Origin of the sequence: Clostridium sp. NSJ-145 (genome assembly GCF_021044725.1) — a bacterium.
GTDB classification, from domain to species: domain Bacteria; phylum Bacillota; class Clostridia; order Clostridiales; family Clostridiaceae; genus Clostridium; species Clostridium disporicum_B.
The window spans coordinates 1-42,617 of the sequence record NZ_JAJNOS010000021.1 but is presented as its reverse complement, the minus strand read 5'-3'; the positions used below and the strand labels follow the sequence as shown (position 1 = coordinate 42,617).

The window sequence follows — 42,617 nt, the reverse complement described above, 5'->3', positions numbered from 1 at the left end:
TTATATTAGTCTTGTTCATTGTTCTTCTCTCCTTTTCTAAGGGGGTATTATTTAGTTTTGCAAACCTATTGTATTTCCTTAGGTTGAGAAGAGCAATGTTCATATAACTTAACAGATCGAAATAATATATCTGGGGGTAAATGATGAAAATAGCATTAGCAGGAAATCCTAATAGTGGTAAGACTACTTTATTTAATCTTATTACTGGGAAAAGTGAAAAAGTTGGTAACTGGGCAGGAGTTACCGTAGATAAAAAAGAAGGTAGTATAAGAAAATCACTAATGAAAGATGGGGATTCGATAAAAATAATAGATCTTCCAGGGGCATACTCTATGTCGCCATTTACAAGTGAAGAAAATGTAACTAGGGACTTTATAAAAAATGAAAATCCAAATGTTATTATAAATATAGTTGATGGAACAAACTTAAGTAGAAGTTTATTCTTTACAACCCAGTTATTAGAGTTAGATATACCAGTCGTAATTGCATTAAATAAAACTGATTTAAATAAAAAGCAAGGAACTAAAATTGATATCAAAGCTTTAGAAAAGCTTTTAGGATGCTCAATTGTTGAGACTGTTTCAATAGCAACTAATAATAATGGAATAGAATCTCTTATAAAGAAAGCTATAGAAGTTAAAGGAAATAGTCAAAAAGCACCTTTTGATGGACAAGGTATTGATTTATCAAATAAAAAAGAAGTAGAAGAAAATGATAAGAAGAGATACGATTTTGTTAAAGGAATTGTAGCTAAAGTTGAGAAAAGAAATAACACTGAGGATAAGATAAGACTTCAGGACAAGGCAGATAGAATATTAGCTCATAAATGGCTTGGACTTCCTATATTTGCAGCAGTTATGTGGGCGGTGTTCTCAATATCGCAAACATATTTAGGACCATTATTTGCTGACATTCTTGTTGCAGGGGTTGATAAGGTTTATGCATTTGTAGAAGGTTTACTTGGAGCAAATGTATCACCATTATTAAGCTCAATACTATTAGATGGTATTATAGGTGGAGTAGGAGCAGTTATTGGATTTTTACCATTAATTATGATTTTATTCTTCTTAATAGCATTATTAGAAGACAGTGGATATATGGCTAGAATAGCTGTAATCATGGATAGATTCTTTAAGAAAATAGGATTAAGCGGGAAGAGTATTATTCCAATGATTATTGGTACAGGTTGTGCTATACCAGGAATAATGGCAACAAGAACTATAAAAGATGAGAGACAAAGAAGAACAACAGCAATGTTAACTCCATTTATGCCATGTGGAGCAAAACTTCCTGTAATTGCTTTATTTGCTGGAGTATTCTTCAACGATGCTGCATGGGTTGGAACATTAATGTACTTCTTAGGAATATTCTTAATAATTATAGGTGCATTAATAGTTGTTAGAATTACAGGAGAAAAGAATTCAAGTTCATACTTCATTATGGAGCTACCTCAATATAAAGTTCCAAGTATAAAAAGAGCTACAGTTTCAATGTTTGAAAGAGGAAAAGCTTTCATAGTTAAAGCAGGAACAATTATATTACTTTGTAATACAGTTATACAAATAATGCAAAGTTTCAATTGGCAATTCCAATTAGTTGCAGAAGGTGCAGAGAATACTAGTATATTAGCTACAATAGCTTCACCATTTGCATTTATATTAATTCCATTAGGTTTTGGAGCATGGCAATTAGCAGCAGCTGCAATTACTGGATTTATAGCTAAGGAAAATGTTGTAGGAACTTTAGCAGTTGTATATTCAATAACTAACTTTATAGATGTTGAAGAATTAGCTTTAGTATCAGGAGTTTCAGAAGTATCTCAAATTATGGGACTTACTTCAGTAGCAGCACTTTCATACTTAATGTTTAATTTATTTACTCCACCTTGTTTCGCAGCTATTGGTGCAATGAACTCAGAAATGGAAGATAAAAAGTGGTTATGGGGAGGAATTGGATTCCAATTTGCTACTGGATATACTGTTTCATTCTTAGTTTATCAAATAGGAACATTAGTAACTACAGGTTCATTTGGAACTGCATTTGTTCCAGGACTTATAGCAGTAGCAGTTATAGCAGCTATAATTATATTCCTTATGAAAAAAGGCAGTGAAAAAGCTGCTAGCAATGGTAAAAATAAAGGTGCAGCATGGGAAATGTAATTGTATTATTAATAATTATACTTATTTTAGCATTATCGATTACTAAGGTAGTTAAAGAAAAGAAAAAAGGTGTAAAATGCATAGGCTGTCCACATAGTAAAGGATGTTCTAGCAATTGCAACATTACTATAAAAAAATAGATTAAAACTAAAGATTTATAATAAAAAAATAAAAAAATTCTAAAGCTGACAATGAAGCTTTATATAATCAGAATAGTTAATTAAATAATACAAGATTTATATAATAAAATTAACTAGAAAAAAATTATGTATTACATCAGAATGAAAAAATGTGATATACTTTTTATAAGTCAATGCGTTGTACCTACGGTCATACCACTTGCCGTAACGTACAGCGCATTTTTATTTTAACAAATGGAGATGGTATGAATGAATATTGATGATAATAAGTTGAAGGTGTTAGAAAATGTAATGAGTCAGATAGAAAAGCAATTTGGAAAAGGAGCTATTGTTAAGCTTGGAGGACAATCCTCAATGGATGTTGAATCTATATCTACAGGTTCATTAGCTTTAGATATTGCTTTAGGAGTAGGGGGAGTACCAAAAGGAAGAATAATAGAAATTTATGGACCAGAATCATCAGGTAAAACCACTATTGCATTAAGTATAGCAGCAGAAGCACAAAAAAATGGAGGGGCAGCAGCGTTTGTAGATGCAGAACACGCTTTAGATCCTATATATGCGAAGAAGTTAGGTGTTGATACCGATGAGCTAATAGTGAGCCAGCCAGATACAGGTGAAGAGGCATTGGAGATAGCTGAAGCATTAGTAAGAACTAATGCCATAGATGTGATAATAATTGACTCTGTAGCTGCACTTGTACCTAGAGCAGAAATTGAAGGTGAAATGGGAGCTTCTCATATAGGGTTACAGGCAAGGCTAATGTCACAGGCTTTAAGAAAGCTTACTGGAGCTATTAGCAAATCAAAATGCACAGTAATTTTCATAAACCAGTTAAGAGAAAAAATAGGTATTATGTTTGGAAATCCTGAAACAACAGCGGGAGGAAGAGCTCTTAAATTCTTTGCATCTGTACGATTAGATATTAGAAGGATTGACACTATAAAAAATGGTGAACAATTCCTAGGAAATAGGGTCAAGGTAAAGGTAATTAAAAATAAAGTTTCAGCACCATTTAAGATAGCTGAATTTGATATAATGTTTAATGAAGGTATTTCAAAAGAAGGAAATTTGGTAGATATTGCTGTTAATGATGGAATTATTCAGAAGAGTGGTGCATGGTTCTCTTATAATTAAATAAGGATAGGACAAGGAAGGGAAAATGCAAAGCTGTATTTAAAAGAAAATCATAATATAGCACTTGAAATAGAAAACTTAATAAGAAATAAAAATAATATACCAGTATTAACTATGAATCCTTTAGTAAATGAAAAAGAAGAAAGTTTAAGAGATTCTTTTGAAGATAAATTAGAAAGTTATGAGAGTAATGCATAAATCAGAAACAAGTGAAATAGTTGCATAGAATTATATAGTTTAGGGTATTTATATAGGAACAATTATGAAGTCATATATATAAGGCTAGTAGAAGTTACTAAGTAACAGCTACTAGCTTTATATATAATGAACAATAGTAAGAACATAAGGACAGACTATGAGTTACTGCTTTAAGACACCGCGTTCTTTTAAGTCAGATAATAGTTTACTGTACATTTCTTTATCAATTTTGTATTTGTAGAGATGAACAGTGAAAAAGATAGTATATATGCTTCTGTAAGTAGTAATAATTCAGTATTTTTAAGATGTTTTATGGCAAGGTTAATATTTTTTCTATTACAAGAATAAAGTTAATAAGAGAAGAGTGTTTTTATGAACAATTAAGGAGGGTATATGAATTATGACGTTATTGTGATAGGGGCAGGACTATCAGGTCTTACTGCTGCTTCATTGCTGGCAAAACGGAAGCTGAATGTATGCGTTGTAGAGGCTCAGAATAAACCAGGAGGGGCATGCGGGATATTTAAAAGAAAAGACGTAGTGTTTGAACAGGGAGTTGGGATGATATACGGATTTAATGACAAGGGGTTTAGTCCACATAGGTTTGTATTTAATGCATTAGAAGAGCCAATAGATATAATAAAGCATAATGAACTTTATGCTGTAAACTATGGTGAGCATAGAATAGTTTTTTATGAAGACCTTGATAGGTTTATAGAAGAATTAGCAAAGGTATTTCCAAAGGAAAAAGATAATTTTAAAAGGTTCTATAGAGACTTAAGCAGACAGTATATGAAAATAATAGCAGAGAAGCCTAACTTTATATCACCGGATGCAATAAAGAAAGAACAGGGGCTTCAGGGGTTTTTAAGACATCCTGTGGAGTATATTAGATTTTTAGGATATATGAATAAAAATACAACGAGTATTTTAAAAAAGTATTTCAAAGATGAAAAGGTATTTAATCTATTTGATAAGCTTACATCTACATACTGTTATACAAATGTTGAAGAAACTCCGGCTATATTATCTTCAGTGATGTTTGTTGATAATCATTTCGGTGGAAGTTATTATCCTGCAGGATCAACACTTAATTTAGTTGGAAAGCTAGAGAAGGTAATCGAAGAAAATAATGGGAAGATGATTTATAACAGAGAAGCGGAAAAGATAATAGTAGAAAATAATACTGCGGTTAAGGTAAGGCTGGATGATGGAAGCGTTATAAACGCTAAGTACATTATTAATTCAGGAACAGTATGGAATTTATATAATAAGCTACTAAAGGATAATGCGAGTGAAGAAATAAGAAAATGGACAGAATCTTTAGAACCTTCATATCCATCAGTAGTTCTATATGCACTTGTAAAAGAAAAATCAATACCAGAAGGGACACTTCCTATTGAAATGCTCATTGGTGATAAAACTAAATTAGATGAATCAGAAATTACTGCATACATTTTAAGCATAGATGATAAGACACTCTGCCCGGCAGGATATCATACTATAGCTGCAATAGGCCCAAGCTTTAAGAAATGGCCTAAGGGATATAAAAATGACTATAATACACAGGAATATAAGGATATGAAGGAGGCTGAAAAGAACAGGATTTTAGATGTCCTTGAAAAGAGGTTTCCTGGCTTTAAGGAAAATATATGCCATGTAGAGGTCAGCACTCCGACTACATTGAACAGGTATGTATTAAAGGAAGGCGGAAGTGTTGCAGGACCAAAGCAGAAGCTTGGCCAGCATATGATGAAAAGGCTGAAAACTAAAAGCGAAATAAAGAATCTCTTCAACTGCGGAGAATCCACTGTTATGGGAACAGGGACACCGGCGGTCACAATCTCAGGGATAAGCGCAGCAAATCTTATCTTAAGAGAACTTGGGATGAAAGAATTTGAATATGATGAAAATATGAAAAATTATGTGAATATAGTTAAAAAGCCTTTTGAAAGAATGCAGATAAGAATTGGAAAAAATCCTAAGGAGGAAAAGATAGCAAAGCTAGCTTTAGAGTGCCAGTTTTGTGATAAGCCATTATGTGAAAAAGCATGCAGATATAATGTTCCTATAAGGGATATTAATAGAAGGGCTGCTGTAGGGAATTTTGTTGGAGCTATGAACTTATTAAAGCGTTATGATAGCAATCCATGTATAAAGTGTGACAGTAAGGATTGTGAAAGTCACTGCATAAGAAGAGGTTTTGCAGAGGAAGTAAGTATAAAAGAAATAAATAGTTGTCTTTAGGAGTTATATTATGTATATACTTCAAATTGAAAATCTTCATAAAAAGTATAATAATTTTGAAGCGGTAAAGGGTATAGATTTAAATATAAAAAAAGGGGATATATATGGACTGCTTGGGCCTAATGGTGCAGGAAAGAGTACTCTGATTAAAATTATATCCGGGCTTGAAAAGATGACTTCTGGAAAAGTGATATTTGAAGAAAGAGAAACAAATATAAATAAATATAAAAAAAACATTGGATTGCTGCCGCAGGATATTGCTATTTATCATGACCTGACTGCAAGGGAGAATGTATCATTTTTCTGTTCATTATATGGATATAGAGGCAGGGAGCTTAAAAGAAGGGTTAATAAGGCTCTGGATTTTACAGGGCTTTTAAATGTTGAAAATAAAAAATCTAAAGAATTTTCAGGTGGAATGAAAAGAAGGCTAAATATGGCCTGTGCAATTGCCCATAGTCCCAGGCTGATAATAATGGATGAGCCAACGGTAGGCATAGATCCTCAGTCAAGAAATCATATTTTAGAATCAGTCAGGAGGCTAAATGAAGAAGGAGCTACTATAATTTATACCTCCCACTATATGGAGGAGATAGATGAACTGTGTGATAACATTTCCATTATTGATAACGGAAGGATAATAGTAGAAGGAACTAAAGAGTATCTAAAGTCAACTGTGGTTGATGAAGACATATGTACAATAAAGCTTAAAAAGGAAATTTATAATATAAAAAAACATCTAAGCAGAATAGCTGGGATACAGAAAGTAGAGGTTACTGAAAATGAAATAAAATGCTACTATTCTAAGGGGATGAATATTATTCCATATATTATATATACCATTACTAATAATAGCGGTGTTATAGAAAATATAAAAAATGAAATTCCTACATTAGAAGATGTATTTTTAAAATTAACAGGAAAACAATTAAGAGATTGATATAACAGGGGCAAAAAATGATATTGATTAGTTTAGTAATAAAGGAACTTTTATATTTCTTTAGGAGTAAATCTAATGTAGCAACAATGTTTATATTTCCAGCTGCTCTTATAATTATAATGGGTTTTTCATTAAACGGACTTATGAATGTGGACTTTAATATATTTGAAAACAAAAAAGTTTATTATAAAGTTAATAACTTAAGCAGCGGAAATGAATATTTACAAGTATTTAAAAGCTTTAAGGATACCTGTGAAGAAAGCATGAAAATAGAATTTGAAGAGTTATCAGACGACATATATGGAAAAAATCGCGTAAACAGCTATGAAGGATTAGCTCTTATATATATAAATGAAGATAAATATGATTTTTATAGAAATGAAAAAAAAGAAAGCAGGGCTCAGAAAATATTCAGGAGCGTTTTTGACCAGTATTTAGAAAGATATTCAGTAATTAATACAGTAGTAAGCGAAAATCCCAGGGTATTAAATGATATGAGTGAGGAAAAGAATATAGTAGTTGAAGAGGGGATATCTGCTTCAGGTATAAATTCATTTACTTATTATACTTTTGCAGAGCTTGTATTAATAATACTTTATATATCACAGATAACCAGCGTATCAGTCTATAATGAAGGCTTTGAAAATACATTTTTAAGATTAAAAGTATCTAAAGCTGGTGATTTCAGCATTATTTTATCAAAGATTATATTAGGAGTTATTGTTGGCATCCTTCAAGTTATTATAGTTTATTTTATCAGTACAGTTTTTTTAAAGATTGATTGGGGTATAAATCTTATGGCAACCATGGCAGTATTAACAGCTCTGATAGTTTTCAGCTCTATTTTAGGAATAACTGTAGGCTGTGTATTTAAGGATGCTAAGATAGCAGCCAGTGTCCTTAACACCTTATTAATAGTCTTTGGTTTTTTAGGAGGAGCTTATTTACCCATATCATTAATAAAGTCTAATGAAATAGCTAGTATGCTGTGCAAGATAGCGCCGTCATACTGGGCAAACATAGCGCTGTTAAGCTTAAGCTCAGGGATTCCTTCTAATTACCAGACTATATCGGTATTATTATCATTACAGCTGTCAGCAGTGTTATTAATAATATGCATTATCTGTAGTCTGAGGGCAGGTGAGAATAATGTTTAGAGTGATGTTAAATACATTTAAGCTACTACTAAAGAAGAAGAGCTTTATTGTTATGGGGGTAGTTGCACCTGCTGTTATTATAGTGTTCTTCAGCTTTGCTTTTGGGCAGGAAATGGATTATAAAGTAGGAATTATAGATAATGATAATAAGTATATTTCAAGGGAGCTAATAAAATCTATAAATGAAATAGAAGATATAGATGCAGTAGGAATAAGTAATGATAGTTATGAGTTGATGCTTGTTTCACACCAGATACAGATGGTAGTTATTATTGATGATGGCTTTTCTGATGATATATTAAATTTTAAGGCTGGGAAAGTTGTAATCAAGTCAATATCCAATAGTGATATTAAAGAAACACTGTTATCAATAATAAAAGCTAAAGTAAATAACCTGACTTTAATAGCAAAAGTAAGTGATGGCAGCATAGATAAGTTTATAGAAAATAATAAGGCATATACAAAGCACATGCTTAATTATGATTTAAATGAAGTTAATGAAAGCAGACCTTCAGTAAAAAATTCTATAGGAATAGTTATTATGATGATATTAATAAGCGGAGCTTCTATAGCAAATTTTTTAATTGAAGATGAGGAGCAGGATACAAAAAACAGGGTATTAGCAAGTGGTATAAGACCGTACAAATATTATATTGCACTGCTTGTAGTATTTTACCTTATGTCGTCTATGAGTAGTATTATATATTACGTATCCTGCAGGATATTAAACTTAGATTTTGGTATGGAAAATACGTATAATTTTTTAGTGGTTATGCTGCTGCTTAACTTAATAGCTATATCCTTAAATTTATTTATAGTAAGCTTTACAAGGAACAGGTATATTGCAGCTACTATCAATATTTTAGTAGTAATACCGACTTGCATGATATCAGGAGTATTCTGGGACTTTGATATTATGCCGGAGTACCTAAAAAAAATAGGAAGTTTTATGCCGCAGAGGTTAGTATATGAGGGGATAGAAAAATTACAGGTTTATGAAAGTATAAGTTATATATATGATTATATTTTTTATATGATAGTTATCTCGCTTATTTTATTTTCATTAAGTTTATTTATGTTCAGAATAAAAAGAGATTAATATAATACGGTTAATAATATTTATTACAGGTTAAGGGGCGGATAAATATAAAAGTTATGACTACGAAAAAAACGTATTATTAATAAATATGAAGTAAAAAATAAATTAAAGCTAAAGGCTATGGCAAGAGTTAATTAATGCCATAGCCTTCAGCTTATAATATTTAATTATTGGCCATTTTTATAGTAGTTTAATAATAGCTTCTAATTCTTCAGATAAATCTTTTGCAAGAATAAAATTATTATCTCTTAAAGCTAATTCTATTTTTGTTTCAAGCAATTTTTTCTTTTCTTCATTTTTTAAGTAGTGCTTATCAAAATGATTAACATAAATAATATCTTTAAACTGTTGTATGCTTATTTTTTTGATTTTTTTATTTTGAATAAGTAATACATAATCCATACAGTTAGTTATAGTATAGTAATCATGAGAAACCATTAAAATAGCACCTTTATATCTTTTTATAGCCTTTTCTAAAGCTAGTTGTGAATATGTATCTAAATGACTTGTAGGTTCATCAAGAAGCAATAAATCAGCTCCGACTTCAGAGATTTTAGCTAGCTGAAGTAGATTCTTTTCTCCACCAGATAAAGTTCCTATCTTTTGATTTAATACTTCTTCATCAAAATTATAACCCTCTAAATATTCTTTAATATCATCACGAGTTTTAAAACCAATATCAAAGAACTCATCATATATAGTATTAGAATAATTTAGTGTTTGACCTTGAAGTTGAGATAAATAACCTACTTTAATATCTTTATCTATTTCTATAGAATCATCATCGTTTTTAAATATTTTTTGGAAAAGCGTAGTTTTACCTGTACCATTTGAACCAACGATAGCTACTTTATCAGTAGATTTAATTTCAAAGTTAACATTTTCTAAAAGGACTTCATCAAAAGCAAGATTAAAATCATTAACTTTTAAAACAGTTTTTTCTTCTATTTCATTAGCTGTAACAAAAATTATATTAGGTTCTTTAATCTCTACAAATGGAGCTTTAATTCTACGTTCTTCTAGTCTTTCTTTAATTTTAACTCTAGCTCTTAAGGTTTTACCTCTAAACTGTTCAGCATTCTCAGTTGCTAACTCTCTTAATCTATCTATTAAAACTTCATTTCTTTCAATTTCTTCAGTATCAGCAGCAGCTAATTCTTGTAGTTCAATTTTGGTTTGAAGTAATGAGAAGTTATACTCGATATAGCCACCATCAAACTCTTGTAGTTCCATATTTTCAAGGTGAATAATTTTATTAAAACAATGATTTAATAGATATCTATTATGTGTGATAACTAATGTTGTTCCTTTGTGAGAATTAATTAGATTTTTAAGAGCATTTAAATTTTTAAAATCTAAAAATACATCAGGTTCATCCATAATAAGCAAGTCAGGACTATTAAGCATTGCCTTAATTACTTGAATAAGCTTAAACTCACCACCACTAAGTTCAGATATCATTAAATCTTTGTATTTAATTAATTCAATAAGATTTAGCTTTTTATCAATAATGTTTTCAAAATCATCACCATTAATTGCTTCAAATGCATCTAGAGCTTGTTGATATTTTTCAAGTAAAGTATCAATATCAGATGATGTTTCCATTTCAGTACAGATAGATGTTATTTCATTTTGTAATTTAAGAAAATCTTCTGCTAGATATTCAAAAACTGTGATTTCTTTTGTTTTATCTAATTCTTGGAATTGTCGTACATACCCAATTCTACAATTTGGTTCAATTTCTAATGAACCATCAAATAGATATTTTTCAGGGTCCATAATTATATCTATAAGAGTACTTTTTCCACTACCATTTGTACCTATAAAGGCACAATGTTGGCCATCTTCTAATGTAAATGAAATATTGTTATATAGATTTTTTTGTGGAAATGAGTAGGACAAATTATTAACTTTTATCATAGTAGTACCTCTTTTCATTAGTAAAAAAGAGCCTATAAAAATAAGCTCTTTAATATATTCTTTTATCAATTAAAATTTACATTTGATAAATATATTTTACTAAGTTTAATATTGATAGCTTAACATTTTTTTCGACTAAGTTCAATGATTTAGTATTAACTGAAAAAACTGTTATAATAAAATTAATAAATTTATTTTAATTGAGGGGATAGGAATTATGGAGAGGTTAATTACAGTTAAGGGTATTGGTAATATAAGTGTTACACCAGATTTGATAATTATTACTATGAATTTAGTATCACATAAATACAATTATGATGAAACTATGAAGCTTGCTACAGAGTCAGTAAATGAATTAGAAAAGGCCATAGAAGAAGTTGGTTTTAATAAAAAAGATTTAAAAACAACAAATTTTAATATCACAACAAGCTATAAGAGCTATTATGATGAAAATAATAATTATAAAAGTAAGTTTGATGGCTATAAGTGTGAGCAAGATTTAAAGCTGGAGTTTGATTTAGATATGGAAATTTTATCTAAGGTGATTACAGCAATAACAAAGTCAAAGGTAGAGCCTAGATTTAATATAAGATTCTCAGTAAAAGATAAAGATGAAATAAATAAAGAACTTCTTATTAAAGCAACTGAAAATGCAAGAAGTAAGGCTGAGGTTTTAACTAAAGCAGCTAGAGTCACACTTGGAAGACTAGTAAGCATAGATTATAATTGGAGTGAAATAAATATTTACTCTAACACAACATACGAAATAGAAAACAAAAGTTATGCTATTGCAGAAACATATGCACCAAGCATTGAGCCAGAGGATATAAAAATTAGCGATACAGTAGCTTTTGTTTGGGAGATAAAGTAGTAGAAGTAATATATTTATTACTATATAGGGTAATACTATTTTAGTAGTATCCTAATTGTATTACCTTAAAGGTACTAACAAAAAGGTAGTGCCTTTTTGTCATTACTTTTTGTCACTACCTTACATTTTGTTACTACCTTTTTGTCACTACCAATACTATTATTTTTGAATTTAAGAGTGATAAGAGGCTAAAAGAATGGTTAAATTGAAGTAAAATGGCTAATTTTAATAAAAAAATATATATTTTTTTAAAAGTCAAAGGAATTAATGATAATAATGTCGAATTATACTAAAGATTAAATTAAAAGGATATATATATAGTATTTAATAATTAAAAAAATTAGAAAGAATTTTAAAGTAATATAACAAAATGCACTTACGGCGGTTTAAGCTATAGGTGCATTTTTATATTGTTATATAGAATTTAATAGTTTATTCCAGCAGGTTTAATATTTTCTTTATCATTTTGAGAACATGGAGTAACTCCATATGTCATTTTACAATTTGGACATACATCTACAAATGTGCTCATTGTAAAATATTCACCACATGAGCATGTAATTGTATGTGGAGTATTTAATTTCATATCTGCCTTACCTTTTTCTCTAACTCTATCTACAATAGCCTTTCCATCTTTACTATGTGTACCGCATCCACAAGCCATAATAATATCCTCCTTAAACTTAAAATATAATATTCATTTTATATTAATTTACATATAAAAGTCTGTAACGATTGTTACAATACTCCAATAAAAAATTTAATAAACTTATGACTTTATTAAGATAGGGGTAAGTTAGTAGGAGTTACAGGAGAAATAAAAGTTAGATTTAAAATTAAGTACGCTTTAGGATTAGGCTGTAAGTGTAAAAAGTAAAAAAACGTATGCTAAAAAGCACGCTTTTTGTACACTTTTACGTACGATAATAATATTTTTCGTTTATAACAATAAAAAATGAATTTAAGAAGTTGTAAAGGGTAGAATTGGTAATGGTGATAAATATTACATTAAATACAAAATATGTTACAATATAAAATGAAAGAGTGGGAGGTAATTAAAGTATGGCAATATTTAAAAATTTATTAGGAATAAGAGAAATTAAATCACCTGTTTTTTATAAAGAATTCATAGATGAAAATAGACAATTAATTGATTTGATAGAATTAAGAGATAAGGTTAAATCTAATAAAAGAGAATACATTGAAAGAGACATAGCCTTTTTAAAGAATGGGGTACAAGGTGAAAAAAATGTTTATTTTGAACTTAAAAATTCATTTATTCCAATGATATGCTTACATGATGTAAGAATACAGGATAATGATTATGTATCACAGCTTGATTTTGTAGTAATTACAGCACAATTTATTATGATATTAGAAACGAAAAAGCTTAATGGCGATATATACATAAATGAATCCGGAGATTTCATTAGATACATAAAAAATAAAGATGGCAAAGTAATCAAAAAGGAAGGGATTTATAGCCCTATAACTCAAAATGATAGACACATAAGAATAGTAAAGAATATGCTTATAAAAAATGGGTTGATTAAAAAATTACCTGTAATATCTGGAGTGGTAATAGCTAATCCAAAGAGCATAGTTAATAAAACTAAAGCTCCGGCGAAAGTTAAGAATGAAATGTTTAGATACGATCAATTAATAGAGGTATTAAAAAAGAAGATTAATTATTATAGTAATGATTTTAATATGTTTGAAGATAAAATGAAGGATATTGGAGAGTTTTTCATAATAAACAATAAATCTATTAGCTATGACTATAATAAAAAGTATTCTTTAACTGAAGAAGATTTCATGGAACAAAATATTGAAAAAGAAATAGAAGAAAAAATTCTAGAAGAAATTTATGATGAAAAAGGTATCGATGAAGTAGAAACGCCTGTATTAGAGGAAGTAAAAGAAAAAGTTAAGTCATATGAAGAAGTGTTTAATGCATTAAAAGAATATAGATTAAATAAATCTAGGGAAGAAAAGGTTAAGCCATACTTTATATATAATAATGAGATGGTGGAAGAAATAATAAAACTAAAACCGGAAGCTAAAGAAGATCTTATTTCAATTAAAGGATTTGGACCAGTAAAGATAGAAAAGTACGGACAGGATATAGTTGATATAATTAGAGGATAATAAATTAGTATGGAGATATAAGATGATTTGCCTCCACCATAGAACCCACTAAAATCAATAAATGAATTAAAAAATATCTTGAGAATAAATACAATATAAAGGTAATGGTTATTGTAAAAGATTTATCATTAAGTAATGCAGCTCAGGAGATTTATGATGAAGTGAAAGCTGCTAATATAACAATAGATTACTTAATTAATAATGCTGGATTTGGTGGTAGAGGTGAGTTCCATGTACGTTCTATGGAGCAAGATATTCAAATGATTCAAGTAAATGTTATTACTCTTACAAGATTAACTAAATTGTTTTTACCTGATTTTGTTAAGCGTGGGGATGGTAGAATATTAAATGTTTCTTCTACGGCTGCAATTATGCCAGGTCCATTACAAGCGGTTTATTATGCTACAAAGGCATATGTAACTTCATTTAGTAATGCTGTATGGCAAGAAATTAAAGGTACTGGTGTAACTATTACTACATTAATGCCAGGTGCGATGGATACAGGTTTTGCTAAAGCATCAGATATGAGTAATACTCCCTTATTTTCAAAGACTGTTAGTCCAGTTGATGTTGCAAAAGATGGCTATGAAGGTATGTTAAAAGGAAAATTAAATGTAATTTCAGGAGTGTCGCTACTTCAAAGAATGTTTTTAGCATTGACTCCATTTACACCTAAAAAAATAATGATGAAACAAATTTATGAAATGCAGAAGGAAAAATAATAAAATAGAATGGAGTATCTTTTATGAATCGTTTTATTATTGATGGTAGGTATGGTTCACTTATTTCATCAGTAGGGTTGCCTTTACGTGAAATATTAATAAAATCAGGGTTGCCAGAGGATTTATTTAGTAGAAAGAATATAAGATTAACACAAGATGAATACTTTCGTTTTATGGAAAGCATTGGTGAAGTAATGCCTGATGAAAGTAAACTAATAAAAATTGCAACTGCAGAAGGTATTGAAACTTTTTCTCCACCTATTTTTGCAGCTTTTTGTAGCAAAAATGCTCAGACTTGCATAGAGCGTTTAGCACAGTATAAGAAGCTTATTGGGCCTATGATTTTTATTATAAGAAAAGAAGAAAAGAGCTTTACAGTAGAATTATCAACAGAAGAAAAGTATCATAAAATACCTTTATTTTTGGAAGTTTCAGAGTTTGTTTTTTTGATTAATTTAATTAGGATAGCAACTAAAGAGAATATAATTCCATTGAAAATAACATTGCAGAATTCAATTAATAATAAGGTGTTAGAAAAATATTTTGGGTGTAAGATTAATAAAGGGAATAAAAGTACTTTGACTTTATCACTTAATGATTCTCTTAAACCATTTGTTAGTGAGAATGAAGTAATGTGGGATTATTTTGAGCCGGAGCTTAAGCGAAGATTGTCTGAGTTAGAAGTAGAAGATTCTTTTGGAGCAAGAGTAAGGAGTTCACTAATAGAGTTATTGCCTATAGGTTGTAGTAATATTGAAGATGTAGCATTAAAACTTGGAATGAGTAAAAGAACTCTTCAACGGAAATTGACAGAAGAAAAAACAACATTTCAAAAGCAATTAAATCATACACGTGAATTATTAGCTAAGAACTATATAAAAAATACTGACATGATAAGTGATGATATTGCCTTTTTATTAGGATACCAAGATTTGAATTCATTCTTAAGGGCATTTCAAACTTGGACAGGTATGACTATTACTGAATATAAAAAATCTTTGCAGAAAAAAATTTAATGTGTATTTTAAGAAAGTAGGATGAAGATATGAAAAAGCTTGTAGTATATTATTCACATGATGGAAGTACAAAGTTTGTTGCAGAAACAATATCAAAAATAATAGAAGCAGATATTATGGAACTCATACCGGAAGAAAATATAAATATAACTGGGATAATGAAAATCTCCTGGGGGATACGTCAACTTTTTATACATCCGAAACCTAAATTGTTAAGGAATAATATAAATCCGTCTGATTATGATTTGATTGTAATAGGTACTCCAGTTTGGTCTTATACATTTTCGCCACCTATAAGAACTTTTTTTAATGAATATAAATTATCAGGAAAAAAAGTTGCTATCTTTTGTTGCCATGGAGGACAGAAAGGAAAAACAATAGAGAAAATGAAAGAATCTTTAAAGGGGAATGTAATTATTGGAGAAAATGATTTTTTAGAACCATTAAAATATAGAAGAGAAGAAAACTTGAAAAAAATTATAGGCTGGGCTAATAATATATGAAAGTAACAGGGCAATAATAACTTTTATTATGTTGTTATTTATAGCAATAGTTTAATAAATTCAATTCTTGGAGCTAAAATGTTATATTTTTTACAACTAAAGAATTGAACTCAATATAGAATGCAAAAAAGTTTATGAATAGATAATTGGTGGATTTTAAGAGGCATTATTTACTTCCACCAGACACATGTAAATAAAAGGTCATAGTATAATCTATGACTTTTTTTTACATATCAAATTAGACTATACGCTACATTCCTGATAAAATTTAATTAACTAATTATTTTAAGAAGAAAGAGGTGAAGTTATTGAAGCAAGGCTTATATGAACAAGTCATAAATCAAGAAATATTAGAACAATTAAATTCTTTAGATCAAGATAAATTTATTATAAATAGATCAGGTCTAGATAAAGAAGAAGCTAAGGCTATTCTTTCTCAATACATAGCTCAAGTTATAAGAAAATCTCTTAATTATATTAGAGATAAGGAAAAAGAGGATGGAGATAAGCTTTTAAAGCAGATAGAAGCTTGTAATGAGATAATTGACATATTAAGTAAGGTGTCAAATGAAGAAGATATTAAGAAATATAACATAGATGAAAATGGGGAGATGCTAACAGCTCTTTACTCTAGAGTTAATAATAAGAAGGCATTATCTGAGAAGAGTGTTGTTAGGCCTATAACTCCTTTATCTCAAAGTTCTCTTTTTACTGGAGCATCTTTAGAGCCTAATATGTTGAGTGAGCTAAATAAAGAGATATTGTCTTGTGATTCTATAGATCTTTTAGTTTCTTTTGTTAAGTGGAGTGGCATAAGGTGTATTATTGAAAGTCTTAGGGAGGCAACGGACAATGGTAAGAAGCTTAGGATAATAACTACATCTTATATGGGAGCTACTGATTTAAAGGCTATTCAGGAGTTAAGTGAATTACAGAATACAGAGATTAAAATATCTTATGATACAGATAGGACAAGACTTCATGCTAAGGCATATATGTTTAAAAGAGATACTGGTTTTACTACTGCTTATATAGGTTCCTCTAACATTTCTAATGCTGCATTAACTTCAGGATTAGAGTGGAATATTAAGATTACTGAGCAAGATTCCTTTGATATTATGAAGAAGTTTGAAGCTACCTTTGAAAGCTATTGGAATGATGCAGAGTTTGTATCTTATAGAGGAACAGATGATGATATAAGAAGACTTAAGATATCCTTAAAAAATGAGAGAATTGATGAAAGACAAAACGGAGAGTTTAATTTTCCTTTTGATATAAGACCATATTCTTATCAAAAGGAAATATTAGAAAAACTTCAAGTTGAAAGAAAAATACATAATAAGTATAGAAACTTAGTTATTGCAGCAACTGGTGTTGGAAAAACTGTAATTTCAGCTTTTGATTATAAGAATTTCTGCAAAGAAAATAGAGGAAAGTCTAATAAGTTATTGTTTGTAGCTCATCGCGAAGAGATATTAAAGCAAAGTATGGATACCTTTAGATGGATATTAAAAGATAATAATTTTGGTGAGCTGATGGTAGGTGGAAGAGCACCAGAAAGTTTGGAGTATTTATTCGTATCTATTCAAAGTTTAAATAGTAGAGATTTATGTGAAGTAACATCTAAAGATTACTACGATTTTATAATTGTAGATGAATTCCATCATGCTGCTGCACCATCTTATCAAAGGCTATTGAGTTATTATGAACCAAAAGTTTTATTAGGCTTAACTGCTACTCCAGAAAGAGGAGATGGTAAAGATGTATTTAATTATTTTGAAGATAGGATTTCTGCTGAGATAAGATTACCAGAAGCGATAGATAGAAAGCTTTTAAGTCCATTCCAATATTTTTGTGTTACAGATACAGTTGACTTAAGTAAGCTTAAATGGAGTAGAAAAGGTTATGAGATAAGAGAACTAGATAATCTTTATACTAATAACGATATTAGATCAAATATGATTATAACAAGTATAAATAAATATGTTACAGATATGAATTCTGTTATTGGATTAGGGTTCTGTGCTGGGGTTGAACATGCTATTTACATGGCTAATTATTTTAATAATAATGGTATTGCATCAATTGCTCTTCATGGTAAAAGTTCTGATGAAGAAAGAAATGATGCTAAGAGAAAGCTTGTAAATGGAGAAATAAAGTTCATATTTGTTGTAGACCTTTATAATGAAGGTGTAGATATTCCAGAAGTTAATACAATTCTTTTCTTAAGACCTACAGAAAGCTTAACTGTATTCTTACAGCAGTTAGGAAGAGGGCTTAGATTAAGTGAAAATAAAGAATGTCTAACAGTTTTAGACTTCGTAGGTCAAGCTCATAAGAATTATAACTTTGAAGAAAAGTTTAGGGCTCTTGTAGGAAGAACAAGTCATTCAATTAAGAATTATATAGAAAATGGATTTTTAACATTACCTAAAGGATGCTATGTTCAATTAGAAAAACAAGCTAAAGAATATATTTTAAGAAATATTAAATCAGCATCTAATACTAAGAATAATTTAATTAGTAAGTTAAAAACATTCCAAGGAGATACTGGCCTAGAATTAACGTTAGAAAATTTCTTAACATATAATCATCTATCTTTAATAGATTTCTATGGAAAATCAGGAGATAGAAGTTTTGCAAGATTATCTGTACTAGCTGGGGTAAGAGAAGAGTTTAATGATGTAGATGAAAATGAAATAACTAAAAAGCTAAAAAATATATTCTTTATTAACTCAAGAAGATTTATTGAATTTATTAGAAGAGTCATAAAAGAATATAATAATATTTCAGATGTAGACTTTAATGAGAAAGAGAGATTAATGCTAAATATGATGTATTATACTTTCTATAATAATGCTCCTGATAAAGAAGGATTGTTATCATTAAGAGAGGGGATTAATAAACTTCTTAATAATAAAGTTATGATGAATGAAGTATTTGAAATACTAACTTACAATTACAATCATATTGATTTTGTGGATAAAGAAGTAGATTTAGGGTTTACTTGTCCTTTAGATTTACATTGCGATTATTCAAGAGATACGATTATGGCTGCTCTTGGATACTTTAATGAAGATAAAAAGCCTGCTTTTAGAGAAGGTGTTAAGTATTTTGAAGATAAGAAATTAGATATATTTTTCATTACTTTAAATAAATCAGATAAAGACTTTTCTCCATCAACATTATATGAAGACTATGCTATCAATGAAAAGTTATTCCATTGGCAAAGTCAAAGTACTACATCAGTAGAAAGCATAACAGGACAAAGATATATAAAACATTTATCTAGAGGAAATAAGGTTGCTTTATTTGTAAGAGAGCATAAAAATAAAGATGGTATAACATCTCCGTATACTTATCTTGGAACTTGTGAGTATAGGAGCCATCAAGGAAGTAAACCAATAAGCTTTGTCTGGGAGCTTCATGAAGAAATTCCACCATCAATGATAAATAAGGCAAATAAAACGATAATAATATAATAGTATTAAAGATGAATATAAGTACTAGTATAAGAGAGCAAGTATTTATAAATAAGAAATAGGTGATATAATTATTTTATATATAGGAGGTGGTTAGCATGAAAGGATATAAGACTTTCAGATTTAAATCAGTTTGCTCCTTGCAAGGACTACAACAAAGTCAGCTATACTTTGTCTGGAGCTTAAATAACTAATTAATTAGCTGAAAATTTAAATTAAGATTTTGGAAAAAATATAAATGATTTTTTGTATTCTTTGCTTTGATTTTTTTAGTATTTTAAAGTTAAGGAGTAATAAAAGAATGAATGAGTTTATAAAGAAACAAGAATATAATTATATAAAAAGATGTATGGATGATTTAAATAGCGTACTTAGAAATTGTGTGGATAAAAATGTTGTTGATGCTGTAAGGATATGTTGCCAGGATAAGATTTTATCTCATTTTAATGATTTGTCAGATGAGCAAAAGAAAGTTCTTGATATTAGCAATATTACTGATCCATTACTTATTGAGCCTTATTTAAAAGAGCTTAATAAGTATGTATATGGTATGCCAAAGCTATCATCAGCAGAGGTTATTAAAGTTTTTAAGAAAGAAAAGAAACTAAAGTTACCTAACTTAAATATAGAAGAGTCTAAGCTTGTATACTTAGGCTGGATTGATGAATCAACAAGAAAGCTACTAATTACTTATAAGTTAGATGGGAAGCTATTTGGGATGGCTTGTAGACTGCCTAAAACAAGTAATAAGGGAAGTAATATATGTGCTTTATGTAATCACATCGGTTCAGAAAGTGAAGTTGCATTTGTATCTCCAATATGTAAACAGACTAGTGAAGATGATTATAAATCACTTGGATTTTATGTATGCTTAGATAGCAATGAATGTAATGAAAGAATAGAGTCAGTAGAAAAACTTGAAGAACTTATAAAGACTGTAAATAGAATTAAATAATTTGAGAGAAAGCATATCAGAAAATTTAGGCTGATATGCTTTTATTAGAGTAAGTATAAAAAATACAAAAGTAAGGTGGTAATAAGATGATTAAGGTAGTAGCAGCAATACTTCAAAATGATGATAAAATACTTATAGCAAAGAAGAAGGAAGGTAAACCACTTGCTGGCTTTTATGAATTTCCAGGTGGAAAGGTTGAAGAGGGGGAAAATCCTGAGGATAGCCTTGTTCGTGAACTTATGGAGGAGATGAGTATAAAGGTTACTGTTAAAGATTATGTTGGTAAGAGTATATATGATTATGGTAATGGGAAGGTTATTGAATTATTAGGTTATACTGCAGAAATAATTGAAGGCGACATTGTTCTTACTGACCATGATGAATATAGATGGGTAAGTTTAGAAGAAGTATGTAATTATAATATTGCACCTGCAGATATACCGTTAATAAGTAAGATATAAATTTTTATAAAATATAATGATAGATAAGTTAGAGGAATTTGTTCAGATTTAGCATCATTAGCTGATAGTAAAGTAGATGGGTATAAGGCACCAGAAAATGAGCAAACTGTACAAATTATGTCAGTTAATCCTGATGGAACACCAGGCATGACTACTATACATGCATGGAAGTATGAAATAAATGAAAATGGTAATGATACGGTTACAATTGAATTAACAGATGGGCAAAATGCTCAAAATTTAATTAAAGATGGAGCTAGAGGGTCAATTTTAGTTGATAATAATGGATTCCAATTAATACATCTTAAAACTATTAATGTAGAAACTCTTGAATATACTGACGAAAATTATGAAAATGGATTATTTAACTCAGCGTATACAGGTGCAGATAATAAATTATCTGAATATAACATTACTTTAGAAGTAATGGCAATTGAAAAAGCACCAACAATAATGTTTACACACTAATAATTATAAAAATTTAAGCAGAATTAATGTAAGCTATAAATTATTTGTAAAGTTGTATCTAAATTTACTTAGATACAACTTTTTTGATTAATTATATAAGACTTCATGTAAGTAATAAAAAGATATTAGAAAGAAATAGAGTTAAAATCACTAAGTTTCTAAAAAGGAAACTTTTATAAAAACGTATTCATAGCGTGATATATTTTAAGCATGGAAAATAGTTAAAGGTACTTAACACAAAAATATATCGTTAAAATTAGGAGGAAATTATGGGGAAATATGAAGGTTTAGTTAAAGACATAATTAAAAATGTCGGTGGAAAAGGAAATATAAATAGCTTATCACATTGCGTAACAAGATTAAGATTTGTATTAAATGATGAGTCAAAAGCAAATGATGATGTACTTAAAAATATGGATGGAGTTGTTACAGTAATAAAATCAGCTGGACAATATCAAGTAGTTATAGGTAACCATGTACCAGATGTTTATAAAGAGGTATGTGCTCAAGCAGGAATATCAGGAGGAGCACCATCACAAGATGGACCGAAGATTTCATTTAAAGATAAAATTTTTGATACAATAACAGGAATATTTATGCCATCAATAGCAGTAATGACTGCAGTAGGTATGCTTAAGGGATTCTTAGCTTTAGCAGTATTCTTAGGTTGGATGAGTGATACAACAGGCATTTATACATTAATATATAATATTTCGGATGCACTATTCTTATTTATGCCAGTAGTAATCGGATATACGTCAGCTAATAAATTTGGAATGGACCCTATGGTTGGTTTAGCAATTGGAGCAGCATTAATGTATCCAGGTTTACAAAATGTAGATTTAGATATTTTTGGACGTATTATTAATGTAAGTTATACGGGAACAGTATTACCAATTATCGTAACTAATATTGTTGCAGCGTTCTTATATAAAAAGTTAAACAAAGTAATACCAGATGTAGTAAAGACTTTCTTTACACCATTAATTGTTATTGTTATATGTGCACCATTAGGATTTTTAGCTATAGGACCAGCAGCTAACGCTATTGCAGACTGGCTATTAAACGTAATTATGAGTATTTATTCATTTAGTCCAATAGTTGCAGGTTTAGTACTAGGTGGATTATGGCAAGTAATGATAATGTTTGGAGTTCATACAATTTTCGCTATTACAGCAATTATTACATTAATGTCAGGTAACCCAACACCAATTTTTGCATTAATTTTTACAGTTTCATTTGCTCAAACAGCAACAGTATTTGCAATTTGGCTAAAGACAAAGAATAAAAAGTTAAAATCAATTGCATTACCAGCATGGATTTCAGGCATATTTGGTGTTACAGAACCAGCTATATACGGTGTAACATTACCAAGGGTTAAGCAATTCGTTATTTCTTGTATAGGTGGTGCTTTAGGGGGAGCTTATATAGGAGCAGTTGGAATATTACATTGGCAAATGGCTGGAATGGGGATATTCGCTATTCCAGGATTCATTCAAGTAGGTGGAGACACAGGAAGAATTTTAGTTCATGTAGGAATTTCTTTAGCAATATCTATGGGATTCTCATTTGTTGCTACAATGCTTACATTTAAAGATGAAAAAGTAAAAGAAGAAGTTATAGGAAAGAAAGAATTAAACGGTGAAGAAAATATTTCAGCACCAATTCAAGGAAAAGTTATTGCTTTAAGCAAGGTTGAAGATGAAGCATTTGCAGGTGGACTTTTAGGTAGTGGGGTAGCTATTATTCCAACAGTTGGTGAATTAAAGGCGCCTTTTGATGGAGAAATAACAACATTATTCCCAACATTACATGCTATTGGAATAACAGGTGATAATGGAATAGAAATGTTAATTCACATAGGATTTGATACAGTTAAGTTAAATGGAAAGCCATTTACTGCAAAAGTTAAACAAGGCGATCATGTTAAAAAAGGGGATTTATTAGTAACATTTGATATAGAAGAAATTAAAGCAGCAGGTTGTGGAATTACAACACCAATTATTATAACTAACACAGCAAATTATTTAGATGTAGTACCAAAGGATATTGAAGAAGCTAAGTTTGGTGACAACATCATTACAGTATTAAATTAAGTGGAGGACATATGGAATTAATAGATATTATGTCTAAGAGATACTCTTGCCGTTCATTTAGTGATAAAAAAATATCTAGAGAAGATTTAGAGCTAATTTTAAAAAGTGGATATTTAGCACCTGTAGGTAAAGGGCAGTATGACCAACTTTTGATTACAGTTATTGAAAATAAAGATTTACTAAATGAATTTGATAAGGTAGGTTCTACTTTCTTTGGTGGAGAAATTAAACATCCAACATATTCTGCTAATACAATTTTATTAGTAAGTGCAAAGAAATGTGAAAATGAATTAGTTCATTACTGTAATGCCAGCTGTATTATAGAAAATATGATTTTAATGGCTACGAATTTAAGAATTCAAAGTGTATATCTTTTAGGAGCTATCGAAGCAGTAAAAAATGATCTGGAATTTTGTAAAAAGCTTGGGTTAGCAGATGAATATTTTCCAGTTGCAGCTATGGCATTAGGGTATGATTCTTCAGGGATAAAGGATATAGCAAAAAGTAATAAAATAAAAACAAGCTACCACTTATAAACTTTAAATAAAATATCTATAAGAATAAAGTGTCAATCGTCAGTAAGATTGGCACTTTGTTTTTATAAGTAAACTTTTCATGCATTATGATATAATCATTAATGATGTGGGGAATTATGTTAATGAATAAAATTAATAATATATTAAATACAACTTATACTAATGACACTTATCATTCTATATGTAAATATATAAAAGATAATATTTTAGAAATTCAGAATATGTCTATAGATGAAATAGCTGAAGGGTGCTTTGTTTCTAAATCAATGATTAGTAAGTTTACAAAAAAGTTAGGATATGAAACCTTTAAGGATTTTAAATATGATTGTGAAATTCATTGTGATTTAATAAAATATATGCCAACTACAGAGTATAAATCAAACAATTTAAGAGAAAATGTAATTAAAACCATGGATTTAATTACTAATGCTTTTAGAAATGCAGCTAATAAAATAGATTATGAAGCATTGGATAGTTTAATTGAAGATATAGAGAAATGTTCTTGTGTTGTAGCAGTAGGGCATGGTGCTTCGAAGAATGTATGTGAAAGTCTTCAGTTTTATTTGGATTATATGAATAAACCTGTAATGATTGCTGATACTGACTTTACTCGTGAGGCGTTAGTTGAAGAAAAGGCTATAATACTACTAATAAGTGCTAATGGAAATATATTTAAGCATGATAGAAGATTGATTAATAAAATAAATAGCTTAAAGCAGAAGAAATGGCTTCTTACTTGTAATAGTAATATAGATACAAATACAATAGATAATATTGTTGTAATACCATCAAAGGATAAAGCTATAAATGATATGTTAACTATGTTTATGGTAAAAGTTATTGCAAATAGATTAAAGCATATAAAGAAGTAAAGTTCACGATTTGTGAACTTTACTTCTTTTATTGTATTTCTAGGGTATAGTTTAATTAAGAAATGATATTAAAAGTTTTGGGAGGTATTATGAGAAAAGTAAAAATAAAAGTATTAAAAGCTACATGTAATAAAGAATTAGCAAAACAATATGGACATGATGATAACTATACTTCTTGCCCAGTATTAAAAGAGGGACAAGAATTTTATACAACAGGTATATTTGGTAATGATATTCCAGCAGGCTTTTGTCATATGGCTTGGCAAGCACTAGTGATGCCAGTAAATGTATTAATTGGTGGTGGAAAGGTTTTAGGATTTGATGATGTACATATAGCTTGTTGTACAGATGGATTAAGACCAGTTATTTTTGAATTAAGTGCTGTTGAGGAAGAGAGGTAGAAAAATATGAAATTAGTAGTGATAGGTGCTAATGGGAATTTAGGAAGCAGAGTAGTAAAGCAGGCTTTAAATAGAGGGCATGAAGTAAAGTCAATTGCATATATGAGCAATGGAAACTGTGAAGGAACTGAGGTTGTAGATAAGAATTTATTTGAAATGACTCAAGAGGATTTAGGTGAAGCTGAGGTTATTATAAGTGCTTTTGGTGGTGGATTTAAGGCAGATCCAGTAATAAATAAGGAAGCTTATGAAAAATACATTGAATTATTAGATGGAACTAATAAAAAGATAATTGCAATTGCAGGTGCAGGAAGTCTTTATACTGATTCAACTCACAGTATGAGAGAATACGAAGTACCAGGATATTCAGCAACCTTAGCTGGTATATCAAGAAATATTAGATTAGGTGTAGATAAGATAAAAGAAAGAACTGACTTAAATTGGACAGCGGTTTGTCCTTCAAGAAAGTTTGATTTAGAAGGTCCACATACTAATAACTACATTGTAGGAACTGATGAAGAAATTATCTACAACGAAGATGGAAATAGTTATGTAACTTATGAAGATTTAGCAACAGCTATGTTAGATATAGCAGAAAAAGATTTATATAATAGACAAGTTGTAACTATTGCTACAGTTACAGTGAAAGAGGAGGAAGCTTAAGATGGGATTTCCAAGTGATTTTTTATGGGGTGGAGCTACTGCAGCTAACCAATGTGAAGGAGCATATGATTTAGATGGAAGAGGTTTAGCAAATGTTGATGTACAGCCTCATGGAAGAGAACGTTTCTTAGTATCAAAAGGTGATAGACATATGTTAGAACTTGAAGAAGGATATTACTATCCAGCTTTAGAAGCTATCGATTTTTATCATAATTATAAGGAAGATATAAAACTATTTGCTGAAATGGGATTTAAAGTTTTTAGAATGTCCATTGGATGGTCAAGAATTTTTCCGAATGGTGATGAAACTGAACCTAATGAATTAGGGTTACAATTTTATGAAAATGTATTCAAAGAATGTAAGAAATATAATATAGAGCCATTAGTTACAATTACGCATTTTGATTGTCCTATCCATTTAACAAAAGTTTATGGGGGATGGAGAAGTAGGAAGATGGTTACTTTCTATGAAAGATTAGTAACTGTATTATTTAATCGTTATAAAGGATTAGTAAAATATTGGCTTACATTTAATGAAATAAATATGTTATTACATTTACCTTTTACAGGAGCAGGTATTTTATTAGAGGAAGGTGAAAATAAGGACCAATTACTATTTACAGCAGCTCATCATCAATTAGTTGCAAGTGCTTTAGCAACTAAGATAGCTCATGAAGTTGATCCAGATATGAAAATAGGTTGTATGTTAGCAGCTGGAAATACTTATCCTAATACACCAAATCCAAATGATATATGGAAATCTATGAATAAGGATAGAGAAAACTATTTCTTTATAGATGTTCAAGCAAGAGGATATTATCCAAGATATGCATTAAAGGAAATGGAAAGAAAAGGTGTAGTTCTACCACTTGAAGAGGGGGATTTACAACTTCTTAAAGAAAATACAGTAGATTTTGTATCATTTAGTTATTATTCTTCAAGACTTACTAGTGCTGATCCTGAAGTTAATAAATATACAGAAGGAAATGTATTCCCAACATTAAGAAATCCTTATTTAAAAGCAAGTGAATGGGGATGGCAAATTGACCCACTAGGATTAAGAATAAATTTAAATAGTATTTATGACCGTTATCAAAAGCCAATGTTCATTGTAGAAAATGGATTAGGTGCTAAAGATGAATTAGTAGATGGCACTGTTTATGATGATTATAGAATTGAATATTTAAGAGAGCACATTAAGGCTATGAAGGATGCCATTGATATAGATGGTGTTGAGTTAATGGGATACACAGCTTGGGGATGTATAGATTTAATTAGTGCATCAACTGGTGAGATGTCAAAGCGTTATGGATTTATTTATGTTGATAGAGATGATTTAGGAAATGGAACATTAAAGCGTTATAAAAAGAAAAGTTTTAATTGGTACAAAAAAGTTATAGAAAGTAATGGAGAAGATTTAATATAGTTTACTTAATAAGCCTAAGTGTTAGTATAGCTAATACTTGGGCTTAATCTATTTTAGTAATAGATTATGGGTTTATTATTATCATAGATTTAAAGGGCTTTATAGATAAATTTAAAGGGATTATATGAAGATTTTCAAATTAAGAAATAATATGTAAATTTTGTATGCTATATTATAAATAAGTATAATATGAAAAAATTATATTTAAAAATTATAGGTGGGGATGAAAATAAATGAGTAAGAAAATTGCACATGATGTAACAGATACTGTAGATAATGATGGGATTGCCAAGGCGTTTAAAAGATATTTTAATATTTAGTTAGTTCTTTATAGTATTAGATTTACTTATACTTTTGGATATGGATTAAGTTATTAGAGTGTGAATAATACAATTCAATATTTCATATCGATGTTATATAGAGTTAAGTTCTATATAGTATGGAGGTAAATATGGGGTTATTAAATTTAGGATTGATTTTAGGTAGTGGTATAGCAGTTATAGGTGGAGTAGATTATTTAAAAAGGAAATTGCTAATAGTATTTAGAAGATGGGACAAACTAGGATTAGATAAATATAGAATAAAGCGTTACTATAAAGATGGTAATGCAATAGTTATACTTGTAGAAGTGGCTATTGGGGGAAGTGTTAGTGATTTAAAAAACTATACTGGAAAAATAGAAAAGGCCTATGGATGCAAGTGTGAAATTCAGGATATAGAATATAGTAAATACATTACAGTAATATTAAACTATGAAGAATCATTAGAAAGTATAAAAATGTATTAAGGGCGATTATATAATCGCCCTTTTAATATTTTTATATAAAAAATATTAAGTTTAATGAGATGTTTTTTGAATTCATAATTAGTTTAACTACCTTTCAAAAATAAATTCATTATAAAATAAATTTTTTTACAAATACTAAATAATGTGTAGAAAAATGTAGCATTATATCTAAAAACTATTTTAGTGAATTTAAGACAGTAAAGGAAAGGGATTATTATGAAAAACAAGTTACCTAAAGAGGCTTACGGTGGAGTACATGGAAAAGATTATGTTCCATTTGTAACTGATAAGTCTAAAAAAGGAGTAAACGTGGCAGTAATGATAATTGGAGTTGTCTTAGCTGCCGTATTTGCAGCATCTACAGCTTATTCTGGTATGAAATCAGGATTAACAGTTGCTGCAGGAATTCCAGGAGCTATAATTGGTTCAATGCTTGTAGGAGTCTTTGCTAAAAAGAAAGGAATCCTTGGAAAAAATATTATTCAAGGTATGTCTAGTGGTGGAGAATCTATAGCAAGTGGGATGATTTATGTATTACCAGCAGTTATATTAATAGGAAGTAATGTTAGCTTCTTAGAAGGAGTAAGTGTAAGCGTTGCAGGAGCTTTATTTGGAATAGGAGCTACTTCATTAGTTTATAATTACTTAATTGTAGAAGAACATGGTCAGCTTATGTACCCTGAATCTTTAGCTATTTCAGAGACACTTGTTGCTTCAGAAACAGGTGGAGATGCAATAAAGTTTATGGGAATAGGTTTTGGAATAAGCGGAATTATAAATGTTTTAACTAGTTCTTTCTTAAATGTAGTTAATAATACAATGACTTTCTTAGGAAGTAAATTTTATAAATGGAAGTTCTCAACAGAAGTAAATCCTCTTTTATTAGGAATTGGATTTATAGTTGGCTTAGAAGTATCTTTAACTATGTTTGCAGGATCAATACTAGCTAACTTTGGTGTTGCTCCTTTAATTGGATACTTTAGTGATATGGCATCAGAAGGAATGACTTCATGGAATGATACAACTGTTGCTATTAATCAGATGGATGTTAATGCAATTTCAGGAGGATATGTTAAATACATTGGTGCAGGTATGATGCTTTGTGGTGGAATTATCGGAGCAATTAAACTTATACCAACTATAGTTGTATCATTAAAAGAAACTTTAAAAGCTAAATCTAATTCTGGTGGAGAAAAAAACTCTGGTGAGATGATAATACTTTTAGTAGGAATTGCTCTAGCTTTTGTAGCAGGTTTCTTTATTTCTGGAAGTATTACTATGGCTATAGTAGCTGCTCTCGTATCTCTTATATTAGCTTTGCTATTTGTAATAGTTTCTGGAAGATTGGCTGGAACTATAGGTACATCTAATCTTCCTGTATCAGGCATGACAATAGCAGCTTTAGTTATATTAACTTTAGTTTTTGTAATAATGGGTTGGAAAGGTCAATCTGATAATAAGTCACTACTTTTATTTGCAGAGTTTATGGTAGTTGCTATATCAGTAGCAGGTGGATATAGCCAATCACAAAAAGTAAGTTACATAATAGGTGGAAGCAGAAAAGAAATGAGAAATTACTTTGCATTAGCTAGTATAGTAGGAGTAGTTGTAGTTACAGGAACAATTTTAGTTCTTGCTGATCAATTAAGAATTACAGGGGCTGATGCACCTTTTGCACTTCCTCAAGCTAACTTAATGTCTACTTTAACTTCAGGTATTATGTCAGGAAATTTACCTTGGCCAATGATTTTAGTAGGAATAGTAATAGCTTTATTCTTATTTATGTTAAATCTTCCTATAATGACTATAGCAATAGGTTTCTATTTACCTATATCAACAACATCAATAATTTTAGTAGGAGCTTTAATACGTTTATTTATAGAAAAAATGAGTAAGAGTGAAAAAGAGAAAGAAGTTAAGGTTTCTAACGGTATTAGCCTTTCATCAGGACTTGTTGCCGGTGGATCTATAATAGGATTATTAGGAATAATATTACAAGTAACAGGAATTGTTAAACCAAGAGTTCCAAGTGGATTTTTAGGTGGAAATATGATGGCTATAATACTATTAATCATATTAGTTATAGCGACTACAATACCGATTATGACATCGAAAGTTAAAAATAACGAATAATAGAAAGAAAGTGCGAAGCACTTTAGTGAAAAGTTTCACTGCGTCAAAAGGGAAAAAGTCACTGACATGACAGTGAAAATATTGCTTATAGCAATAGTGAAAAGTGTCCATATTAATACTTTTCACTTTAACTTTAGTTAAATTTTCATCGTTACGATAGTAGCATTTTCACCTCGACGTAGTCGACTTTTCACTGTGAAGCTTGCTTCGCACTTTATTTTTTTGTCGAAAATTGAAAAGATATGTGCTTTTTTATATACTATAATTAATGTAATATAAGAATTTTTAAAGTGCGCTTGCCCAATTTCCTAACCAATAGGAAAAAGAATATTTGAATCGTTACCAAAGCTTTATTAAAATTTAGTTAAAGTGATTAGAAATGATTTAATCATTAAAGTGAGTTTAGCGCATATTTGCATACGATAAAAAGTGTTAAGAGGTGCGCTATGTTTACTAAAAGGCAAACTAATATATTAGAGATAATTCTAAAGAATACATCAGGAATTACTGGTTCTAATATTGGAGAAAAACTTTCGGTTTCATCAAGAACTATCAGAAATGATATTTCACAGATAAATTCACTTTTAAGTAATGATAATATAACTATTTCATCATCTCATAAAAGTGGGTATTTTTTAAAAGATGAGTATATAGAAAAGTTAAAGGAAATATTGAATAACGAAAAAGGATTAAATTCAGCCTATCATTTAGATGATCATAGAGATTTCGTTGTATTAGGTAAAATTCTTTTTGAAGGAAAACAAAGTATATATGATTTAAGTGAAATATTGTTTGTTTCTACAAGAACGGTATATAAAGTTATTAAGAGTCTACAGGAAAGTATGTCAACCCAATATTTCTTTAATGGAATAAAATACGAAAAAGAGTATGTTTTTGTTGAGGCATCTGAAGAAGAGATTAGAAAGTTACTTTTTAAAATAGTTGGTGTCAGTGTTTTTGAAAAGACAATATCATTAAAAGAAGTGCAGATTATATTTGATGATAACTTTAGCTTAGAAGAGTTACATTACATTTGCGATAAAGTAAAAAAGTGCTTTATAGATAAAAAGAACTTTGTTGATGAAGAATATATAGTTATACTAAGTTGGCTTTTATATATTGCTCAAATAAGAAGCAACAATGGTTTTTGTAATCAGAAAAGTAAAAATAAATTAACAGATAAGAAAGCATTAAAAACAATAGAGGATTTAATAGAAGCTGGAGTTAAGTTAAATAAAAATGATATAGAGTCTATTTATAATTTTTTATGGACTAAAAAATTAACCTCTGAAAATGAGATAAGTGAAATTACCAATATTGTTTTAAGTGATTTTATTCGTGCAATTAAAGAAAGATATGATGTTGATTTAAATGATAGTGATGAACTTTTAGGAAATTTATTAGAGTATATGGAATATATGTTACGACGTATACAAAGTGACTATCAATTTGTAAATTCTATAAAGAGTGACATTAAAAATAGATATCCGTTTGCTTATGAAATTTCAATGCTAATAGTTGAGATAATATATAAGTATTTTAATAAGTACACAAAAGATGATGAAGTAGCTAATATAGCAATTTATCTAGAACCACTTTTAAATAGTTTTAGTTATAAAACTAAGATTCTTATGATAACAGATTCGAGAGTGGGGATTAATAGTTTAATTCAGCGTTGGATTAATGATAATTTTTACAATAAGGTAGAAATTGTAGGGAAAATATCTTTAAATCAATTAAATAACTATAGATATGTAGAAGATGCAGATATTATTATATCGCCTATTAATATAGAAAAAGAAGTCAAAGTACCTACCTGCGTAATTGAAAGTATACCAGATAGTAATGATATAAAAAGATTAAAGCAAATGATGCATAAAGTTAATATAGGAAATAAATTTGAAGATATTATTAAGAAGTACTTTGATAAAGATTTGATAGATATATATGATGAAGAATATAACTTTGATCAAATAATAATGAGACAAGCTAAAAAGCTTAAAAAAGCAGGTTATATTTTAAATGAAAAAGAATTCGTAGATGATGTATTGTCTAGAGAAAGAGAATATCCTACGGTTATTGGAGAGTTTGTTATGATACCACGGCCAAGGAAGATTTTCTCAGAGAAGGTTTTAGTAAGTGTAGCTATTTTAAAGAAACCTATTTCATATAAAGGAAAAAATATAAGAATTATATTTTTATCAACACAATCATATAAAGCAAATTATGATTTAAGTCTTTTATATGAATTATTTAAAAGAGTAGCTTTAAATAAATGTATATTAAGATCATTGATTGACTTAGAAGAGAAAAGTGAATTTTTACAATGGTTCATTGATTTATCTAAGAATATCAAATAACTTTAAATATAAATAAGTGTAAAAACAAGGAGAAATTATTATGAGTTATAGTATGTGGGCAGAAATAAAAACAAGAAATGGTTTTGCAGCAGATGAAATTATTTCATGTTATCAAAAAGCAGTAAGAAGATCAATGGTAGAAGAGGCATGTGAATATGCATATGAATTATATATAACTTCACCACAATTATTAGATAAATTATGGAGAAGAATATTAACTATATCTGTTGAAGATATTGGATTTGGTAATCTAGATGCAGCAGTTCAAGTTAATGCATTAAATGAAATGAGAAAGAACTATCCATATGATGATGGAGATCAACCAATGTACTTCATCCATGCAACAAGAATTTTAGCAGAAAGCACTAAAGACCGTTCAAGTGATTATTTAAAGAATATAGTAATTAAGAGCTTTGCAATGGGTAAAAAAGTTGAAGTTATGGATGTTGCTTTAGATAAGCACACTAAGAGAGGTCAAGAGATGGGGAGAGGTTCAAAGCACTTCTTTGAAGAAGGAACTAAAGTAATACCTCAACTTAAGATTGACAATGATTATAGAGAAAGATATGGAAAAATCTTAGAAGTATACAAGCCAGAAGAAGCAGTAGAAAACGCATTTGTTTACGGAAAAGATCAATTTTAGTTAAGAAGAGCAGGGAGGATAACTCCCTGCTCTTTTAATCTTTCCTAAGCGTTAGGAAATTTATGGGTTGAGATGTAAAGCTTTAATAAATATAATTGACTTGAAAAGAAAATTTCTTATGGTACTTAAAGTTTTAGACAATAGTCTACTTAATTTAGTAGATGAACTTATTTAACTTATCAAGTACAGAGTAAAGAAGAAAATAAAAATATTCTTAAAATTGTAGAGTAAAAGTTAAAAGGAGGAATTTACTATGAGAAAATTTTCAGTTGTTATAGCAGGGGGAGGAAGTACTTATACACCAGAAATTATTTTAATGTTATTAGATAATTTAGATAGACTTCCATTAAGAAAAATTAAGCTATACGATAATGATGAAGAAAGACAAAATAAGGTTGCTAAGGCTTGTGAAATATTAATTAAGGAAAAAGATCCTTCAATTGAATATGTAGCAACAACAGATCCAGAAGAGGCTTATACAGATGTAGATTTCTGTCTTGCTCATATAAGAGTTGGTAAGCTTGAAATGAGAGAAATGGATGAAAAGATTTCATTAAGACATGGAGTTGTTGGACAAGAAACTTGTGGACCAGGTGGAATTGCTTATGGAATGAGATCTATAGGTGGTGTGCTTGAAAATATTGATTATATGGAAAAGTATTCACCAGATTGTTGGATGCTAAATTACTCAAATCCAGCATCAATAGTTGCAGAGGCAGTTAGAAGATTACGTCCTGATTCTCGTGTTATAAATATTTGTGATATGCCAATAGGTATGGAGCATAATATAGCTAAAATTGCTGGCTTAGAATCTAGAAAGCATATGGATATAAGATATTACGGCTTAAATCACTTTGGGTGGTATACATCTATTAAAGATAAAGAAGGAAATGAATTACTACCAAAGCTTGTTGAACATATAAAAGAATATGGATTTATTAATGGTGAAGAGGGAATGAGCACTGCTAAGAAAGACAGTTGGTTTGAAACTAATCTTTTCACTAAAGAAATAGTTAAAACTGATTTAACTACAATACCAAGTAGTTATTTAAAATATTATTTATTCCCAGACTATGTTGTAAACCACTCTAACCTAGAATATACTCGTGCAAATGAAGTTATTGATGGAAGAGAAAAGGAAGTCTTTGGAGCTTGTGCTTTAATTGAAAAACAAGGTCATTCAGAAGGTTCAGGTTTACAAATAGGTATTCATGCAGAGTTTATAGTAGATTTAGCAACAGCTTTAGCTTACAATACTCAAGAAAGAATGTTGTTAATAGTTGAAAATAATGGAGCTATTTCTAATATTCAAGATGATGCTATGGTTGAAATACCATGTATTGTTGGAAAGAATGGGTACGAACCATTGTCTGTAGGAAATATTCCAACATTCCAAAAAGGATTAATAGAACAACAATTAGCTGTAGAGAAGTTAGTGGTTGATGCATGGATTGAAAAGTCATATCATAAATTATGGCAAGCTTTAATGTTATCTAAAACAGTGCCAAGTGCAACAGTTGCAAAAGAGCTTTTAGATGATTTTATAGTAGTAAATAAAGAGTATTGGCCAGAACTTAGCTAATTTTTATAGAGTAATAGAAATTAATATTTATTGATAGATTTAAATTTTGTAGTATAGAGCTATATCATCAGTTAATTATCTGAGGGTATAGCTTTTATTTTTATTTAATATTTGAAAGATTTTATAGTTTTAATAAAATATATTAGTGATAAAAAAATGCACAAAGAGAATATAACGAAAATTATATAAGAAAAAAGCAGAAATATTCGACTGAAAAGGATTTAAATAATAGTTTTTCCTAACTAGAGAGGAAAATGTTTGTTTGAATACGTGTTGTAGGGTAAGTATAATAAAATTAAATTTAACGGAAACTCAGGGGGTAATATAATGAAACAAGGTGCTTTTTCTAAATTTATGGAAAAGTTTTTAATGCCAATCGCTCAGAAGATTGAAGGGCAAAAGCATTTACAAGCTATTAAAGATGGTATCATAGCTGTAATTCCAATAATCATAATTGGGTCTTTTAGCTTAATTCCGATTGGGGTTGCAAACTTATTTCCAAACAGTGCTTTTTATAATTTCGTAAATACATATATTAATTATTTTAATTTAGCAGGATTTTTTACAACTAATCTAATGTCTCTATATGCTGCATTTTTCATTGCAGATAGTTTACAAAAGAAATATAATTTGAACTCAAGTTTAATAGGAATAACATCAGTTGTATGTCACTTAGTATTATCTGTATCAATTGAAGATTTTGCGAATTCAACAATTTGGAATGTATCATCTTTAGGTGCTGAAGGTTTATTTGTAAGTATGATAGTTTCAATTGTAGTTGTTGAAATAAGTAGATTATGTAAAGAAAAGAAGTTAGTAATCAAAATGCCAGATAGCGTACCACCAATGGTTGCTGAATCATTTACAATATTAATTCCATTAGTAATTAACTTTGCTTTAGCAGTTGCAGGATCAATAATCTGTATGAATGTAGCAGGGGTAACATTCCCACAACTAATAATGAAGTTACTTGCTCCAGCAATTACTTCAATGGACTCATTACCAGCAGTTATGTTAGTTATATTCTTAACTCAATTATTATGGTTCTTTGGATTACATGGAGCTTCAATAACATCAAGTGTATGGGCAGCATTCGCAATTAGCTATGGTGCAGCAAATGCAGCAGCTGTAGCAGCAGGACAAGCTCCTCAACACGTATTTACTTTTGGATTTTACTATGGATTCTTACAAGTTACAGGGTCAGGAATCACTTTAGGACTTGTTTTCTTAATGATGAGAAGTAAAGCTAAATCACTTAAAGCTATAGGTAAATTAGGTATTATACCAAGTTTCTTTGGAATTAATGAGCCAGTAATATTTGGTGCACCATTAATAATGAATCCATTTATGTTTATACCATTCGTATTTGGACCAGTAATAGTTGCAGGATTAAATTACTTAGCTATGTCAACAGGATTAGTTGGGCTTCCATTATATGAAGCACCAGGATTCTTACCACCAGGATTCCAAGCATTCTTATTAACATTAGACTGGAAAGCATTTGCTTTAGCAATATTTAATGTAATATTTATGACAGCAGTATACTATCCATTCTTTAAGGCTATGGAAAAAGATGAATTAAGAAAAGAAGCTATTGCAGAAGGAAATGTCAACGTAATAGCATAATAGAAATATTAAGAGCGAAGCTCTGTTATTAATGATAAATGACAAAGAGAGAATGGCAAATTAATGATGAAGCTGATTAAATAAGCTTTTATCAATTTGCCATTTTTCATTTTAAACGTCCCATTAATAAAGCGCTTTGCATTTTATTTTTGGAGGAGAGAAATAATGGGAACTATACATATAGAAGCTAATAGAGAAGATATTGCAAAAATTGTACTTATGCCAGGGGACCCTTTAAGAGCACAATTTATTGCGGAAAATTATTTAGAAGATGCGGTACAAATAAATAAAGTTAGAAATATGTTTGGATTTACAGGATATTATAAAGGTGTAAGAGTAACTATAATGGCATCAGGTATGGGAGGCCCATCAATGGGAATATACTCTCATGAGCTTTTTAATAAATATGATGTGGAAGCTATTATAAGAATAGGTTCTACTGGAGCTTATAGTGAAAAGTTAAATATGCATGATGTAATGCTAGTTGAAAGTAGTTGGAGTCAATCCACCTATGCAAAAACTTATAGTGGATATGAAGAAGATGTTGTTTATCCAAATAATGAACTAAATACTCTTATTAAGGAAGTTTCAACTAAATTAAATATTAATATAAAGACAGGAAGAATACATTCAACTGATGCATTCTATACAAAGGATAAAAGTGTATTACACCATATAAGAGACACATACGGATGTCTTGGAGTAGAGATGGAGTCTTTTGCGTTATTACATAATGCAAATGTTGCAGGAAAGAAAGCAGCATGTTTATTAACAGTTGCAGATCATGCTTTAACTAATGAGAAAGCAACTGTAGAAGAAAGACAACATGCCTTTGAAAATATGATAAATCTAGCTTTAGGCACTGTTATAGAGTACTCTAAATAGTTATTAAATATATTAAGATAGAAGCAAGAATAAAGTGCGAGTTAAAATAAAGTAGCTCGCACTTTATTTTATAATATTTTAATGTTGATATATTGTTACAAAATATAAAAATATTGAGTATAAATTTTAGGTGATTTAAATAAACTTAAACATTCAGTATACTTTTTTTGAAAGCTAGTTTTATGAGAGGTGATTAATATGAAAGATATAATATCTATATTGAATGATCCAAAGGTATTTGAAATTAATAGATGCAAGGCACATTCAGACCATTATTTTGAAGGATATAATACATTTAAGTATTCTTTAAATGGTAATTGGAAATTTAGCTATAGTGATAATTTAGACAATGTAGAAAAGAATTTTTATAAAGAAGACTTTAACGTTGATGAATGGGCTGAGATAAAAGTACCAGGACATATTCAAATGCAAGGATATGACAGACCACAGTATGTAAACACAATATATCCTTGGGATGGATGTGAAAATGTTCCTGAAGGACAAGCTCCAAAAGATTTTAATCCAGTAGGAAGCTATGTTAAATTTTTAGAACTAACAGAGGATGATTTAAAAGATAACAATAAGATATACTTATCATTCCAAGGCGTAGAAAGTTCATTTGCTTTATATATAAATGGAAAATTTATAGGGTATAGTGAAGATACATTTACATCTTCAGAATTTGAAGTAAGTAAAGTTTTAAAGTCTGGATTAAATAAAATTGCTGTTCAAGTATACAAGTGGTGCTCAGGTAGTTGGCTTGAGGATCAAGATTTTTGGAGATTTTCAGGGATATTTAGGGATGTATTTGTATATAGTGTTCCTAAAGTTCATGTATACGATTTAAAGGTTGTTGCAGAGGTCGATGATAAATATAAAAATGGAATACTGAAATCTAATTTAATACTTAATGGTAATGGAGAAGCTATAGTTCAATATGAGTTATTAGATAAAGATGATGAAGTTATTATAAGTGGAGAAAAAGATAATATATCAATTAAGAATGAGATAACTATAGATTTAGAAATAAAAGTAGATAATCCTAATTTATGGAGTGCAGAAGCACCATTCTTATATACTCTAAAAATATTATTAATTGCAGATGGTGAAGTAATTGAAACAGTAATGCAAAAAGTAGGCTTTAGAAGATTTGAACTAAAGAATGGAATAATGCAGTTAAATGGTGAGAGAATTGTATTTAATGGAGTGAACCGTCATGAATTTAATTGTAATAATGGAAGAGTAGTATCAGAAGAGGATATGATTTGGGATTTAAAAACTATGAAGCAAAATAACATAAATGCCGTTAGAACCTCCCATTATCCTAATAATACAAGATTTTATGAATTATGTGATGAGTATGGGTTATATGTTATTGATGAAGTAAATCTTGAGTCACATGGTACTTGGGGCTTATGTACTGGTCCAAGAAAATACAATGATAAGAATATACTTCCAAATGATAAAGAAGAGTGGGTGCCTTTATTATTAGATAGAGCTAACTCTATGTATGAGCGAGATAAAAATCATCCGTCTATATTGATTTGGTCTTGTGGAAATGAGTCTTATGGTGGAGAAGATATTTATAAGATGAGTAAATTTTTACAAGGTAAAGATAATACTAGACTTGTACATTATGAAGGTGTATTCCAAGATAGAAGATATAATGATACATCACAAATTGAAAGTCAAATGTATACAAAGGTACACAATATAAAAGAATTTTTAAAGGAAAATAGAGATAAGCCAATGATATGTTGTGAATATGCACATGCCATGGGAAATTCTTTAGGTGCTTTATATAAATATACAGATTTAACGGAAGAGGATCCTTTATATCAAGGTGGATTTATATGGGATTTTATAGATCAAGCTATAGTAAAGGAAAATAGTAATGGTAAAAAGTTCTTAGCTTATGGAGGTGATTTTGAAGATAGACCAACAGATTATAATTTCTGTGGAAATGGATTAGTATTTGCTAACAGAGAAGTTACTCCTAAGATGGCAGAGGTTAAATATTGTTATCAAAATATAAAAATAAAAATATTAGAAGATAAGATTAATATAAAAAACAAAAACTTATTTACTAATCTGAATGAATATGAATGTTTCTTTATTTTAACTAGAGATGGGGTAGAAATAGATAGAAAGACTACCATTATAGATTTAGCTCCAATGAGCGAGAAGAGTATTGAGATACCATTTGTAAGAGAGAATAATATTGGAGAATATATTTTAACAGTTTCTTTCTGTTTAAGTAAAGATGAAATATGGGCAGAAGAAGGCTACGAAATTGCTTTTGAGCAACAAGTACTTTATGTAGTCAAAAAAGATAAAAAAGAATATAAAGGAAATCTTTCTATTGTAGATGGAGATATTCACGTAGGGATACATGGAGAAAACTTTAGAGTATTATTCTCAAGAGTTAAAGGTGGATTAGTTTCTTATGTATATGATGGTAATGAATATATTTTAGAAAGACCTAAGCTAAACTTTTGGAGAGCTCCTGTAGATAACGATATAGCAAATGGAATGACATTTAATAATAGTATTTGGAAGATTGCTAGTCTTTATGGAAAAGCTACTATGAAATCTTTTAAAGAATTAGAAGAAGGTATAGAAGTGTGCTATACACATATGCTACCTATGTTAGATAAGGTAAATGTAGATGTAAAATATCTTGTTAAAGAAGATGGATTAATAGAAATAACAGGAGAGTATTTTGGAACTGAGGGAATTCCTAATATACCTGAATTTGGTATGATGTTTACATTAAAATCAGATTTAGATAAAGTATTATGGTATGGAAGAGGGCCAAGTGATAATTATACAGATAGAAAAGATGGATGTAAAATAGGAATATATGAAGGGTGTGTAAATGACTTAGTGCCATATTTAAGACCTCAAGAGTATGGAAATAAATCAGATGTTAGATATGCAAAGGTATTTTCAGATAATGGGTTTGGTTTAATATTTAAAGGTGACAATCTTAACTTTAGTGCATTACCATATACTCCACATGAGATAGAAAATGCAGCGCATAGTTTTGAATTACCACCGGTATATCATACTATAATTCGTGTATCACAAGAACAAATGGGAGTTGGAGGAGATGATACATGGGGAGCTCCTGTTCATGAAGAGTTTACTATTTCAGGAGAAGAAAATCACAAGTTTAAATTTATATTTGGAGTAGATTTAGAGAAAAATTAAGGTTAAAACAAAATCTTTTTAGCTAAAAATTAAAAATGACAAGTGGCAAGTTACGGAATAAAATCAATCTCCATGTATAACTTGCCAATTGTCACTTGCAACTAAATAAAATCTTTTTTGATTTATTATTAATCGTAGTGTAGATTCATTTTAGCACAGTATTCTTCAGAGCATTTCTTACAAAGTACCTTTAAGTTTTCATCTGAACCAGAAGAATTAATATTATATACATCAATATTTGCAATACTACCACATTCTTCACACATATATTTAGCATTTTCGAATGCTAAATGACGTTTTTCTTTTGATAAGACTATTGGATTAAATTCAATAGCGTCTTCAGATAATTCTTTTTTATTATGCTTTAGTACGAAAATATTGTTTTTTTCTGATAAAGTATTTTTAAACTTAGAGAAAAGTTTTGTAACTAAGTGAGTTTTTTCTTTAGTACGAGTACTTTTCATTTTCATGTAATATTCTTTTAAAACAGTTACAACGAGACTAATAAAATAAAGTCCTAGTATAACATAAATTAAATTAAACATAATAATCACCAATAATATTTTTACCAGGAATATCATTTTTAATACATATATTTAAATATGTAATTAAATTAATTAGAAAGCTAAAATTAAATGATTAGAGTTTAGGGGGAGTAGGTACTAGGATGACTTTAAAAGTATAATAATTAGAACGGAGAATTTGAGCTTGCTATTAATAAAAGTAAGCATTAATAGTAGTTCAAATATTAAAAATAGACTTGTCTTTTTTGAAAATATTAGTATAATAATTATATTGATAAATTAATTAATATAATTGAATATACTTTGTGTTCATCGGAGGGTATATATTACATTGGTAAATATGCTGGATAAGATGCGGAGATAATCCGTTCTTATCCAGCTTTTTTAATTTTTCTAATTATATAAGCTTTCTATTTTGAAATAAAAAAAACTTACTATAATGGAAAGCTGTAATTATTATAAATTTATATTTTCGGAGGTCTTTATGAAACAAAAAACATTATCATTAACTGAAGGGGCAATAGGTTCAACACTTTTAAGGTTTGCAGTACCGTTTTTATTAGCAAGTTTATTACAAGCTTTATATGGTGCAGTTGACTTATTTGTTGTAGGGCAATATGCTGATTCCGCTGCTGTTTCTGCTGTAGCTATAGGGAGTCAACTTATGCAAACTATAACAGGTATCGTACTTGGAATATCTATGGGAGGAACTGTTTTAATAGGTCACTGTATAGGAGAAAAAAATGATAAGGGAGCAGCGAAAGCTGTTGGTACAATAACTATTTTATTTATTATGATAGCTGCTATTTTAACTCCAATTATGATATTTGGAACTAATTTATCAGTATCTTTAATGCATACACCAACTGAAGCTATAAACTATGCTAGACAATATATCTTTATATGTGCTTGTGGGATTCCTTTTATAGTAGGATATAATGCAGTAAGTGGTATATTTAGAGGCGTAGGAGATTCAAAAACACCTATGTATTTTATTGCTATAGCATGTGTAGTAAATATAGTCTCTGACTTTATATTAGTTGGGAAATTTAACATGGGGGCTTCAGGAGCGGCTATAGCAACTATTTTAGCACAAGCTATAAGTTTAATAATATCATTAATATTTATGGCTTTGTTTTAATAAACTGTTGAAATTTGATTAACCTCTATAAATATGGTTATAATATATAATATAACTACTATTTAGGAGGTTTTTTTATGCCGAGAGTTAATAATGTTATTCAACA

At 29.3% G+C, this 42,617-nt stretch carries 33 protein-coding genes and 1 pseudogene; 31 read left to right on the top strand and 3 right to left on the bottom strand.

The features are described from left to right. Positions 1-143 precede the first annotated feature (143 nt). From feoB to LQE93_RS15185, 7 genes and pseudogenes are all read left to right on the top strand, one after another. Positions 144-2,159 (top strand): ferrous iron transport protein B, encoded by a 2,016-nt coding sequence (gene feoB / locus LQE93_RS15215; protein ID WP_055266258.1) that lies wholly within the window; start codon positions 144-146, stop codon positions 2,157-2,159. After that, positions 2,147-2,299, top strand: coding sequence for a FeoB-associated Cys-rich membrane protein (locus LQE93_RS15210; RefSeq protein WP_084759006.1), 153 nt, complete (start codon positions 2,147-2,149; stop codon positions 2,297-2,299). Before feoB ends, LQE93_RS15210 begins: the two co-directional genes overlap by 13 nt. Before the next feature lie 249 nt (positions 2,300-2,548). Continuing rightward, positions 2,549-3,634 (top strand): annotated as a pseudogene (gene recA, locus LQE93_RS15205) (recombinase RecA). A gap of 393 nt (positions 3,635-4,027) precedes the next feature. Continuing rightward, positions 4,028-5,881 carry a phytoene desaturase family protein gene (locus LQE93_RS15200; protein WP_186839099.1) on the top strand — a complete coding sequence of 618 codons (1,854 nt, stop codon included), beginning with the start codon at positions 4,028-4,030 and terminating at the stop codon, positions 5,879-5,881. 10 nt (positions 5,882-5,891) lie between these two features. Continuing rightward, on the top strand, positions 5,892-6,821 hold the full coding sequence (locus tag LQE93_RS15195) for an ABC transporter ATP-binding protein (RefSeq protein ID WP_231074304.1): 930 nt from the start codon (positions 5,892-5,894) through the stop codon (positions 6,819-6,821). A 17-nt stretch (positions 6,822-6,838) separates the two neighbouring features. After that, positions 6,839-7,978 carry an ABC transporter permease gene (locus tag LQE93_RS15190; RefSeq protein WP_231074302.1) on the top strand — a complete coding sequence of 380 codons (1,140 nt, stop codon included), beginning with the start codon at positions 6,839-6,841 and terminating at the stop codon, positions 7,976-7,978. Then, complete coding sequence (locus tag LQE93_RS15185; RefSeq protein ID WP_231074300.1) at positions 7,971-9,077, top strand: ABC transporter permease; 1,107 nt, start codon at positions 7,971-7,973, stop codon at positions 9,075-9,077. The genes LQE93_RS15190 and LQE93_RS15185 overlap by 8 nt, the downstream gene beginning before the upstream one ends. Before the next feature lie 180 nt (positions 9,078-9,257). On the opposite strand, the gene LQE93_RS15180 is transcribed toward LQE93_RS15185, so the two are convergent. After that, a complete protein-coding gene (locus tag LQE93_RS15180) occupies positions 9,258-10,997 on the bottom strand; it encodes an ABC-F family ATP-binding cassette domain-containing protein (protein ID WP_231074298.1) in 1,740 nt (579 codons plus the stop codon). Between the two features lie 217 nt (positions 10,998-11,214). On the opposite strand from LQE93_RS15180, the gene LQE93_RS15175 reads away from it, so the two are divergent. Further along, positions 11,215-11,868 (top strand): SIMPL domain-containing protein, encoded by a 654-nt coding sequence (locus tag LQE93_RS15175; RefSeq protein WP_231074296.1) that lies wholly within the window; start codon positions 11,215-11,217, stop codon positions 11,866-11,868. A 424-nt stretch (positions 11,869-12,292) separates the two neighbouring features. Here LQE93_RS15175 and LQE93_RS15170 read toward each other — a convergent pair whose 3' ends face one another. Further along, the gene (locus LQE93_RS15170; protein WP_186839104.1) at positions 12,293-12,532 is read right to left on the bottom strand and encodes a hypothetical protein; all 240 of its coding nucleotides are present in this window, start codon (positions 12,530-12,532) and stop codon (positions 12,293-12,295) included. Positions 12,533-12,930: 398 nt separating this feature from the next. Here LQE93_RS15170 and LQE93_RS15165 point away from each other — a divergent pair, with 398 nt between their 5' ends. From LQE93_RS15165 to LQE93_RS15060, 22 genes are all read left to right on the top strand, one after another. Beyond that, positions 12,931-14,016, top strand: a complete 1,086-nt coding sequence (locus tag LQE93_RS15165; protein WP_186839105.1) for an HRDC domain-containing protein — start codon at positions 12,931-12,933, stop codon at positions 14,014-14,016. A 65-nt stretch (positions 14,017-14,081) separates the two neighbouring features. Continuing rightward, positions 14,082-14,738, top strand: coding sequence for an SDR family NAD(P)-dependent oxidoreductase (locus LQE93_RS15160; protein ID WP_331000433.1), 657 nt, complete (start codon positions 14,082-14,084; stop codon positions 14,736-14,738). Between the two features lie 23 nt (positions 14,739-14,761). Further along, on the top strand, positions 14,762-15,754 hold the full coding sequence (locus tag LQE93_RS15155) for an AraC family transcriptional regulator (RefSeq protein ID WP_231074294.1): 993 nt from the start codon (positions 14,762-14,764) through the stop codon (positions 15,752-15,754). Positions 15,755-15,783: 29 nt separating this feature from the next. Next, positions 15,784-16,257 carry a flavodoxin family protein gene (locus LQE93_RS15150; RefSeq protein WP_231074292.1) on the top strand — a complete coding sequence of 158 codons (474 nt, stop codon included), beginning with the start codon at positions 15,784-15,786 and terminating at the stop codon, positions 16,255-16,257. A 308-nt stretch (positions 16,258-16,565) separates the two neighbouring features. After that, the gene (locus LQE93_RS15145; RefSeq protein WP_231074290.1) at positions 16,566-19,739 is read left to right on the top strand and encodes a DEAD/DEAH box helicase; all 3,174 of its coding nucleotides are present in this window, start codon (positions 16,566-16,568) and stop codon (positions 19,737-19,739) included. A 301-nt stretch (positions 19,740-20,040) separates the two neighbouring features. Continuing rightward, positions 20,041-20,694: a FusB/FusC family EF-G-binding protein gene (locus tag LQE93_RS15140; protein ID WP_231074289.1), complete on the top strand. Its 654-nt coding sequence runs from the start codon at positions 20,041-20,043 to the stop codon at positions 20,692-20,694. Between the two features lie 86 nt (positions 20,695-20,780). Further along, complete coding sequence (locus LQE93_RS15135; RefSeq protein WP_231074287.1) at positions 20,781-21,155, top strand: (deoxy)nucleoside triphosphate pyrophosphohydrolase; 375 nt, start codon at positions 20,781-20,783, stop codon at positions 21,153-21,155. Positions 21,156-21,272: 117 nt separating this feature from the next. Next, complete coding sequence (locus LQE93_RS15130; protein ID WP_231074285.1) at positions 21,273-21,623, top strand: hypothetical protein; 351 nt, start codon at positions 21,273-21,275, stop codon at positions 21,621-21,623. 269 nt (positions 21,624-21,892) lie between these two features. Continuing rightward, positions 21,893-23,719: a beta-glucoside-specific PTS transporter subunit IIABC gene (locus LQE93_RS15125; protein ID WP_055266226.1), complete on the top strand. Its 1,827-nt coding sequence runs from the start codon at positions 21,893-21,895 to the stop codon at positions 23,717-23,719. 11 nt (positions 23,720-23,730) lie between these two features. Further along, on the top strand, positions 23,731-24,255 hold the full coding sequence (locus LQE93_RS15120; protein WP_186839110.1) for a nitroreductase family protein: 525 nt from the start codon (positions 23,731-23,733) through the stop codon (positions 24,253-24,255). Between the two features lie 122 nt (positions 24,256-24,377). Further along, positions 24,378-25,127 (top strand): MurR/RpiR family transcriptional regulator, encoded by a 750-nt coding sequence (locus tag LQE93_RS15115; protein WP_231074284.1) that lies wholly within the window; start codon positions 24,378-24,380, stop codon positions 25,125-25,127. 89 nt (positions 25,128-25,216) lie between these two features. Further along, positions 25,217-25,528 carry a TIGR04076 family protein gene (locus LQE93_RS15110; RefSeq protein ID WP_231074282.1) on the top strand — a complete coding sequence of 104 codons (312 nt, stop codon included), beginning with the start codon at positions 25,217-25,219 and terminating at the stop codon, positions 25,526-25,528. 6 nt (positions 25,529-25,534) lie between these two features. Beyond that, positions 25,535-26,191, top strand: a complete 657-nt coding sequence (locus LQE93_RS15105; RefSeq protein ID WP_186839113.1) for an NAD(P)-dependent oxidoreductase — start codon at positions 25,535-25,537, stop codon at positions 26,189-26,191. A gap of 1 nt (position 26,192) precedes the next feature. Next, positions 26,193-27,617: a 6-phospho-beta-glucosidase gene (locus LQE93_RS15100; protein ID WP_231074280.1), complete on the top strand. Its 1,425-nt coding sequence runs from the start codon at positions 26,193-26,195 to the stop codon at positions 27,615-27,617. Between the two features lie 451 nt (positions 27,618-28,068). Beyond that, on the top strand, positions 28,069-28,404 hold the full coding sequence (locus LQE93_RS15095) for a hypothetical protein (RefSeq protein ID WP_055266212.1): 336 nt from the start codon (positions 28,069-28,071) through the stop codon (positions 28,402-28,404). A gap of 216 nt (positions 28,405-28,620) precedes the next feature. Then, positions 28,621-30,537 carry an OPT family oligopeptide transporter gene (locus tag LQE93_RS15090; protein WP_231074279.1) on the top strand — a complete coding sequence of 639 codons (1,917 nt, stop codon included), beginning with the start codon at positions 28,621-28,623 and terminating at the stop codon, positions 30,535-30,537. Positions 30,538-30,983: 446 nt separating this feature from the next. Beyond that, positions 30,984-32,897, top strand: coding sequence for a BglG family transcription antiterminator (locus LQE93_RS15085; protein WP_231074277.1), 1,914 nt, complete (start codon positions 30,984-30,986; stop codon positions 32,895-32,897). 40 nt (positions 32,898-32,937) lie between these two features. Beyond that, positions 32,938-33,540 carry a hypothetical protein gene (locus LQE93_RS15080; protein WP_055266205.1) on the top strand — a complete coding sequence of 201 codons (603 nt, stop codon included), beginning with the start codon at positions 32,938-32,940 and terminating at the stop codon, positions 33,538-33,540. A gap of 253 nt (positions 33,541-33,793) precedes the next feature. Continuing rightward, positions 33,794-35,122 carry a 6-phospho-alpha-glucosidase gene (locus LQE93_RS15075; RefSeq protein ID WP_231074276.1) on the top strand — a complete coding sequence of 443 codons (1,329 nt, stop codon included), beginning with the start codon at positions 33,794-33,796 and terminating at the stop codon, positions 35,120-35,122. A 327-nt stretch (positions 35,123-35,449) separates the two neighbouring features. Beyond that, positions 35,450-36,748, top strand: a complete 1,299-nt coding sequence (locus LQE93_RS15070) for a PTS sugar transporter subunit IIC (protein ID WP_055266201.1) — start codon at positions 35,450-35,452, stop codon at positions 36,746-36,748. A gap of 165 nt (positions 36,749-36,913) precedes the next feature. Continuing rightward, positions 36,914-37,633, top strand: a complete 720-nt coding sequence (gene deoD / locus LQE93_RS15065; protein ID WP_231074274.1) for a purine-nucleoside phosphorylase — start codon at positions 36,914-36,916, stop codon at positions 37,631-37,633. A 198-nt stretch (positions 37,634-37,831) separates the two neighbouring features. Continuing rightward, positions 37,832-40,846, top strand: coding sequence for a glycoside hydrolase family 2 TIM barrel-domain containing protein (locus tag LQE93_RS15060; protein WP_231074273.1), 3,015 nt, complete (start codon positions 37,832-37,834; stop codon positions 40,844-40,846). 128 nt (positions 40,847-40,974) lie between these two features. On the opposite strand, the gene LQE93_RS15055 is transcribed toward LQE93_RS15060, so the two are convergent. After that, positions 40,975-41,391: a hypothetical protein gene (locus LQE93_RS15055; RefSeq protein ID WP_231074272.1), complete on the bottom strand. Its 417-nt coding sequence runs from the start codon at positions 41,389-41,391 to the stop codon at positions 40,975-40,977. Between the two features lie 463 nt (positions 41,392-41,854). Between LQE93_RS15055 and LQE93_RS15050 the strand changes: the two genes are divergently transcribed. Beyond that, entirely contained in the window at positions 41,855-42,511 is a 657-nt protein-coding gene (locus LQE93_RS15050) for an MATE family efflux transporter (protein WP_231074270.1), read from the top strand. Positions 42,512-42,617 lie beyond the last annotated feature (106 nt).

What these genes read in the sequence shown, in the direction of transcription:
- feoB (WP_055266258.1), top strand. Translation starts at nt 144, where the DNA reads ATGAAAATAGCATTAGCAGGAAATCCTAATAGTGGTAAGACTACTTTA.
- LQE93_RS15210 (WP_084759006.1), top strand. Translation starts at nt 2,147, where the DNA reads ATGGGAAATGTAATTGTATTATTAATAATTATACTTATTTTAGCATTA.
- LQE93_RS15200 (WP_186839099.1), top strand. Translation starts at nt 4,028, where the DNA reads ATGAATTATGACGTTATTGTGATAGGGGCAGGACTATCAGGTCTTACT.
- LQE93_RS15195 (WP_231074304.1), top strand. Translation starts at nt 5,892, where the DNA reads ATGTATATACTTCAAATTGAAAATCTTCATAAAAAGTATAATAATTTT.
- LQE93_RS15190 (WP_231074302.1), top strand. Translation starts at nt 6,839, where the DNA reads ATGATATTGATTAGTTTAGTAATAAAGGAACTTTTATATTTCTTTAGG.
- LQE93_RS15185 (WP_231074300.1), top strand. Translation starts at nt 7,971, where the DNA reads ATGTTTAGAGTGATGTTAAATACATTTAAGCTACTACTAAAGAAGAAG.
- LQE93_RS15180 (WP_231074298.1), bottom strand. Translation starts at nt 10,997, where the DNA reads ATGATAAAAGTTAATAATTTGTCCTACTCATTTCCACAAAAAAATCTA.
- LQE93_RS15175 (WP_231074296.1), top strand. Translation starts at nt 11,215, where the DNA reads ATGGAGAGGTTAATTACAGTTAAGGGTATTGGTAATATAAGTGTTACA.
- LQE93_RS15170 (WP_186839104.1), bottom strand. Translation starts at nt 12,532, where the DNA reads ATGGCTTGTGGATGCGGTACACATAGTAAAGATGGAAAGGCTATTGTA.
- LQE93_RS15165 (WP_186839105.1), top strand. Translation starts at nt 12,931, where the DNA reads ATGGCAATATTTAAAAATTTATTAGGAATAAGAGAAATTAAATCACCT.
- LQE93_RS15155 (WP_231074294.1), top strand. Translation starts at nt 14,762, where the DNA reads ATGAATCGTTTTATTATTGATGGTAGGTATGGTTCACTTATTTCATCA.
- LQE93_RS15150 (WP_231074292.1), top strand. Translation starts at nt 15,784, where the DNA reads ATGAAAAAGCTTGTAGTATATTATTCACATGATGGAAGTACAAAGTTT.
- LQE93_RS15140 (WP_231074289.1), top strand. Translation starts at nt 20,041, where the DNA reads ATGAATGAGTTTATAAAGAAACAAGAATATAATTATATAAAAAGATGT.
- LQE93_RS15135 (WP_231074287.1), top strand. Translation starts at nt 20,781, where the DNA reads ATGATTAAGGTAGTAGCAGCAATACTTCAAAATGATGATAAAATACTT.
- LQE93_RS15130 (WP_231074285.1), top strand. Translation starts at nt 21,273, where the DNA reads ATGTCAGTTAATCCTGATGGAACACCAGGCATGACTACTATACATGCA.
- LQE93_RS15125 (WP_055266226.1), top strand. Translation starts at nt 21,893, where the DNA reads ATGGGGAAATATGAAGGTTTAGTTAAAGACATAATTAAAAATGTCGGT.
- LQE93_RS15120 (WP_186839110.1), top strand. Translation starts at nt 23,731, where the DNA reads ATGGAATTAATAGATATTATGTCTAAGAGATACTCTTGCCGTTCATTT.
- LQE93_RS15115 (WP_231074284.1), top strand. Translation starts at nt 24,378, where the DNA reads ATGAATAAAATTAATAATATATTAAATACAACTTATACTAATGACACT.
- LQE93_RS15110 (WP_231074282.1), top strand. Translation starts at nt 25,217, where the DNA reads ATGAGAAAAGTAAAAATAAAAGTATTAAAAGCTACATGTAATAAAGAA.
- LQE93_RS15105 (WP_186839113.1), top strand. Translation starts at nt 25,535, where the DNA reads ATGAAATTAGTAGTGATAGGTGCTAATGGGAATTTAGGAAGCAGAGTA.
- LQE93_RS15100 (WP_231074280.1), top strand. Translation starts at nt 26,193, where the DNA reads ATGGGATTTCCAAGTGATTTTTTATGGGGTGGAGCTACTGCAGCTAAC.
- LQE93_RS15095 (WP_055266212.1), top strand. Translation starts at nt 28,069, where the DNA reads ATGGGGTTATTAAATTTAGGATTGATTTTAGGTAGTGGTATAGCAGTT.
- LQE93_RS15090 (WP_231074279.1), top strand. Translation starts at nt 28,621, where the DNA reads ATGAAAAACAAGTTACCTAAAGAGGCTTACGGTGGAGTACATGGAAAA.
- LQE93_RS15085 (WP_231074277.1), top strand. Translation starts at nt 30,984, where the DNA reads ATGTTTACTAAAAGGCAAACTAATATATTAGAGATAATTCTAAAGAAT.
- LQE93_RS15080 (WP_055266205.1), top strand. Translation starts at nt 32,938, where the DNA reads ATGAGTTATAGTATGTGGGCAGAAATAAAAACAAGAAATGGTTTTGCA.
- LQE93_RS15075 (WP_231074276.1), top strand. Translation starts at nt 33,794, where the DNA reads ATGAGAAAATTTTCAGTTGTTATAGCAGGGGGAGGAAGTACTTATACA.
- LQE93_RS15070 (WP_055266201.1), top strand. Translation starts at nt 35,450, where the DNA reads ATGAAACAAGGTGCTTTTTCTAAATTTATGGAAAAGTTTTTAATGCCA.
- deoD (WP_231074274.1), top strand. Translation starts at nt 36,914, where the DNA reads ATGGGAACTATACATATAGAAGCTAATAGAGAAGATATTGCAAAAATT.
- LQE93_RS15060 (WP_231074273.1), top strand. Translation starts at nt 37,832, where the DNA reads ATGAAAGATATAATATCTATATTGAATGATCCAAAGGTATTTGAAATT.
- LQE93_RS15055 (WP_231074272.1), bottom strand. Translation starts at nt 41,391, where the DNA reads ATGTTTAATTTAATTTATGTTATACTAGGACTTTATTTTATTAGTCTC.
- LQE93_RS15050 (WP_231074270.1), top strand. Translation starts at nt 41,855, where the DNA reads ATGAAACAAAAAACATTATCATTAACTGAAGGGGCAATAGGTTCAACA.